Here is a 57,671-nt window from a genome sequence, read left to right on the forward strand (position 1 = left end):
TTTGTCAATAGAAAACCCAAAATTTTGTTAAAAAAATAACCTTAATTTGCATTGGTATAGTGGCATTACCGCAAAATATTATTGTTTTTCAAATTATATATTACGTTTAGCATTTATATATTGTTAATTTTAAAACAATTATTCTTAATTTTAGATTGTATATAACGTTTCAAAAAATATATTCTGTTTTATTTTTTAACATAATTTTGCACTTTTACAGCGTTATGTACAAAAACATCACCTTATACGGCACGCAAAGCGGCGTTTATATGTCAAAACGACGAATACGCCGTAAAGCTTACTTTTAACAATATTTCTTCAAACAGCCGGATTAATAAGATTCAATTAATAACTGCCGCCGGCATATACGCCGCATTATAAAAATTTAACCGCGCGCAATTAAATATGCCTGTTCGGAAAATACACGCGTTTTCCGCTGTAAATTATAAAAAGCCCGCTTATAAAAAACAGGCTTTTTCTTTTTAATGTATTTTATTAAACGGTCCTATAAAAGCGGCATTGCGCGGACTGAAACGGCCTTTCTTCCGCCCTTAAAACAAAAACCCGCCTTGCATAAGCAAAGCGGGAAAACGCCGTATATTTATTAATCAAAAAGTTTTGAAACGGAAGTTCCTTCATGTATGCGGTTGATAGCCTCCGCAAATATTTTTGAAACCGAAAGCTCAACAATTTTGCCGATTTTCTTTTCTGGAGGAAGGCTTATTGTGTTAAGCACAACAAGCTCGCTTATTGCGGAATTTTCAATCCTTTCTATCGCCGGGCCTGAAAGCACGGCATGCGTACAGCATGCGTCTACTTCCACTGCTCCCCTTTCTTTAAGCGCGTTTGCAGCGTTTGTTATTGTGCCGGCAGTATCAATCATATCGTCAATAAGGATAACCCTTTTGCCCTCAACACTGCCGATTATATTCATAATTTCGCTGACATTGGCTTTAGGCCTTCTTTTGTCTATGATAGCGATTGGTATATCAAGCCTTGTGGCAAAGTTCCTTGTCCTTCCCACGCTTCCGAGATCAGGCGAAACAGCCACAAAGTCGTCGAGAACATCGCCGTATTTTTCACGGTAGAAATTAGTAAGTATAGGGAATCCCAAAAGGTGATCCACAGGTATATCAAAAAATCCCTGTATCTGCGCACAGTGGAGATCCATAGTAAGCACCCTGTCTGCGCCTGCCGTCGTAATGAGGTTTGCAACAAGCTTTGCGCTGATAGGATCCCTTGCCCTTGCCTTCCTGTCCTGCCTTGCATAGCCGTAATAAGGCATAACGGCCGTAATCCTGCCTGCCGACGAGCGTTTCATCGCGTCAATCATAATAAGCAGTTCCATAAGATTATCGTTTACAGGCTGCGACGTCGACTGGATAATAAAAACGTCGGCGCCCCTGATTGTTTCATTAATTTTAACCGAGATTTCACCGTCGCTGAATTTTGTTACTTCGCTCTGCCCAAGGCTAAGCCCTAAATTTTTGGCGATAGCCTCAGCCAAATCAGTATTGGCGTTACATGAGAAGATTTTAATATTGCTTCTTCCCGAATACATCATAATTTGTTTCCTCCCAACAAACATTAATATTTTACCGGTTACTTAAATATGTTACACCCCCGGATATAATAATTCAAGTAAAATCGTCAAATATTATTTTTTAATTCAAAAAAACGCCAAAAACCGGCTTTTATTTCTTTGTCCACCCCTCAATATTCTGCTGGCGCGAGCGCGCTACGGCAAGGCTTCCTTCCGGCACATCCTTTGTAACGGTTGAACCTGCCGCCACATAAGAACCTTCTTTTAACGTAACCGGCGCTACGAGATTGGCATTGCAGCCTATAAACACATTGTCTTCGATAACCGTCCTGAATTTCTTTTTTCCGTCGTAATTAACCGTTACCGTGCCGCAGCCGAAATTGATATTTTTTCCAACGTCGCTGTCGCCGACATATGTCAAATGCGAAATCTTTGTACCGTCGCCTATTACGGAGTTTTTAACTTCCACAAAATCCCCGACCTTTATATTATCTCCGATTTTTGAATTCGGCCTGATATACGCGTACGGCCCCACTTTCGTTCCGTTTCCGACATAACTGTCCAAAGCCGTTGAAAACTGCACGGACGTGCCGTTTCCCACAACCATATTTGTCAGGCGGCTGTACGGCCCTATTTCACAGTTTTCGCCTATTTCCGTACTTCCTTCGAGTATTGTTCCCGGATGAATTATCGTGTCGCGGCCTATTTTCACAAAGTCGCCTATATATGTTTGGGAAGGATCCGTTATAGTCACCCCGTTTTCCATATGGAATACATTTATCCTGTTTTTAAGCGCCGCTTCAACTTCGCTTAATTGTACGCGGCTGTTAACGCCCATAAATTCGGAAACGTCATCCGTTTCCATTGCGTTTACCCCATAGCCTTTTTCAAGTATAACCGCAAGGGTATCCGGCAGATAATATTCCTTCTGCGCGTTGTCGTTTTTAATAAGCGAAAGGGCTTCTTTAAGACGCTTGCCGTTAAAACAGTAAACTCCCGTATTTATTTCGTTTACATTCCTTTCGTCGCCCACAGCGTCCTTGTCTTCCACATTTTTAACGAAATTTCCATTCCTGTCCCTTATAATGCGCCCATAACCCGCGCTGTTCTCAACATGCGCCGAGATAATGGAAGCGCCGTTTCCTTCTTTTTTATGGAAATCGTACAAATCTGCAAGCGTTTCTGCCTTTATAAGCGGAGTGTCCCCGTAAAGTATAAAAACATCGTTTTTGTCGCCTATAAAATCAACCGCCTGTTTCACCGCATGCCCGGTTCCCTGCCGGCTTTCCTGGAGATAAAATTTAACGTCCGGTTCTTCGCCGCTTACAGCTTCAATAACCTGTTCGCTGCCATGGCCCGCAACCACTGCTATGCTTTCGGCCCCCGCTTTCCGAGCCGCGTCTATAACCCGCATAACCATTGGCCTGCCCATAACTTTATGCAAAACCTTCGGAATATTTGATTTCATCCTCTTGCCTTCGCCTGCCGCAAGTATAACGGCTTTTAAATTTTCCATATTATTCTCCTTTTTGATGTGATTTTATATATATTACCACCGTTGCTATATATTTTCTCACTAAAATTTTATTTTTTCAACATAAAAATAAAATATGGGAAAATATTATAAATATGCCGTTGACTTATATCTTCCGAACTGGATGCAAAATGCCGCCGCGTTCGGGCTTGACAGCTTCTTAATATGATTTTAATAAAAATTTAATAAAAATCTGTTTACCTTTTGTAAAAAAGGATATAAAATATACTCATGAAGGGAGATGGTGGAATGAACAGATTAACCATTGCAAAAGGTGACATCGTAAAAATGAAAACGGATGCCATTGTTAATGCGGCTAACACATCCCTTTTAGGCGGCGGTGGCGTTGACGGGGCCATACATAAGGCCGCAGGGAAAGAACTACTGGAAGAATGTATTGCTCTCAACGGCTGCCCTACAGGCAACGCCAAAATAACAAAGGGCTATAAGCTGAATGCAAAGTACGTTATCCACACTCCGGGCCCTATATGGCGCGGCGGCGGCAAAGGCGAAGCGGAACTGCTTGCGGACTGCTATAAAAATTCATTCCGTGTAGCTAAGGAAAACGGCGTCAAAAGCATAGCTTTTCCGTCTATAAGTACGGGCGTTTACCGTTTTCCCGTTGAAAAAGCGGCCGAAATAGCCGTCAGGGAAATTCTCGCATTCCTGAACAATAACCCCGACTTTGAAAAAGTTGTTGTAGTGTGCTACACTGACGACGTTCTTAAAGCTTATAAAAACGTACTGAAAAAAACAGGCGTTTAAAAATACAAGGCATAAGTTGCATAAAGCTTATGTCTTTATTTTCTTTATGTAATGTTATTGAGTATATTTTTTACTGTTTTAAATAAGTCGTAACCTGCTGCAAACACATGTGCCTGTGGATAATTTCAAATATTATCCACACCAAAAACCCTAATTTTTAAGTTATGCACAAAGTTATCCACTTTGTCCACAAATATTATGTTATTTAACATGTTAACACAATTTGCCTCATCCGCCCTTTTGCAGTTAAATTATGTAAACTTATAATCCTGCTTTATGTAAAATTTTCAAAAATAAATATATTTTTAAGAAGGATTTTTACTGTTTTTGAAGAATAATAAATATATACCAAAAAGGCAGAAACCTCAAAAGAGGTTTAAATATACATGTAAGCCGCTTCCGGCTTACCGGAGGGAGTTGTTTTTATGATTTATAACATCAAAGGAAAAAATTTGACATTAGGCGACAGGACTAAAGAAAAAGTAGAGGACAAGCTCAGCCGCGTAAACAAACTGTTCCCTGAGGACGCTCAGGCTACGGTTAAAATAAGTTCCGAAAAGCTTGACTATACAGTTGAAGTGACAATCCCTTTAGCAAGAAGGCTTGTAAGGGCCGAATCTACACAGCAGGATATGATGGCCGCGGTAGACAAAGCAGTTGACATTATAGAAAGCCAAATTGTAAGGCATAAAGGGCGTATGAGAAACAAAGTGCGCCAGAACGCCGCCTTCAAGGCCGAATATGAATCTATCCCTATTAGGGAAGAGGACTTGGCACAGGAAGAAGACGGAATTGTTATTGAAAAAAGCAAACGCTTTGAACTAAGGCCTATGGACGCCGAAGAAGCTGTTATGCAGATGGAACTACTCGGTCACGGCTTCTTTGTTTTCCTTGACGCTTCAAGCGATACGATTAATGTTGTTTACAAAAGGAAAAACGGCACTTACGGCATAATCGAGCCTGAAAAATAATAAACAGTTTAATAAACAATATAAATCCCGGCAATTATGTTGCCGGGATTTTTTACGATTCTTGCGCCGCGCTTTTTCCTGTTGGATATTTCATAATATCATACGTCAAAACTTTCATATATGATATGCGGATATACTCCGTCCATTTATCAACGACGTTTTAAAACCGCCGTAAAAATATGTATATTCCGCTTTCGCACTCATAGTTTACAATTAATCCGCTCAATTAAAATCCCCATAACATTCCACCTATATTATAGCCAATTAATCCGAACGCACAAAATTTATTTGACATGACATTTATTTTTGCTTTGCCTTATGAACATGAATTTAAAAATGCCTGTTTTTTCGATACTCCAAAAAGCTATAAACAGCCCCGCAAATAATTAAAATCAAAATAATTCCCCAATATATCCTTGTGCCTTGCATCGAAAACAGATTAAGCGCCAAACCTGCCGCTCCCCACGCAAAAGCCAAAACCGACAATAACCCACATTCAGCCAAACGGGCCGCCCCCTTGCTCATAGCCAAATCTCCGATTATAAAAATTCCTAAAAAACAAGCGGCCACCAATCCGTTTAAAGCGCATTGCAAATTCTTCCGCACTGCATAGTCCGCCCATTCGGAAACGCTGTAAATTTCGGAGGCGGAAATATTTTTGTACTCACGGAAATTCAGCCAAAGGCATATAAGTTGTAAAACTGCCGCCGCCAATATAACCCATTTATGCCACGGACGTTTCCAATACATAAACTTCCTGCTTTTCGCATTATCCCGCATTTGGTTCCTCCCCCATTCCTATTTACCGAACTCTTTCCTACATCCCGTATAATCAAATATTATTTCAACATGAATCGGCAAACAACATAAAACACCCAAAATTCACCCAACCTCTGCATCATCAATGCCTTTTTCTGAAACTGATATAAAGAAAAAGACGGTTAATACGCCTATTGAACATATTATTTCCGCCTTTTGTATGCTTTTATTTTAAACCGGTATTAAGCAAAAAGGCAGACAATACGCACATCAAACATATTATCCCCGCCTTTTGCATACTTTTATTGCAAACAGTTATAAATTTATTCTTCCGTAAATTTATACACAGTTTTCTGCCTGTAAATATCGCCTTTTTTAAGGGCCGGGCTTGGAAAATTCGGACAGTTAACAGCATTCGGAAACCCCTGCGTTTCCAATGCAAACCCGCTTCGCCTGGAATAAACCGCGCCGTTTTTGCCCAAGACATTACCATCGAGAAAATTCCCGCTGTAAAACTGTATCCCCGGCTGAGTTGTTATAACTTCCATTTTAATGCGTGTTTTCGGCGAGTACACTTCGGCCGCTTTCTCAAAACCGCCTTTTTCAGACTTTTTCAACGCCCAGTTATGGTCGTAACCGGAACCGTATTTAATTTGAACGTATCCGTCGTCAATTCCCTCTCCTATTTCCCTTGCTTCAAGAAAATCCATAGGAGTGCCTTTTACCGGAAGTATACGTCCTGTGGCAAGGGTATTGCCGTCGATTTCCGTAAAGCTTTCGGCATATATTTTCATTATATGCCCGCTGATATCGCCGTCGCCGTGGCCGTTTAAGTTAAAATATGGGTGGTTTGAGATATTTACCACCGTATCACTGTCGCAAACGGCTTCCGTTTCTATTATGAGGCTCCCGTTAGAAACGCTGTATTTTACAGAAACATTCAAATTCCCCGGGTATCCCTCTTCGCCGTCGGGGCTGAAATACCTGAGCGTCACTGCATTATCTTCCCGCTCCGCCTCCCAAACCTTTTTGTCAAATCCCTCTTTCCCGCCATGGAGATGGTTTGGACCGTTGTTTACAAAAAGGCTGTATTCGCGGCCGTTAAGGCAAAATTTTCCCCCTCCTATCCTGTTTGCATACCTTCCGAGTATTGCGCCGTAATATTTATCCTGCTTTATATAGCCTTCTATATCGTCATTCCCCAAAGCCACGTCTACGCTTCCGCCGCTAACGGGAACGGCGATACTCCTTACCGCTCCGCCGTATGTTATTAATTCAACGGAAAAACCGTTCTTATCGGTAAGCCTGTACAAATCTACCGCCTTTCCATCAGGCGTTGTTCCAAATGGTTTTTTTATTATCTCAGCCATATTCCCTCCATTTGTCAGTCTTTCGTATATAAAAATTAAAGCAGAAGGCCGGCCGCGCCGTATATGCCCGCATCATTGCCCAGCGACGCTATTTTAAATTTGGCGTTCCTGACCGCATGGAATGAATATTCCTTATAGTATTTTTCTATAAATCCGAGTATAAAATCTCCCGCTTTCGACACGCCCCCGCCTATTATATAAACTTCCGGATCGCATATTTCACCGGCATGGCTTAAACCCAGGCCGAGCGCATATCCCATCTTTTCCATAACAAGCAGGCAAAGCTCATCGCCTTTTTTTGCGCCGTCCACTATAGCTTTAGCGTTAACGTCGTTCAGCGACGTTTCCATGCCGCTTTCAATAAGTTTCCTTGCCTGAGCGGCCATTCCCGTTGCCGAGGCATATTGTTCAAGACAGCCGTGTTTTCCGCATGTGCATTGTGATTTTTCATTTATATCTACAGTTATATGCCCTATTTCACCGGCGCTGCCGTTTTCGCCCACTATAAGGCGGCCGTCGCATACAATGCCTCCGCCTACTCCCGTGCCTAAAGTTATAAAAACAATGTTCTTAAAACCCATGCCGCTGCCCTTCCACATTTCTCCGAGAGCCGCGACATTTGCATCGTTGCTCGCCATAACCTTCATGCCTGTAAGCTCAGCCATACAGTCCGCTATGGAAAAAACTCCCCAACCGAGATTTACGCATCTGTGCACTATGCCGTTTTTATCGACAGGCCCCGGAACGCCCACTCCGACTCCGATAAACCGCTCCTTATCGATACCCTTTTGGTTCATTTTATTTTTAAGGCTTCCGGCTATGTCGGGAAGTATGTTGTTTCCGTCACGGCTTTTGTCAGTTGGAATCTGCCATTTGTCCAAAAGCGTGCCGTCCGTTGTAAACATCCCAGCCTTAATGCTTGTCCCGCCTACGTCAACGCCGAATATATACTCTTTTTCCATATATGCTAAACCTCTTCTTCCCCGCCGATGAAGGATATAAAACGCCAAAACGCGTCCTGTCCTTCACTGTTGTTTTTGAATACGCCGGCGTCCTCAAGCACTTCCATGAAAACTCTGCCTACCTCGTCTTCAACAATGTCCGATATGTTTTCTTTTGAAACAGAATCGTATTTTTTGAGAAATTCTTCGGCCCATACGGCATGCTTTGCCGTTTTTTCATTGCTTTTTAAATCGCCGCCTTCAAGGATAATCGTTTCCATGGTTTTAAGTTCGTCTTTAAGCCTTGCGGGCAGTACGGCAAGGCCCATAACTTCAATTAAGCCTATATTTTCTTTTTTAATATGGTGCAGTTTCTCATGCGGGTGATAGTATCCCATAGGATGCTCCGGCGTCGTTATATTGTTCCTCAAAACAAGATCCATTTGAAACCTTTCGCCTTTTCTGCGGGCTATAGGCGTAATTGTGTTATGGGGCGTTCCGTCCGTTTCCGCAAATACAAACGCCTTCTCATCGGTGTAAGCGCGCCATGCAGTCAGTATTTTATCCGATACTTCAACAAGCGTTTCATCATCGCCGCATTCAAGGCGTATAACCGACATTGGCCAATTTACTATGCCCGCCTTTACGCCGCCGAACCCTTTAATTTTGAAGCTCCGCTTTATGCCGGCTTTTTCCATGGCAAACGTATACCTGCCGCCTTGGAAATGGTCATGAGAAAGTATAGACCCGCCTACAATAGGCAAATCGGCGTTGCTGCCTATAAAATAGTGTGGAAAAAGTTTGATGAAATCAAGCATTTTCCTGAAAGCGTCTTTTTCTATTTTCATCGGAACATGCCTGCTGTTGAAAACAATGCAGTGCTCATTATAATACACATACGGAGAATATTGGAAAAACCATTTACAGCCGTTTATTTTAATAGGAATAATCCTGTGGTTTTGTCTTGCGGGATGATTTATGCTCCCCGCGTATCCTTCGTTTTCCGCGCACAGCATACACTTTGGATACCCGCTTTGCGGAGCGTTTTTGGCCGCGGCAATATCCCGCGGATCCTTTTCCGGCTTAGACATGTTAATTGTAATATCCAAATCGCCGTACTCCGTAGACGTTACCCAGCGTATATCTTTTTCAATGCGGTAACGCCGTATATAATCCGTATCGCAGCTGAATTTATAATACCAGTCTGTAGCCATCTGCGCGCCCTTATCATACATTGCGTTAAATTTGCTTATAACGTCGCTCGGCCTTGGGGTCATAACGCCCATAAACTTAGTGTCGAAAAGATCCCTCTGAGTTACCGTATCCTCAATTATCCCCTTTTCGACTGCATAATCAGTAATTATTTTAAGCACGTTTTCCAAAGACGTATCTTCAAGCGAAACGTGGCTTTCTTCATATGAGTCCATGCCCAGCAGGCTTATAAAGCCGTTTATTATATATATTACGTCGCTTTCCCGAATAAGCCCGGTTGTAAGGCCGTATCCCGCAAGCGCTTTTATGGCGGCGTTTATCATCGGCAATACCTCCTTTAATATCCGTTCGGGTGGTTTTTATGCCATTTCCATGCAGAAGATATAATTTCGTCCAAGCTGTTATGGCGCGGGTTCCAGCCGAGTATGTCCACAGCCTTTTTGCTTGAAGCTATAAGTTTGGCGGGGTCCCCGGCACGGCGCGGCGATTCTTCCGCCGAAATGCCGCACCCCGTAACTTTTCTTGCCGCGTCAATAACCTCCTTAACAGTGAAGCCTACGCCGTTGCCCAAGTTAAATATATCGCTTCCGCCGCCTTTTAAGAGATACTCGACGGCAAGGATATGCGCGTCGGCAAGATCCGTCACATGTATATAATCCCTAACGCATGTCCCGTCTTTCGTCGGATAATCCGTACCGAAAATACTTATCGATTCCCTTTTGCCCAGCGGCACTTGAAGTATAAGAGGTATCAAATGGCTTTCGGGATTATGCGCCTCTCCTATTTCGCCGCTTTCGTCGGCGCCGCAGGCATTAAAATACCTTAGCGAAACATATCTTATACCGTACGCTTCAGAAGCCCATTTAAACATTTTTTCCATTGCAAGCTTTGTTTCGCCGTATGGATTTGTCGGTTCCGCGGGATCGCTTTCAAGTATAGGCACGCTTTTAGGTTCGCCGTATGTTGCGGCCGTTGAGGAAAATACAATTTTATCAATGCCGTTATCAACCATGCTTTCAAGAAGCGTTTCGGTTTTGCACAAGTTGTTTTTATAGTATTTAAGCGGTTTTGCAACGCTTTCTCCCACAAGGGAAAAGGCTGCAAAATGAATTGCCGCGTCTATTTTCTCTCTCTTAAAAAGGCCGTCCAAAAAAACCTTATCTCCTATATCCCCTTCATAAAATTTCGCACGCCTGTCAACAGCCTGTTTATACCCCGTTACAAGGTTATCAACAACTATGACTTCGTACCCTTTATCACAAAGCGCCTTGACGGTGTGGCTTCCTATATAACCGGCTCCGCCCAGAACAAGTATTGACATCACAATTCCTCCCTTTTATTTTTTTGAAGTTAGCTCCGCGCCGCCCATAGCTCGGATCGAAAGCACATGGCAGCAGCCTTTGCCAACCGCCTTTTCAATTTTTTCTTTAAAACTTCCTACAAGCTCCGACGGTACAAACGCCTGCACCGTGCCTGCAAATCCGCCTCCATGCACGCGGTATGCCCCTTTATCCTTTAGGAAAGCATGGCAAAGACAAAGCACATAAGCAACAGCCTGTTCCCTGTCGCTTCCGCATACGCTTACATTCTGAAGGTACATAAAAGAAGAATATCCCGACTGCCTGATTGTATTCAAAAATTCATCAAAATTACCGTTCTGTAAATATTCGGCTTCTTTCAGCGCCCGTTCGTTATCGTCAAAAAAATGGACGGCCCGCATAAAAGCCCTGTCGCCGAACTTGTCTCGTATATCAGCGGCGTTCTCCAAAACAGAATTTATGTCCGTTTCCCTCAATACTTCTTTGCCGAAATAAGACGCAACCTCTTTCATTTCTTTCGGTATTGCCGCATACTCCGGCGTTAAGTCGGCGTGATCCGCCCCGCTGTCGATTATGCAAAGGGCATACCCGGCTTTTGAAAAATCAAAATCTATCTTTTTTACAACAGGGTTATCCGTATCCTTAAAGTCTATGGCGACAATATTTCCAACTGACGACGCCATTTGATCCATAAGCCCGCTTGGTTTTCCGAAATATACGTTTTCCGCAAACTGCCCTATCTGCGCAATCTTGACGCTGTCCACGGCGCCGCCGCAAAAAAGGCCGTTCATAACCGTCCCCACAATAACTTCAAAAGCGGCCGACGACGACAGCCCGCTGCCCTTAAGCACGCTTGAAACGGCGTACATATTAAAGCCTTTTATATTGTATCCTTCTTTTGCAAGCCCCGCCGCAACCCCTCGTATAATAGCAGACGACGTATTTTCCTCTTCCTTCACAGGTTTGAGGTTCATTATATCTATTTCAACCATTTTATATCCTTCGGAGAGTATACGGATAACGTTTGTGCCGTTTTCAGCCGCGGCGGCAAGTATATCCATATCAATAGCGGCGGCAAGCACACAGCCGTGCTGATGATCCGTATGGTTGCCGCCTATTTCCGTCCTGCCCGGAGCCGAAAATATGCGAACGGATGCATTGTCCTTAAAAGTTTTCCTGTACATCCCGGCTGCTTTCTCAACACGTCCTTCGTAATAATCCCTGTTGTCGTTAAACCTTGGATAAGCGGCTTCAAAATTTTCCTGCGGTATATTTATCATATCAGGCAAAATAAAAACCTCCTGTCATTATCTGTATATAAACGCTGCGGCAAGGGCAACGATAAGGGCGGCCACAATGGCAAAAATAATTTTATCCATAGTTTTAAGAGATACGTCGATTTTGTCATACAGGCCATGCTTCATGGTTAAAATTTTTGCCTCTATGCCCCTGATATTTTTTTCCTTCTCTTCAAGTTGTTTTTCCTTTTCCTCAAGCTCCCTTTGCTTTAAAAGCAGGGCTTCCTCATCAATCGCCATATTAAAACTCCTTTATTAAAACAAAAAATCCGGCCGTTCCGCATATACAGGCCGCCGCGCCGATACAACATACTCTTATTACTTTTTCCCTTGCTGGGATTAATTAAATTAAGAAAGCCGCAATCTTCAAAGCATTGCCGACAGCCCTTGAAAATCCGGCTAACTTTATAATATATACGGGAGTATGCCCCCAGCATGTTTTCCATTCGGTATTGTTTAAGCTTTTGACTGTTCCGCTGAACGTCGGAAAGCAATAATATTACTCAATGTAAAATTATACTCCGCCGAACCCCAATAAAAAACCGTCTGCGCTTTTCCTAAACAAAAACTCCTGCCCTTCGGGGTTCTGTTTTTCAAACGCACATGACAATAATGTGCTGCCGACAGCCCAAATCCCCCGGCAGATTTCGCCGGAGGATTTAAAGCTTATTGATTATTTTTTAGCAATATACTTGCGCACGTCAATAGCAACCGCAAGAATAATTATAAGGCCTTTAATAATATACTGCAAGTAAGCGTTAACTCCCAGATAATACAAACTGTAGTTAATTACCTGAAGTATTATAACGCCGATTAAAACGCCGGGTATCGTGCCGACGCCGCCGGAGAACGAAACGCCGCCTATAACGCACCCGCTTATTGCGTCAAGATCATAGTTGAGGCCGGTTGAAGTCGTAACGCTCTGTACGCGACCCGCTTCCAAGAATGCGGCCGTTCCGTAAAGCACTCCGGCTATAAGATATACAAGCATTATGCTCCTTGCCACGTTAACGCCGCTTACAGCCGCCGCTTCAGGGTTTCCGCCGATTGCAAACATATTCTTGCCTATAGTGGTCTTATTCCATATAACCCACATAATAACGGCGCAGATTATCAGGAATATAACAAGATTGGGCACAACGCCGAAACCTAAATTCTTGCCGTTTACAAGCTCGATATATCTTGAATCGAGGCTTGCAATAGGCTGCGCCCCGCCTTTTTGGCTGTCGATATAAAGGCAGAGAACGCCGTATGCTATAAGCTGCGTTCCCAGAGAAATAATAAACGCATGCATATGAAGCTTTGCAACGCCGAAACCGTTAAGCAGGCAGAACGCCGTGCAGACAACTATAGACAAAAGGAGCGGAACTATCATTGGAAGGGGCTCCGTTATCCCCGGATACATCCTTGACGCATAAGTAACGCTTTGCAGAAGCGAAGCGGAAACAGCGGCGCCGCATCCCAATATACGGCCGGCCGAAAGGTCTGTCCCCGTTAATACAATCATGCCCGCAACACCCAGGGCAAGTATTCCCCTCGTTGAGGCCTGCGCAAGTATTTTCCACATATTGTTTGCCGAAGCAAAGCTCGGCTCCACAATAAAAACGCCTATAATCATAATTCCAAGAATTAAATACAGGGCATAATCCAAAAGTATTTCGCTCCACGGCCTTCCGCCGCGTAATTTTGTCTTATCCATGGTGTACCCTCCTTCTAACTAAATATACTTCGCCGCAAGGCGCATAATCTCTTCCTGTGTAGCGTCTTTAATATCAAGTATTCCTGCAAGGCGGCCGTTGCTCATAACCATTATGCGGTCGCATATCCCTAAAAGCTCCGGCATTTCGCTTGACACAACCATAACGCTCTTGCCCTCGTTGGCAAGGTTTATTATAAGCTGGTAAATTTCGTATTTTGCCCCTACGTCAATTCCCCTTGTAGGCTCGTCAAGAAGCAGTATTTCCGGTTTTGTCAAAAGCCACCTTCCGAGTATAACTTTTTGCTGGTTGCCGCCGGAAAGCGTCCTTATATGGGTCTTTTGCGACGGCGTTTTAACACGCATGCTCTCCACAACCCACTTTGTGTCCTCCCCCATTTTTGACGCCGACAGGAGGAAATACTTTTTGTAGCTTTTTAAGTTTGAAATAACCGAATTAAACGTTATGCTCATACCTCCGAATATGCCTGTGGCGCGCCGTTCTTCCGTCAGCATGGCAAATCCGTTTTTAATGGCGTCCCTGGAGTTCCTGTTTAAAACAGGTTTCCCGTCTTTTATTATCTCGCCGCTTTCGTGGCGTGCAATTCCGAATATAGTTTCCAAAAGTTCCGTCCTACGGCTGCCTACAAGCCCGGCAACGCCCAGTATCTCACCCTTCCTGAGTTCAAACGAAACATCTTGGCAGCTGGGCTGATATTTGCCCGTAAGGTTTTTAACCTCCATTACAACCTCGCCCGGCTTATTTGTCTTAGGCGGGAAACGATCCGTTAAATCCCTTCCTACCATCAGCTTTATGATTTTATCCGTCGTAAGATCCTTTGCGCTTTCAGTGGCTACCCACTGGCCGTCGCGCATTACTGTGACATCGTCGGAAATACGGAGTATTTCTTCCATTTTATGGCTTATATAAACCATTGCAACTCCGCGCTGTCTCAGTTTATTTATTATATCGAATAAGTGCTCCACTTCTTCCTGTGTAAGGGATGAAGTCGGCTCGTCCAACACAAGTATTTTAGCGTTGTATGAAACGGCTTTTGCTATTTCAACCATTTGCCTTTGAGATACGCTTAATTTGCCGATTATCGTCCTGGGATCAACCGGTATATCAAATTCATCGAATACTTCCTTCGTTTTTCGGTACATTTGGCTGTGGCTTATAAAGCCCATATTTTTAGGGAACCTTCCCAGCCATATATTTTCCATAACGCTCCGTTTAAGCACCTGGTTAAGTTCCTGGTGCACCATTGCAACCCCATTGTCAAGGGCGTTTTTAGGTCCTGTGAACATTGCGTCCTTTCCGTCTATAATTATTTTCCCGGCGTCGGCTTTATATATGCCGAAAAGGCATTTCATAAGCGTCGATTTCCCGGCGCCGTTTTCCCCCATAAGCGCATGGACAGTTCCCGGCCTTAATTTAAGCTGTGCGTGATCCAAAGCCTTCACGCCGGGGAACTGTTTTTCTATATCTGTCATTTCCAGAACATATCCTGTTTTTTCCAATACTGCTGCCACTTAACTCACCACACTTCCCGTTTTCTTCTGAAAAAGTTATGTAATATTATTTACATAACAAAAAATGTATATACCGTTTTTTGTTTATTATTTCAGCCAATTACAGCGCCTCCCCCGCTGTTGGCCGGGGACGCCCGGCGCTGTGTTATCCGGTAATTTTTACGGCCGGAAAACCAGTCTTGAAGCGCCTGTTCCTTTAACTCTGCATTTTAAGGCAAAATAGCCGAAACAAATATTCATCCCGCATTTACTTCGGCGGTATCATTCTTTATGTTTCCCAATAATACGAAAAATACTTCATTAGAACAGAACGCACAGCAGGTAAAATCTGCTGTGCGCCCCAAATAAAAACTAATGTTTAATTATTCTGAATATGGAGCAAACGGCATAATGCCGGCGTGCCTTTTTGGCTGTTAACGATATGGAGCATAAGGAATACGAACGGCAACGCCCGTTTCGTCAAGAGTTAAGTCCGTCCCATCAAGGAAATCTTTTCCAGCCGCCGCGTTAAGAGCCGCCGCCGCTATCGCATTGCCCATTGCCTCGCCGTCCTGAAGTACGGTTGCGCTCATAGTGCCTTTAGCGATTGCATCTTTAGCGGCGTCTGTAGCGTCAACGCCGATAACCGGTATAAATTTGTCTCCGCCTTCAGTGTTGTATCCGATATTTGAAAGGGCGGCTATACAGCCGATAGCCATACCGTCGTTGTTTGCTATAACAAGTTCGATTTTGCCTTCGTTGGCTGCAAGTATGGCTTCCATAGCTTTTTGTGCAAGCTCCGTGTCCCAGTTGCAAACTTGGATCTCTCCAACCTGTTCCATTTTAAGGCCGTTTGCCTCAGCCTGCTCAACGCTGTATTTTGTCCTTGCAATAGCTTCGGGGTTGTCAGGTTCGCCCTGGAACATTGTGTACTGGATTACTCCGTCGCCGTTAAGGTCATACTCCGGATGTTCGTCAAAGAGTTCTTTAATTATATCGCCCTGCATTTTGCCTGCGTCGGCCGCGTTCGTGCCGATAAAGATAGCGTTGTCATAAGAAGAAACAACTTCCGTGTCAGGCTCCCTGTTGAAGAAAATTGTAGGTATGCCGGCCGCTTTGGCTTTTTCAACAACGCCGCTTGCGGCTTTTGCGTCTACCATGTTAACGCAGAGAACGTCAACGCCTTTTTCAATCATAACGTCAAGCTGATCGTTCTGCGTAGCCTGATCGCCTTTTCCGTCCTGCATAATAATTTCAGCTTTGCCGTTAAGGGCCGTTTCAAGGGCATTGCGTACGGTTGAGATATAGGTATCGTCATATTTGTAGATAAGTACGCCGACTGTAGGAAGTTCGCCCGTCGCTTCAGCCTGTTCGCCTTGCGCGCCTGCTTCCGTGCCTTCGGCAGGAGTTTCAGCCGGAGCGTCCGTCTTGCTTGAGCATGCCGCCATTGAAACCGCCATAACGGCTGCTAAAAATGTTGTTAAAATCTTCTTTTTCATTGATATTTTCCTCCCTTGCATGATTACCCTCGATAACAAGAGTATTGTTTTCCAGCGAACATTATTTTTGTTCACTATATAAATATTATACCAGTGTATTTATAAAAAAACATATAATATTTTTAAGTCAAGTATTAAAATTATTCGTTTTATTTGAACACATTGTTTAAATTAATACATTTTTTGTCGTATTTTTATACATTATATACAGTTTTTTTACTGCTTTACAATCTCTATTGGCGAACGAATATAACGTCCGTCGGTAATCGGCAAATCTTCCGGCGGCCTGCCGTACCTGCCTAAAGATACTGCAAGGCCGAATATGCTCTCACCCTGATAAGAAGCGTTGCAGTTTACGGTTCCCAAAAGCCTTCCGTCTTTAACCGCTTCGGCTCCTTCCTCAGTTGCGTCAATCCCAAAAACGGCAGTTTCCTCCATTCCCGCAGCCTCAAGGGCATTGACGGCGCCAAGGGCCATTTCATCATTATTGCATAGCACAACTTCTATGCTTTTCCCATACGTCCCAATCCACTGCTCCATCAGCGCCGCCGCCTGATTTTTATCCCAATCCGCCGCCCCTCCGGTAAGCTTTTCCATAGTAATGCCGTGGTTTGCAACCGTCTGCACCGACCAGTCCGTCCTTATGATAGCGTCTTGATGCCCCGTTTCGCCTTCAAGCATAACATACTGAAGCTTTCCGTCGCCGTTTTTATCAAGGCTTAAAGGGTCGGCGTCGTATATGTCAATAAGCATCTGAGCCTGAAGCAGAGCCGTGGATTTCGCATCTGTTCCCACATAGTAAATGTTCTCCCCGCGCAGTATATCTTCATAAACCGGCTCCCTGTTGAAAAAAACAATCGGTATGCCCTCGGCCGTTGCGCTGTCTATAATTGAAGAAGCGTCTGTCCTGTCAACTATATTAACGCATATTACATCGTAGCCCAGGGAAATATATCTTTTAATCTGCTCATTTTGCGTGCGCTGACTGCTTTTTGCCGCAGAAACGTCGAGATTTATTTTTACACCCGTTTCCTGCTCGTACTCCCTTGCGCTTTCTTCCATATATTTTACGATTTCGGCAACGAACGCGTCATTACTTTTATAAACAGAAACGCCGATTTTTATACCCTTATTTTCCTCTTTTTTTCTTTCCTGAATATTTACGGCGCAAAAAATTATCAAAACAGCCGCCGCAACGGCAGCGGCGGAAAATATATGCCTGCTTTTTAAACCCCCCAAAACTATCAGCCCCTTTAATATATAGGAAAAAGTATCGTTTCATTTTCTTTTGTATACATATTGTTTTTGTCGGCGATTATGTATCCCGCCTGAAATTCGCCGAAACTGCCTTTTCCGGATATAAGCGAAATAATATCCTCCACGGCGATATATCCCGCGCTGTATGAATCATAAACGGCCGTGGCGTTTACATGCCCGCTTTCAACATGCCGCCTTAAAACCCCGCTGAAGCCGACGCCGTATACCGGCAGCGGCTTTTCCAGTTTCTCATTTGCCGCCGCCAAAGCTTCGAGCGTTTTTATTTCAGGCGTTATCACAATATTTCCTCCCTGGGCAGAAAGTCCGTTTAAAAGCGTCTGCGCTTCGTCCGCGCCGCCTAGGCTGACCCTGGAGGCTTCAACGTCGTTTTCCCGGCAAACATCAAGCATAACACGGCACATTTTTTCTCCGCCAGTTTTATTTTTTTCCGCCGTAACCACAGTAACATGCCCGTCTGTGCCGTTTTCTTTGATAAGCCTTTCTGTTATGCTTTTCGCCATGCCTTCATAGTCCGGGCACAGCCCGCCGTATATCCTCGGCGAATCTACGGGACTGCCGACCACAAAAATCGGTATGCCCGCCGGGGCTTTCTCAAGCATTTCCTCAAGTATATTCCCGTTCTCCGCCGAAATTATAAACCCCTGCGCGCCTGCCTCCGCTTCCCTCAAGAGCAGTTCCGTCTGCATATACGGCCTGCTGTCGCTGTAAAGCGTTACAAAATTTATGTCTACATTATATCTCAGCGCGGCTTCATCCATGCCTATCCTGAAATTTTCAAAACCGCTTCCATCCTCGTTGTCAATAAGAACTGATACGTTATACACAGGTATTTTCTTTTCCTTTATGATAACGTCGGTTGAAGACGCAAGGAAAAGCGCGACAAGGAGAACGGCGGACACAGAAAGCCATGCCAAAGCCTTTTTATTCATGTCCTTCCGCCTCCATTTCCTTCATTTTTTCGTATGGCACGGCCGGAAGCCGTATAAATACCTTTGTGCCCTCATCCGGCTCGCTTTCTATATCAAGCCCATAATCCGGGCCGAAAAGCAGGCGTATCCTTTCCTGTACGTTCCTTACGCCCATACCGGAACCTTTTTTTGAAGGCACAGTTTCGCCTTTTAAAAGCGCGCCGCATACTTCTTTTGTCATTCCGCATCCGTTATCTTCAACCATAAACGTAAGAACGCCGTTTTCTTCCCATGCCTTAATCTGTATCCTTCCGTCGCCGTCCATAAATTCCATCGCATGATATATGGCGTTTTCAACGACAGGCTGAAGTATAAGCTTATTAGTGCCTAGGGTTTCAACGTCCTCATCAGCCTCAAAACCGTATGTAAACCTGTTTTTAAATCGCATATCCTGTATCATAAGGTAGTTCTTTACATGTTCAATTTCATCTTTCACGGGTATTATGTTTTTGCCGCGGCTCAGGCTTATCCTGAAAAACCGGGCTAACGCCGTAACCGCCCTTACAGCCTCGGCCTTTTTCTCATTTTCAATCATCCATACGATTATATCGAGGGTGTTATAAAGGAAATGAGGATTGATCTGGTTTTGAAGCGCCGTAAGCTCACTTTTGCGTTTTGCTTCATGCTCCGCCACAATATCGGCCATAAGTATCTTTATGTGTCCGGCCATATTGCCGATTGAATTGCCTAGCCGCCGCACTTCATAAAACCCTTCCGCTTTAATGGGCGCATCCCAGTCGCCGTATTCAAACCCCTTTACGGATTCTTCAAGCTCTTTTATCGGCGCGGCTACCTTCCCCGATATATATGAGTTTATAAGTATGAGGGCAGTCAGGAGAAAAAGAGCCATAAAAGCTACAAAAAGGTTGCTTTTGACAGCGCTAAGCTCCACGGTGTTCTGCGGCGTTACGCCTATAAGCTTCCAGCCGGTATATCCTATTGTTTTAACGGTTATGTCCCTTTTCTGCCCCATAAAAACTTCCGAATAATTCCCGTCGCGGTATGACGCGGCCGCCTTATTGTTTTCGGCCGCCTGTCCGCTTGAAATAAGCTGCTGAAGCGGATGATACAATATTTCTCCTTTGCTGTCTATAAGATAAATATACGCGTCGTCCCCCAAAAGCACGCCGCTTAAAATGTCAGAAAGGCCGCTGTAACGCATGTTTATAACAAGTATCCCCGTCTGCGCGGCGTTTCCTCTGGTTATTTCAACAGCGCGGCTTAAAGGTATGACCCATGTATAATCCGTTGAACCGCCGGCAAATATATGGGAAACCTCCGGGCTTGAAAAATGCATATTTTCCCTTCCCAAAATTGCGGCTTTATACCACTGTTCATTTTTAATGTCAATGTCCCTTTTAAGGGTTGCCGCCGGCGCCGCGTCCAAAAGCTCCCCTCCGACGGTTAAAACCGCAATGCTTTCGATGTTGTCTTTATTTGTTTCGTAAAGAAGCTGGAGTGAGGTTCCTATTGATTCCTTTGAAAAATCAGTTTTTTTGATGACGCTGTAATATATCGTATCGGAAACTTTCATAACGCCTCGAAGATACGAACTGCAATTTGACGAAACCTGCTCCAAAAGCGACTGGTTCTCCTCGCGTATAGTCTGCTGCGCCTGAGCCGAAAAGCGGCCGTAAAAAGAAAGCCCTGCCAAAATAACCGCGGCAAGGGCCGTTAATGTGAATGAAAGCCATATAACCTGGCTTAAGCCTATATTTTCCCGATAGCCCGCGCATCTTTTTTTAAGGCTTTCATACAAACTACGCATAAAAACTCACTTTCCCCTGTATTTGTTAGGTGAAACGCCGTACTTTTTTTTGAATACATATCCGAAATAATTCGGTTCTTCATAGCCTGTCTGTTTCGCAATTACATAAGTTTTTTCGTCGGTTGTGCTTAAAAGCTCCGCCGCCTTTTCCAAACGTATGCCTGTCAGGTATGAAGTGTAGCTTTCGCCGACTTCCCTTTTAAACACAGTTGAAAAATATGTAGGGCTTATATGCAGATAGCCGCATATGGTTTCCAGCGACAGTTCGGGGTTTGCATAATTTTCTTTTATATATCTTTTGGCGTTTAATATCATGTTCTGCGTTGTATCCTGCCTTTCCGTGTTAAGGCTCCGGCTTATTTTCAGACAGACGTTAAGCAGCCATTTTTTAAGGGCAGAAAAATCCCTTATATTCGTAAGTATATCATAGTAATCGGCTTTTACGCCGAATATTTCCTCATGATCCAGCTCATAGCGCTGTATTATCTGCAATATAATGCTGAATACGCTTATAATATACGCCTGGGCGCTGTTGCGTGCCATCGCCGCGCCTTTCATATTATCGGCTATTTTTTCCGCACATTCGGCGATCGTTTTTTCACCGCCGAATTTAACGGCGTTTACAAGGTCGCTTTCCATTTTGCCGTCTATATAGATAGGCGTATTTTTAACGGGATGAACGTCGTTTATAAATATAGCGTCGCCTCCTCCGTCGGCAATACCGTACCCTACGGCTTCGGAAGCGTCGCCGAAGCTTAAATTAAGCGCCGCAAGCGAGTTTACATAACTTCCCACTCCTATTGTTATTTTTTGATTAAGTATCCTCCTGCTCTCACGGCATACTTGGCTTAGCCGGTTCATAACGCCCTGGAATTCGCTTTCATGATTAACGCCGACAAGAGCCACAAGCCCCGCATAGCTGTGGAAGCTTATAAAATTGCAGAAATTTTTCAAGTGGGAATCAAAAAGCCGCTTAACCGATATTGTTATAAGGCTTTCCGCTTCCGTGTCAAAGTTATTTTCCATAAATGAATCAATATTAATTTTTACCGCCGCCCAAAGCCCGGATTTTCCTATGTCAAGCCTATACTCTCTAATCAGGCTTTCGATTTGGTTTTCTTTTATGCCGCCCCTTAAAAGTGAATTTAAAAAATTCTCCCGTAAAACGGGAAGGCTTTTTTCATAACTTTCATTAAGGGCGTTAACGTCCTTAATCCTTGCGATTTCCCCGTCAAGCTGGAGCTTTATTTTTTTGAGTATGCCCGTAAGCTCTTCCGCGTTTACGGGCTTCAGTATATATTCGATTATATTAAGCTTAATAGCTTTCTTAGCATATTCAAAGTCGTCGAACCCCGAAAAGATTACCACCTTGACGGAAGGCTTATCACGCCTGAGCCTTTCGGCAAGCTGAAGTCCGTCCATATAAGGCATACGTATATCGGTAAGCACAACGTCAGGTTCCATCTGTTCTATTTTTTCCAGCGCGTCCTCTCCGTTTTCAGCGTCGCCGACAACGGTAAAACCTGTTTTAACCCAGTCTATTTTCTGTATAATGCTTGTACGGACTTCTTCTTCGTCGTCAACGAGAAGTATACGGTATGTGTTTACCATATAGTTTCCTCCCAAAATACCAAATGCATATATATAACATAATAACTTAAATTTCAGCTTTTTTCAACCCTTGTGAAATTGTACGCAAAGCTTAATTTTGCAAGGACACACAGTCCACGTCTTAAATAAATAAAAAACAGCCGCAAAACAACGCGGCTGTTTAAAACAATAATAAAACGTCGGCTGAAATTACTTTTCTTCAGGTTCCGCCTTAATTCTTGTTATTTCACCATTTTTATCAAACGTAATAGTTACCGTAACATAGTCGATATCGCTGGATTCCAAGGCATTTTTAAGGCCGCTGTAACTGTTGTTGAAACTTCCGCTTACTTTGAAATCAACGTCGTCGCTGTCATAATCGTATGTAACTTTACTTCCGCTTGAAAACTCAACCTTTATGCTTGAAGATTTAAGATCCGTCAGTTCGCCTTCGGCTGTTTTAACATAGCCGTCAAGCCTTGTGACTTCGTCGCTTTTGTTTAAGGTTATGTCGGCGTAAACAATTTTTCCGTCGTCGTGGACTATCTCCCTCAATTCGTCATAATCGGTTATCTCATCCTCATTGCCGTCCTTAACCCTTATCCTTATATCGTCTGCCTCGCCTTCAAAATCATATGTTTTGTTGCCGATTTTGACTCTTCGTTCAGATATGCTCTTGAGTTCCCCGCTGTCATCGCCGTCATCATCGTCGTCGTCATCGTCATCATCGTCTGACTCAACCCATACTTTGATTACTTCTCCGCTTTCAAACTCAAGTTTTACGCTGTCGCCCCTTTCAACGCGCTCTTTTATATAATCATAGTCCTTGCGCTTGTCTTCATAATAAAACGTCACATTGTCGCTGTCTTCGTCTTCAAAATCGTATTCAGCCGTACTCCCGCTGCTCTTTTCGATTTTGATGTATCTTTTTGTCATGCTGACATATTCGCCTCTTACCGTGCCGTCTTCGTCGTCCCCATCGCTTGAAATCCACACTTTAACGGCTTCGTCGTCGCCGTTGAGTTCAATCCTGACGCTTTCGCCTTTCTCCGCATTTTTCCTTATATAATCGTAATCGCGTTTCCTGTCCTCATAATAGAAGTCCGTATTGTCGCTGTCGTCATCCTCAAAATAGTAGTCCTGCGTTTTGCCGTTATCCTTTTTAATACGCACATACCTTGAATTGATTGAAGAAAACTCGCCTTTGACAACGTCGTCGGATTCTTCTTCTTTTGTTATAAGATCCGCTTTTTCAACATAATCGTCGTCATCGACAGTAAGTCTCACCGTATATCTGGACTTTGCCTTTGAATCAAATTTTGAATACGTCGTTTTATCCCCGTCAATATAAAATTTGCAGTTGTCTTTGTCCTTGTCTTCAAAGTAATATGTTTCCGTGCTTCCGTTTACTTTGATCTTAATATAATCCGACGCAACGCTTACAAAATCGCCGACAATTTCATCTTCAAGATACGCCCTGACTACCTGTCCGTCGCTGTTAAGATTAAGCTTTACCGCCTTTCCTTTATCAGCGGCTTCCTTAAACCTATTGTATGACGTTTCATCAGAGTCGACATAAAACCTCACTTCATCACTTTCCCTGTTTACAAAGTCATAAGACTTGGTATCGCCGTCAGCCGTAACTTTTATATAGTCCGAACCCATTGAATAGTATGAGCCTTCAACCGTCTTTGATGAAGACGTATTTGAAGATCCGCTTCCTTTTGACGTTATAAGCACGCTTGTAATATTCTGGCCATTGTAGCTTACGGAAACGGAATATCCGACTTTCACCGTTGAAATAAGCACCCTTGTACTGCCGTCCAAAACAGGAACCGTATCAGCCCCTGTAAAGCTGTAATCCTTGTTTCCGTCGTTTACGGTTAAAACCGTATTTGTGCCTGCCTGTTCAACAGCGGTAACCTTACCTGCAACCGAGCCTGTGGCAGACTGCGGCCCTTTTTTTATTACGTCGTAGCTTTTAGACATTATAACGGCCATTTCAGCCCTGTTTATAGTGCTTCTGGGATTAAAATTATTGTTGGAGTCGCCGTTAATTACGCCGAGTTTTACAAGAAGATCTACATACGGCACAGCTACGGAACTTATAGAAGATTTATCATTAAACGAGAGGCTTGCATTGCTGTTAAGGGAACCGTAGCTTTTGAGCGCCCGCCCAAACATAACGGCAACGTCCTGCCTTGAAGCATTTACGGCGGCGGAACCTTTTGAAACAAAACCCGGTATATCCGAAATCGTAATTATGCCGTTTTCAAGGCCGTAAGCAACTGCCGGCTGAGCCCATGAAGGTATTTTATAGCCGTTCATCACGCTTGTCCATTTTGACTGCACGCCGCTTGAAACAGAAGTTCCCCCTGTCTTTTGTACAAGGGAATATACAAGCTGCATAGTTTCGCAATATGTAACGCCGTCCTTTGATCTGAACACAAGATTATTTTTGGAATCGTAATCGCCCACCATAAGGCCCAAATCAGCAACAGAATTTATGTATGTTTTTGCCCCCTCCCACGGCACGTTGTTAATATCCGAAAAATTAGCGGCATAAACATATACGTTTCCAAAAAATACCGCCCCGGCTAAAGCCGCCGCCAAAAACTTCTTTCTATTCATAACCTTACCTCCTGAAAATCCGGTCTGCCAAAAAACGGCCGGCCGATTAAAAAATATATACTGATAAAACGGCAATGCTGATAAAAAGGAACTATAAGCAATTACAGGCAAACTTCCGGAAGAAAAACCGAAATATTCCAAACCTCAATATCCACTCAATACAGTTTTAAGCCAATATTCGGCTTAAAACCGGCCTGACGCCTGCATACCGTTTGCGCTTCAAACAAAGATAAAAAACAAGCAATTTTTCAGCTGCCTTTCAGTTTAATTATACAACATTTTTATATTAAATGTTCCCGTAATTAAAAAATTTTAAGAAATTATTAAGGTAAGAATATATTTTGTTCTAAAAAATATCAAAATATACCATAAAAATACATTTATAATATTATATTTATATAATTAAACAGGCAGCCGTTTATTCCCCTGTCCCATTACCTTTCAGATATATTTAAGCCGAACTTTTAGTTTATAATTTACATGTCCCCGATTTATTTTAAAAGCGCGCAAATCCAACTTAAACATTATTTGTGCATATATTGTTTTCTTCTGCATAATTTAATCGTATTTTGTATCAGTCTTTTTTTACCGAGTATGCTAACTTTACCAAATTCTGTATATATGCTGTATATATGGCCCGGATTGCATCTATTGTTTACGGCTTATACTTACTTTTTATACAATACCGCAAGGCATATTTTCATTAACCAAATGTTACAATACTTTATTGTATTAAATTTATAAAAAACATATGTGGAAATAAGCGAGGCAACATTCAATATTTAATTAATGAAAATTCAGAAACCGCATAAACTTTTTGTCGCTTAAAGCGCATATCATTTCACAAATGTATATTTGAATTTCCCGCATGCGCATAGGCGGACATTTCATTATTTTTATCATTTTATTTTATATCCTTATATCAGTTTCAGTTTACAAAAGCCCACACGCCGCAAAAAGAAAAATTTTACGCATTTTGGGGCTGCATATGCTTGTCATAGGAGCCGCTGCGACTTGAAGCGCAAAAATTTTCCCATTGTGATGTTACGTAGTTTTAATCGACGTTAGCTTCAGTTTACAAGGGCACACACGGTTTTAACGGACGTCACAAGGGAAAAATTTTTTGCAGTTCAAGGCGGATATGCGCCGGCATAGCCGATCCTATGGCAAGCGTATACAACACAGAAATGCGGAAAATTTTTCCTTGTGTGGCGTGTATTCCCTTGTAAACTGAAACTAACTTCGTAAGAATAAGGCAAGCGGCTTAACACAGCCATTGCGCCGCTGACGGCTGTTGAAACCTTGTGCTCTCTTGTAAACTGAAGCTGCTCAAACATTTAATAATGCTGTCTTAAATAAAACATGATATAAACATATCGGCTTGCGGTTTAAATCAAAAAATACCGCCCGCCTAAAACGGCAGACGGCGTTTAAAACATATTCAGGATTTATAGTTTCCGATATTGCTATCGGTAAATTACAGCTTATATAAAATGCAAATGTATACCAAGTTTATATACGCCGAATGTACTTTTCATACAACGCTATAACAATAAAAGCGCGGTTCCATTCCTCTTTAGCTAATATGCTTTAATCGCATCGTTAACATCGCCTAAACCCGCATACATTTTATTATGCATACAACAAGGCCGCCGCTGAAAAGCACACGCCCGAAACAACGTCAATATACGACTTCAACCAACGCTTAGCCATATGCCGTAGCATAACGCACAAGCTTATTCCTTTTTCATTTTAGCGAACGCAACAAAACAAAGTATCATTTCGACAATTACAAACATGAAATACACAAACATGCACAAAATCGAAACCGCATACATAATTCCGGCAACTAATGCGGCCCAACGGGCTTTTATTGCCCATCCCAGCCAGTTAAATATAACCGCTATGCCTACGCAAATTAAGTGAGGCATAACTATTGCGGTTGCAAGGCCGGCGCCGACAACTTCCGCCCCGTCGGAAGCCGACGTTATCCCGCCTGCAAAATAAACGATAAGATACACTAAATAAAGCGTTCCGATAATTCCCGATATCAATAATAATTTACTTTTTTTCATACCTTACCATCCAAAACTTAACTTATAGATTAAAAATTTTTATTATCATTGAAAATTTCATGCGCCGGACAGCAGCACAGATTATAGATTTGCAGTTTCATTTCCGCTCCTCAGACTGCCGCAATGACATTTTTTACAAATTTGGAATGCCATAATACAAAAGGAATTTGCCTCTACATGTTAAGACTGTATCTATTAAAACGGAGCCAACATAAATTCGCCTTCTGATGCATTATCTATCCCGAAAATTAATTTCATATCGTTTTATTACCAGAAAAAGAAGACCTGTTCAGCTCATTATTGTTTTATTTTAATTGCCGTCTGCCGCAATCTCTTCAAAAACCGTTTCCTGTATTTCACCTTCTGCCGCTGTGTTTTCTTTGCTTTTCGGCAAAATTTAAATCTTCACATACTGTTCCATAGCCGCCCTCTCTAATTTGCCGCCATAAAACATCAGCAACATCACAGGCAGCGCTAATCTTTTAAAATTGCTCCTAAATTCTCTAAAATAAACCTAACTGTAACTATATGGAATATATTATGGCAAGGGCGAACCGCAGTACTCACATTCTCCTCTTTCCCCGGAAATTGTGTTATTTGCCCCGCAGCAGCGGCATGTTACAGACCTTTTTCCATTATTTTCAGATGTTCCCTGAGTTTGTTCGCCGCCGTCTGTTTCCCATCCGCCGCCAGCCAATACAATTTTCTTTGCGCTTTCATCAATATAGGCATTTTTCAAATATTCCTTTTGAATCATTTTTTCAATATCTTTTTTTACATCTTCATATGTTTTTCCAAACGCCGATGCAATATCATTCATATTCCTAACATTATTGTTCACAATCATTACCAAATACTGCCTTATTTCTTCCGCGTCTTTTCTAAGCTTCTTTGCCAATCGGCGCAGAACAAATCCGGCTATAATGAAAAATAATATTATTACTATTTCGGCTGAAGACATCTTATCAACCATGATACATGCTAAAGCCATAAGTATACCTATCGTATAAAAAAGGCCGCCTACAAAGCCAATTATATTGCCTACGATTAAAGCCGCTTTCCTGTCGACAGACACCCTTTTAGAAATTAAAAAAATACTCACCGGCCAAAATATAAATATCGACAGAATAATTACCGGCCACGAATACCATATGCTTACCTTCCCAACTTCCCTCACGTCAATTTTCCTTTCTTTAAATTAAAATTTTCCTCTCTTCTTTGTCTGCAAAGAACGTAATTTAATCATATTTTTAATTTCGTCTAATTTATCTTTTATGCCGCTTTTATCTTCAGAATCCATTAAATAACGAACTTCATCAAGACTCATAAGTATATGTTCCTCATTGCCGTATTGAGCCGTCCTGTTGGAATATTTAAGCATTTCAATAATGTCTGCAATATCGTCTTTATATTCAGCCAGTCTGCTTTCCAACAGAAGTTCATGTGCATTGTTTAAACATTCGTCAACCACTGAAGCCGTTTTTGAATATTTTCTGTTGCTTTCATCGGCCTTACTGTCAAAATGCGAAAGCAATATATCCACTGCCGCAACCACGCCTATTAACAGTAAATTTAAAAGCACATATTCTTTAATTAAAAAAGGAAATAAATTTACAAAAACAAGCGATACTGCCAATACAATTCCCAAATGGATCAGGCCGGCAATCACATTAGCCGCCCCAAGTATGCTGTTATTAAACTTCAGGACTTTTAGCGTAACCAACGCTTCCACAAGCAGTAAGAATAATAACGACAGCCACCTCATAGGCAGGGTGAAAATATTTTTAAATGCCAAAAGATAAAATATTATAGTAACAATTATTGCTGCCAAGCCGCACAGCAAAACTGTTTTTGTACTGTTTTTATTCATTAAATCACCGCCTATTTTACTGGTGTTCCACATTCAGGGCAAAATCTTGTATTATCGTCAAGTTCCTTCCCACAGGCAAGGCATTTCTTTACGGCAGAATACCCGCATGCCGGACAAAACTTGCTGTTTTCTGGAAGTATGTTTCCACACCCCGGGCAAGCCTTCGGCACTTTCTTTCCGCACACCGGGCATACTGCCGCCCCATCGGGAATATCCGCCTTGCAGTAAACGCAAGAATTATATCTGTTTCCGCACTGCATGCAGAATTTAGAACCTTCATCCATTTCGGCTCCGCATGACGAGCACTTGATTTTATTTTTCTTCTGATTTTTCTTTAACGTATCATGCCCGCAGTTGTTACAAAAACGAGCTTCTTTATCTAAAGTTGAATTACAGTTGGGGCATATTTTCATTTCGCGTATATTAATGCTCTGCATAAGGCTGTTGAACTGGTTCCCAAGCGATCCGCCCATTCCAAAACCCATTCCAAGCCCCATGCCGGCCCCCATTAATCCACCATGCATAGAGCCCTGGTTAGTTGCCGCCCCTTCCAATGTATCAAAAGAACGTTCCTGCTGATAATTGTATCCGACAATATCCATTTCGGCCCTTTTTGCCAAGGCTTGTTTAAGCTTCCGAACCCCATTGTCATCTTCCGGAACATTTATATCGTTAACAAAAAACGACGTCAGCCTTATTCCATATTCTCTAAACGTTGGGGCAATCCGTTCGTTTAAAAATTCGGAAATTTCATCAAGATATGCGTTGATTTCAAGAACGCTTATATTTTTATGTATTAAATATGACGAAACAGCGTCTTTTGTTTTCGTCAAATATACTCCCCTGAAATATCTTAACAAACTTCCCTTATCAAACTGAGCGACATTTCCAACAAGCTTTACAAGAAACTTTTGCGGTTCTTCTATTTGAATTCCAAACTGGCCAAAAGCCCTCACCGGGACAAATATCTTATATTTTGGATCCTGCACCTGTATAGGCGAAGGCGTACCCCATTTTATGTCAAGCGAAAACGCCTTGTTTATAAACCATACTTCCGCTGTAAACGGCGATCTTCCGCCAAATGGTAAATTTACTAAATTATTCAATATCGGTATATTTTCTGTGCTCAAAGTATGCCTTCCGGCCTGAAACACGTCGCATACTTTCCCGCCTTTAAATAATATGGCCTCCTGCGATTCGTTTACAATTAATTGGGTCCATGTCCCCAACTCGCTGTTAGGATATTTCCATGCAAACACGTCCGGGCTGCCATTATAACTAACAACTTCTACAACCGCCATAAGTATCCCCTCACTCCAACGCATGTGACTTTATTTTAAATATCTTTTATATTTTATGGATTTTATTTCAAATCACAATTTAATCATAATTATATCAAGTTGTTCTCGTTTTTTCAACTATTTGCCGGCAATTTTCTTCCAAAACTTGCGTAATTATAAAATATTCGGCGATATACGCCGCCAACCTGCACTTTAATAAGAACGGCTTAAATTCGTACATCATATTGAAAATAAACAACAAAAAACTCTCCATGCCTTTAAAAAATACCTTTTCTGTAAATACCCTTTCAATAAAAAAACCGCCGTACTATATATTAGTACGGCAGTTTATTTATTTTGCTATTATTCTGTTTTCTTGTCTTCTTCGGCATGTTTAGCCGCTACGTCCTTAAACGCTTCCATTGCGCCTTCAGCTTTTGGAGCTTCCTGTGCTTTAGGAGTTTCAGGAGCCTTTTTTTCAGCTTCAGCCTTTGCCGCTGCCGCTTCCTTGGCTTTCTTTTCTTCCATAGCCTTAATACGCGGGTTTTGGATTACTTTTTTAGGACACTTCATAGCGCATACGCCGCAATCCTTACATTTTGTATAATCAATAACCGCTACATTATCAATTACGTGGATTGCGTCGAACTTACAGTTCTTTTCGCAAATTTTACAAGCGATACATCCCACTTTACAGTTTGACATAACAACCTTGCCCGTATCTTTTGAATTACATGAAACCCTTGTCTGTTTTGACGCCGGGATTAATGTTATAAGTGATTTCGGGCATGCTTTAACACATTTGCCGCAGGCAACGCATTTTTCATCGTCTACAACGGCAACTCCGTTTACAATATGGATTGCGTCAAATGCACAGGCCTTAACGCAGCTGCCTAAACCAAGGCAGCCATATGAACAGCCTTTTGCCCCTCCGCCTGCAAGCTGGCTTGCCATGCCGCAGTCGCTCATACCGAAATACTGATATTTATTTGCGCTCAAGTCACACGTTCCGCCGCATTTAACAAACGCAACTTCACGCTCTTTTTCTTCAACTGTAACGCCCATAACTTCCGATATGGCTGCCGCACTTTTTGCGCCGCCTACCGGACAGCCGTTTACAGGCGCTTCTCCCGCAACTATAGCCGCGGCCAAACCGCCGCATCCCGGGAAACCGCATCCGCCGCAGTTAGCGCCCGGAAGGCACTCCGTAACCTGGCCAATCCTCGGGTCCTCATCTACAGCAAACACCTTGCCCGCATAACCAAGGCCCGCGCCAAAAACAAGACCTAATCCGCCGATACTGAGTACCGGAAATAAAATACTGTTTATGTCCATTTTCGTTCACTCCTTAGTTTAAATTGAAATTAATCCCTGGAAGCCCAGGAACGCGATAGCCATTAATGTTGCTGAAACCAAAGCGATCGGGAAACCCCTGAATGCCTTTGGAATATTGTTGAACTCTATCCTTTCGCGGATTCCCGCAAAAAGCACAATAGCAAGCGCAAAACCTACGGCGCCGCCGAATCCGTTGAGGATTGAAGCAAGAAACGTATAATTCTTCTGCATATTAACAACGGCAACACCCAAAACGGCACAGTTTGTCGTTATAAGCGGAAGATAAACTCCAAGCGCCTGATAAAGCGAAGGCGAGCTCTTTTTAAGGAACATCTCAACAAGCTGAACGAGAGCCGCGATAACCAATATAAACGCAATGTTATAAAGGTATTCTATCCCAAGCTTAACCAGTATGAAATTATAAACAAGATATGTCATTGCCGAGGCCAATGTCATAACGAATATAACCGCCCCGCCCATGCCGGCCGCCGTTTCAACCTTTTTTGAAACACCGAAGAAAGGGCATATACCTAAGAATTGGCTTAAAACGTAGTTGTTTACGAATATAGCCGCTAAAACTAACATAATAAGATTTGGCTGTACATGTGTCATTTAATTTTCCCCCTCCTTCTTAAGCAGATTTTTTGTTCTTAAAGTAATTTAATATAGCCATAAGCACGCCGAGTGCAAGGAATGCGCCCGGAGCCATAATCATGATTAACGTCTGCGGGAAAGCTTCCGGAAGCACCTGGATGCCAAATGCAGTTCCGCTTCCGATAAGTTCACGCACAAGGCCGAGAACCGTAAGTGCAAGCGTAAATCCGAGACCCATGCCGATACCGTCGAAGAACGAGTCTACAGCGTTGTTCTTTGATGCAAAAGCTTCCGCCCTTCCGAGGATAATACAGTTAACAACGATAAGCGGTATATAAAGGCCTAATGCGCTGTTAAGTGAAGGAAGGTATGCCTGTAAAAGGAACTGTACTATAGTAACGAAACTTGCGATAACAACAACAAATGCAGGTATCCTTACCTTATCCGGGATAACCTTCCTGAGAAGGGAAATAACCACGTTGGCACAGATTAAAACCGCCGCCGTTGAAACGCCCATGCCGATGCCGTTTATAGCGCTGCTTGTTACGGCAAGGGTAGGACACATACCGATAACCTGAATGAAGGTTGGGTTTTCATCAAGTATACCGTTTTTAATTATCTTAATCGGATTACCCATTAATTTACACCTCCATTTGCTTCTAACCATGCGCGCGCCTCATTAACGCCTGAAACAACCGCCCTTGAAGTAATAGTTGCGCTTGTGATGGCCTGAATTTCGCCGCCGTCTTTATTTACGGCAAGTTCGCCGCTCTTATCTTTGAACTGGCCGAGGAACTCCTCATTCGCCGCTAAAGCGCCGAGCCCCGGAGTTTCGGAAGGCGTAGTTACCTGTATGCCCGTTATTGCCATATCTGCATTAAATCCTACCGTAGTCGGAACAGCTCCGCCGAAACCGCCCGGGTTTGCAGTTATAACATACCCTACGACTTCGCCGCTGTCGTTTAAGCCTTTATTAACTGCCGAAATAGTTCCTTCAAACTCGCCTTCAACAGGCTCAAAGCTTGCCGCCTCCGGAAGCGCGGCCTGCATAGCCAAAGTCTGAGCCTTTTCTTCCGAAATCCTTATAGGTTCAGCCGTAACGCTCTGTACAACGCCGAGAAGGGCCGCCGCTACAGCTGTGATTATTAAAAGTATAATTGCCGGTTTAGCTATATCTTTCACGCCTTTTTCGCCTCCTTAACTTTTGGCAGTGCGCCAAAGATCTTAGGTTTTGTAAATCTGTCAATAAGAGGAACGCAAAGGTTCATTATAAGTATTGAATATGAAACGCCTTCAGGATATCCTCCGTAAACCCTGATAAGCACAGTAAGTATACCGCATCCGAGACCCATTATAATCTGACCCGTTGCAGTTATAGGAGACGACGCATAGTCTGTAGCCATGAAGAATGCGCCGAGCATAACGCCGCCGATCATAAGTTCGTAAACAGGCGTACTGCCTTCCCTAGGAAGAAGGAACGACATAACAAATACCGTAGCAAGATACACTACAGGAATTCTCCAGCTTATAACTCCCCTTACAATAAGGTATATACCGCCGATTATAAGCGCAACGGCACATGTTTCGCCTATACATCCGGCAATGTTTCCGAGAGCCGCATCCTGCAATGTAGGAAGCTGAGCCAACATTTCAGGAGTCCCCGCCTTAAGAAGGCCGAGAGGCGTTGCCGTAGATACGGCGTCAGCGCCCGGAGTTACCCAGCTTGTCATTATTGTAGGATATGAGCCTAAAAGAAAGGCCCTGCCGGCAAGAGCCGGGTTTATAAAGTTCTGGCCAAGGCCGCCGAAAAGCTGTTTAGCAAATATAATTGCAAACGCGCTTCCCACAACAGGCACCCATATTGGAGCTGATGAAGGTATATTCATTGCAAGAAGTATACCTGTTACAACAGCGGATAAATCGCTTACCGTAACTTTCTGCTTTGTTATTTTCTGGTAAGCCGCTTCCGCAACAACAGCCGTTATAACGGAAACCGCCATAAGTATTAACGCGTTAACCCCAAACTTAATTACGCCCATTGCCGCCGCCGGAACAAGCGCGATTATAACGTCGCGCATAATTGTCTGCGTTGATTGTTTTGAACGGACGTGAGGGGTAGCAGATATTGTAATATTTGGATAATCCATTTTTTAATGTCCCCCTTAATTATTTACCCGCGGCCTTTGCTTTTGCTGCCGCCGCTGCTTTTTTACCCATTTCTACCTTCTTTGCCGCCCTGATTGACTGAGCGAGCTGGCGTTTGGCAGGGCATATATATGAACAGCTTCCACATTCGATACAGTCAAGCCCGTGCTCCCTTACAAAGCCTTCGCCGTTGTCCTGTATAACAAGGGCGTTAAGCATATAAGGCATTAACCCCATCGGGCAGTGTTCAACACACTTTCCGCACCTTATGCAGTTGCTTTCTTCAGGTATCCGCGCTTCTTCTTCAGTAAATGCAAGAAGCGCCGAAGATGTTTTAGTTGTAGCAACGTCAAGGGTATACATAGTAGGCCCCATCATAGGACCTCCGGCAATCATTTTAGCCGGTTCCGTTTTAAAGCCGCCTATCTGTTCCATTAAATCTTTAAACGTCATGCCTATCCTTATCTCATAATTGCCGGGATTTGCAGGGGCTCCGCCCGTAATTGTGCATATCCTTCTCATTAAAGGCCTGCCTTCGGCTACTATATTGTAAATGCTTATAATAGTATCTACATTGTCCACAATACAGCCAACGGCGCTTGGAAGCCCGCCCGAAGGCACTTCGCGGCCCGTAACGGCTTTAATAAGATGTTTTTCCGAACCCTGAGGGAATTTTGCCTTCAGGCTTGCAACTTCAATATTTTCTATACCTTTGGCAAGCTCTGCAAGATGGCTGATAGCGTCCGGTTTATTGTCCTCAATACCGATAACGCCTTTAGCCTTAGGGAAGAGCTTAAGAACTATCTGAAGCCCCTTGATAAGCTTTTCGCCCTGTTCAAGCATAAGCCTGTAGTCGCATGTAAGATATGGTTCACATTCTGCGGCGTTAACGAGGACATAATCGATTTCCGTCCCCGGAGGAGGCGCAAGTTTAACCTGCGTCGGGAATCCGGCGCCGCCAAGGCCGACAATACCGCCCTCTTTGATTTTAGCTATAATTTCTTCATTCGACATTTTCTGGTAGTCGCCGCCTTCAAGGCCTTCAATCTCGGCCATTAATCCGTCGTTTTTAATAACGACGGAAAGGCTCGTCGCCCCGCCCGGCGTAAGCATTGGCCTTATGTCCGTTACCGTGCCGGAAATACTTGAAAAAATAGGAGAACAAACAAAAGCTTTGGCTTCCCCGATTTTTTGTCCTACCTTAACGTAATCGCCAACCTGAACGCATGGTTCGCAAGGCGCTCCTATGTGCTGTGACATAGGGAAAAACAATTCGGAATTTTCTTTTGGCAGTATAACCTTAATCGGCGCGTCTTTTGTCAAAGCTTTGCCGTCTGGCGGATGTACTCCCCTTTTGAACGTTAAAGTTTGCATATTATCCCCCTCTGTGCTAGAATTTTTGCATGGCGCTTTGTTTATCCATGCTAAGGAAAAGTAAATTTATAATATAAAAATATACCTTTAAAACAGGCCTTCCGGACGTTCACCCATAATAAGGCCAGTTTAATTAACGTATCTATTCTAATACAAAACCGTATCTTTCTCAACAGTTATTAACAAAATTCTTAAAATTAAGTAAATTTTCTATGTACAAATGTCTTTCAGCGTTTTAAAAATTCTCCAAAAGCGATATTAACGTCTGCCGCCTATAGAATTTTACTACTTTTGAACCGTAAAGTAAACGCTAAATTTAACTTATTTTTTTCTTCATTTTGATAATTTTGGTAAATTCCCATAAAAAAAATGAAATTTCATTGTCCCACAAACGTTTTGGCAGGAAAATTGCTACAAAATAGTTAAAACTGTTCCTTATAAATGTTTTTTGTAGTATAATAGTTACAAGAAGATTGGGAATCAGCTTATTTATCGGTATAAATAAGCTGAATTGTTTTTCAAATGGGGTGTAAATATGGATTTAATGCTCAACACAAGCCAAAAAATGCTCATGAGCCAGAAAATGCTGCAGTCCACAGAAATACTGCAGATGAGCTCCAGCGAACTTTTAGATTATGTAAAAGAAATTTCCGTTGAAAACCCTGTTGTTGACTATGAGGAAAAAAACGACGAGCAGGAAAAATTTGACAGGCTCAAAAAAAAACTCGATTACCTGGACGCCTCTGACGAACAGAACAGGACTTATTATGCCGAAGACAAAGACGATGAAAATGAGAACGACGACTGGAAATTTAAAGGCAGCCCTTCCCAAAGCCTTGAAAGCTGCCTTTTGGAACAGATAAACGTTTTGAAGTGCAAACCATGCGTCAAAAAAATAGGAACGTATATTATCGGCTGCCTTGACCAAAACGGATATTTAAAAGAAACCCCGGAAGAAATAGCCGAAGTGTTCGGAATCAGAAAAGAATACGTCATTCAGGCGTTGGATCTCGTTAAAAGCTTCGAGCCGGCCGGTGTTGCCGCAAAAGACCTTAAAGAATGTCTTTTAATACAGATTAAAAGAAATAATATATCAAACCCACTTGCCGAAAAGATTATAAACGGCTGCCTTGAAATGGTTGGCAAAAACCAGATACACCTTATCTCTAAAAAACTAAAAGCCTGCCAAGAGGACGTATCCGAGGCGATTTCTTTAATAAAGAAACTTAACCCTAAACCCGGCAACAGTTTCGACAGCGGCAAAAGCCTTGAATACATAACTCCCGACGCAATTATAGTAAAGGGCAAAGACGGCTACGAGATTATATTAAACGACAGGTTCTTCCCCAATATAGGCATTAACACATATTACCGTTCCATGCTCGATAAAAACAGCGACGGAGAAACAAAGGAATACGTTTTAAACAAAATAAAGCAGGCCGAATGGGTTATAACCTGCATAAACAAAAGAAATTCAACCCTTATGAAAACATTGAAATGCATTGTGGACATACAGAAGGACTTCTTTGATTACGGCGCCGGATATATAAAGCCAATGTGCCTGAACGACGTTGCCAAAGTTATAGAAATGCATGAATCCACTGTAAGCAGAACAATAAAGCAGAAATATATCCAGTGCTGTCACGGCGTATTTCCGCTGAGCTACTTTTTTCAGTCAAGCATATCTTCCGACAGTGGCGAAAAAGTAACTCCAGAAAAAATTAAGCTTTTGATCAAAGAAATAGTAGAAAACGAGGACCCCTCGTCGCCGCTGTCAGACAGGGCGATAACCGAGATATTAAACGGCAAAGGCATAGAAATTTCAAGGCGTACCGTTGCAAAATACCGCGGTATGCTCGGAATGCACGGCACAAGCGGAAGAAAATGCTGACACTGCCTCCTGATATCCGTTTCTCGGCTGAATATACCTGCTTTTTAACCATGCAAAAATACATGCTAAACGTTTGACGCTGAAACTCACAATTTATGGGCATGCCAAAGCCTTAACGTCATATGGTAAAACTACCCGCATACACAAAATACGGAGGCACAAATTGTACAAATAAAAAAACCGCTTTTAAAAAGCGGTTTTTTTATTCATGTCAATCCTTATATAAGTTTTGCAAATATAAAGTACAGTACGGCGGCATGGAGAAATACGGAAATCCCATATATCAGGTAAAAATGCAGTTTCCTGTTTTTATGATGAAACAAATACATAGCCAAAAATCCGCCTATTCCGCCGCCCAGCAGCGCTATAACAAACAGCGTGCTTTCCGATATGCGCCATGCTTCTTTCTTCGCCCTCGTTTTATCAAGCCACATAGCCGCAAAAAGGACGGCGTTTACAATTAAATAATAACACAGCACTATCTTTGTACCAAGGCTCATTTCATCACATTCCTCCAGTCAAGGTCGCCCCTGTCAAGCGCAAGCAAAAGTATTTCAGCCGTCGCAAGGTTGCTGGCAAGAGGTATATTATGCACGTCGCACAGGCGCAGTATGCCGTTGATATTAGGCTCATAGCTTTTCGGCGTTACCGGATCCCTCAGGAATATAACAAGATCTATGTCATTATTTGCAACTTGGCTTCCGAGCTGCTGTTCGCCTCCCAAATGCCCGGCTAGGTATTTATGGACCGAAAGGTTAGCCGCTTCTTCAACAAGGCGGCCTGTAGTGCCCGTTGCAAAAAGAGTATGCTTTGCCAATATATGCCTGTAAGCAATACACAGGTTTTCCATTAATTTTTTCTTATTATCATGCGCTATCAGAGCTATATTCACTTTATTGTACCCCCTCGAATAAAGATTTTGAACGTCTGCCGCCTATGTTTAAAACAAGGCCAACAGCCGCCATGTTCATCCACATGGAACTGCCGCCGTAGCTTACAAACGGCAGTGACATTCCCGTATTAGGTATTATACTTGTCGCAACCCCGGCATTTACAAATGTTTGGAAAGCAAACATTCCCGCAATCCCGGCAACCACCAGCTGGCTGAAAAGATCCCGACAGCTCATGGCAATAAGTATGCACCTGAATACGATGAAAAATTCCAAAGCTAAAACAGAAACACACCCTATAAATCCAAACTCTTCCCCTATTACGGAAAAAATGAAATCATTATGCGGTTCCGGCAGGTAACTCAGCTGATTAAGGGTGCCCTGATATAAGCCCTTGCCCGTGATTTGTCCCGAACCTATGGCATTTATGGATTTTATGGTCTGATAATACTCATTTGAGCCCTCTACCGGATTTAAAAACGTCTGTATACGGGAAAACTGGTGCGGCTGCAAAATTTTGTCCATTATAAGCGGAACTTCCCTTTGTACATCCCAACAGACGAAAATTACGACAGGTATAACTACGGCAAGGCCGATAAGTATATATTTATAGTCAAGCCCCGCTACGAAAAGTTCCACAAGAAGTACGGCTATAAGCACAAGGCTGGCCGAAAGCGACGGCTGCTTTTGTATAAGTATAACGGGGACAATTACAAATAATGCCACTACAGCCAGTATATTTATATTATTAACCGCATCGCGGTTTTTGTCAATTAATTTCGCAAGGCAAAATATAATTATAAGCTTTGAAAATTCCGACGGCTGTATGCCGATCGGCCCTAAATATATCCATCTTGTGGCGCCGTTTACGTTTTTGCCGAATAAAAGAACCGCAATAAGCATAAGTATATTTACGCCGTATATAATAAGATAATATTTTGAAAAAAACTTATAATTTACAAAAAGCATTAAAAACATTATAACCACGCCCACGCCGAGCCATACCATCTGCGAATAATAGTTTGAAGGATCCTCGCCTAAATTGATATGGGTAGCGGAGCCGATACATATTATGCCGAAAACCGAAAGTATACAAACGGCCCCTATGAGCCAGAAATCCAGATTTGCTAAAATACGTTTTATATTCATAATCAAAAAATCACCTTAAAGTTTTACTGTTACAAAAAAGGGTACATAATCATATGGCATTTGCAAACAAAACAGGCTTTTTATATATTCATATTGATCGGCCTCTTTATTTTAAAAGCGGATGCGGCTTTGCTCCGTAATAATATGCGCGCTCCGGTTAAGCGCGCCATTTACGCCGTCGTAACGGCCGTTTCAAATAAACAGCAATAGGCTTCGGTTTTCCGAAGCCCATTTTTATTATGTATTTTTCAGTCGTCGTTCTTTGTGCTCCTGTGCATGCTCTTGATAGGTATGTTGGCGTAAAGCACCGGAACAGTTCCCTTAAATCCTTCGCTTTCGGTCTGTGTGATGTTGATGTCAAGTTCTTCCTCGTCTATTTCCATATAGTTTGATATAACTTTTATTATATCGCCTTTAAGCATCTCCAAAACCTGTGACGAACAGTCTACCCTGTCATGCACAAGCACAAGCTTTAAGCGGTCCCTTGCATAGCTTCCGCTTGCCTGTTCCTTCCTTCTGAAAAAACTGCCGAAATCAAATGCCATTTTATATGCCTCCCTCTTTTATCAACCGCGGCGGAAGAGTTTTCTAAGCCTGTCCATAAAACTTTCTTCTGCCTCAAGGTTCATAAGAGGCACGTCTTCTCCAAGTATCCTTTTCGTAATGTTCCTGTATGCCTGTCCTGCCTTTGACGCTTCGTCCGTAACCGCCGGCTCGCCTTTATTTGTCGTTATAACAATAGACTCGTCGTCCGGCACAACCCCTATCATGTCAATGGCAAGTATTTCCGTTACATCCTCAATGCTCATCATATCCCCGCGTTTAACCATATCAAAACGGAGCCTGTTTATAATCAGGTTAGGATTCGGCAGTTCGCTTGCCTCAAGAAGCCCGATTATCCTGTCGGCGTCCCTTACGGCGCTGACTTCGGGCGTCGTTACAACAAGCGCCCTGTCCGCGCCGGCTATAGCGTTTTTAAATCCCTGCTCTATGCCTGCCGGGCAGTCAATGATTATGTAGTCAAAGCCTTCTTCCTTTAAGTTTTCGCAAAGCTTTTTCATCTGTTCCGGCGACACTGCGTTTTTGTCCCTTGTCTGGGCCGCCGGAAGAAGGAAAAGCCCCGTATACCTTTTATCTTTAATTAACGCCTGTTTTAATTTGCAGTTTCCTTCCACAACGTCAACAAGGTCGTAGACAATCCTGTTTTCAAGGCCCATTACAACGTCAAGGTTCCTAAGGCCGATGTCCGCGTCCACCAAGGCAACTTTTTTTCCGAGAACCGCCAGCCCACAGCCTATGTTTGCAGACGTCGTCGTTTTGCCAACACCGCCTTTGCCGCTTGTAACTACTATCACTTCGCCCATCTGTTATCTTTCCTCCCATGTATACTGATTTAATTAATTCAAAAAGTAAAATATAAAAATACCTGATTTTTTCTTAAGCAATTTGTACTAAACAAGCCTTTAGTATCATATAGCTATATATTAGCAAAAATATAATCAAATTGCACTTCTTTTTTAAAGCAAATACGTAAAAAACTCGACACAATCTGTTTTTATACTTTTACTCAAATGCCGAAACATACACCCTGCCGTCCTCAAGATACGCATATTCGGGATTTTTGAGGGATTTTGAAATCCTGTTTTCCGGAAAACGCGTTATAACGTCCGCAATCCTAAGCTGCACGGGGCTCATGTTAAGGGCGAATATATACGCTTCCGTTTCACCCGCCGTGCCGGCGTGGGCAACGCCTTTAAGCGCGCCGAGGATTATTATATTGCCCGTCGCTCTTATTTCCGCCCCTGCATTAACGTCGCCAAGAAGAACGATGCTTCCGTCATATTCCAAAAGGACGCCGTTTCTGAGGCTTCCTTTGTGAAATTTTGTCCTGTTTTCTTTTATAAATTCCGTTTTAACAAGTTCCTCTATTTTTTTATCGGATTGGGAAACCGCCTTAGATTTTTCTTCCTCCTCGGCGGCTTCGATTATGCTTTCCATCGTGCTGCCCGTTTCGGCCACGGAAATTTCCGGTTCGTCCTGTTCGTCTTTTTTCAGCCCGTCGTTTTCAGTGTTAAAAGTTATCATAATATTTATCCTCCCTGTAATTATTTTGCAAGCTTATTTTCCATATACGAGTTTTGCGGTTCATAATTCAACCCCATATATTCCCCTATAATTTCCCTTGCCACCACGGCTGCCGGGGAACCGCTGCTTTCTCCGAAAGGTATCATTACCGTAACTGCAATCTGCGGTTCGTCATAGGGGGCGAACCCTGTAAACCATGTATGAGAACTTCTTGAAAGGTTTTCCTGAGCCGTGCCGCTTTTTGCCGCCACGTCCACAGGAAAGCCGCTGAAAACCCCTCTCAGCGTGCCGCTTGTGCCCTGGGTAACAAGAAGCATGCCTTTGTGTACTGCCTCCATATTTTCCGGGGCAAAATCCATTGCTTCTTCAACAACGGGCTCTTTCTGTTCGACAGTTTCTCCGCCAAAAGACTCAACCCTGTTTATAATATGCGTCGTATAACGCGTGCCTCCGTTTGCAAGCGTCGTTATATATTTATTTATATGGATAGGCGCATAGTTATTAACCGACTGCCCTATCGCCGCCCTTATAGTATCTCCGTCGCTCCACCTTGTCTGTGAAGTGGTAGCGTCGGGATTTTGCCATTTAACGCTTTCTTCTTTATATTCCGGCGACGCCATATTCGGCTGCGAATCTCCTATTTCAATGCCGCTTGAAGCGTTAAGCCCGAAAGCTTCCATATATTTATTGAGGGTGGCGATGCCTTGGGCAGTCGTGCCCTCTTCCTGGTTCCCCATTCTGTAAGCCGTTTCATAAAAAAAGTAGTTGCAGCTTACTTCAAGGGCGGTGGAAACATTTATGAGAGAATGAGTCCTTCCGCTGCCGGAATAAATCCAGCACCTTGCATACGGCTTTTTCGCTTTCGTAAACACCCCTTGATCCTGTATAAGAGTTGTCGGCGTTATTATGCCTTCTTCAAGGCCGGCTAATGCGGTTATCATTTTAAATGTGGAACCCGGCGCTTTTTTCTGCGTCAGCGGCCTGTTTACCATAGGGGTGGAAGGATGTTCCATAAGGTAATAATAATAATCGTTGTCAAAAGTATTTACAAACCTGTTGTTGTCATAAGACGGATATGTTACAAGCGCAAGCACTTCGCCGCTTTCAACGCTGCTTACCACAACCGATCCGCTGCATGGATCGAGATCCGTATCCGCCGGCGTAAGTTCGCCGCTCCTTAATTTTTCGATTACAACGCTTAAAGGCGTTATAAGCCCGTTTTCAATACGTCTTATATAATCCTCGTCGGCAGTTATTTTCCCCTGCTCGATAAGTATAAGAAGCAAAGACCTTGAGGATATGTCGCCGTTATTTATTCCGTTTATAAAAACGTTTACCGCCGCTTCCTTGCCTTCGCTGTCGGCAAGGCTTATATCAGGATAAACTTCCAAAAGGTATTCCTTAACGGCAAGCTGCTCTCCGTCGGCGGCTTCCATTATCTTGTTTATGGAAATAGTGTTGCACCTTGCAAGGGAACTGAAAAACTCTTTCAACGATATAGGCGAATCCTTAAGGCTTGACGCCCTCAGCTTATTAATAAGCACGTCTGTAAGCGCGTCCTCAAGATAGTCGTAGGCCGCCGTCTGAAGCTTCTGGTCTACCGTGAGGAACACATTGTCCCCGGAAACCGGCTGTTTTGTCTGGATCGTATTTATTCTCCTTCCGGATGCGTCTACTTCCACCATCATTTCACCGTCGTCGCCGTTAAGCTGCAGCTCATAAAGCCTTTCAACGCCGCTCTTTCCTATTATGTCGGAGTTTGAATACCCATACTGCCTGTATTCCTCATATTCGGAATCGGATATTTTCCTTATATACCCCAATATATGGGAAAAATATTTTCCGAAAGGATATTTCCGAAGCGAATCGGTGTCTATTGTAACACCCGGGAAAAGCTGGTTGTTCTCTTCCACGGCGGCAACCGTTTTTTCGCTTATATTCAAAGCCACCGTAACAGGCTGGTATTTCCTGTATCTTACAAGATAAAGCGAATATCTTATCGCCGCTATCTTTCTTTTCATGCCGTCCGATATATTATCGGGTATTTCAAAAAGTTCGTATATATACTCCATGCTCTCGGCCGCCGTATAGTTAAGCTCGTCGTCTTCCATACCTACGCTTTCCTTCCAGTCTTTTTCCTTGCTTTCATTGCCGTCAAAAAGGAACGTATACGGCTGGGACTGGGAAACAGGCAGATCGTCCACTATAGTTTCGCCGTTTCTGTCAAGTATCTCTATAAGTGAAAAAATCATTAAATTTTTATCGCTCAAATTCAGGGCGCACGAAATCATGCGGCGCTTGTCTTCCTCCGAAAAATTATCCGGCACATTGTATTTCTCAATTAAATACTTTAAAGTTTGTTCAGCGCTGTATTCAAGCTGTTTCCCTTTAAGCCCTATGGAAGTTTTCCATTCCTTCTCCTCGTTTTCTCCCGAAAACGTAAAAGAATACGGAGCGTTTTTCGATATAGGCAGATCGTCCGAAATAACCCCCGATTCCCCGCCGTAATTTGATATAAGCTTTTCAAGCACATATCCCCTGTCGGAAAAAGCGACTTTTATGCTGTCGTCAAGTTTTAAGGAAAAAGCGACCTGGTTTGTCGCAAGAGGCCGGCCGTAACGGTCGTAAATAACTCCCCTTGAAGCCGGAATTGAAAGCTCCTGGATGACGCTGGCTTTAAGAGCCTGCTGATATTCCTCCCCTTTAACCACCTGAAGCGAAAAAAGACGTATTACAATTATAAAAAAAAGCAGGAAAATGCCAAGCAGCATAATAAAAAGCCTGCTTTTAACAAATTCGATTAATTTTTCAAAATAGCTTTTCATTAACCCCTCCGAAGGAAGTTGTTCCGTAAAAGCCTTTTTTGCAAGCGGCGCGGTTAAATATGCATGCCTTCAGACGCCAAAATCGTCAAAGCGCAACGCGCATAATTTTTACGGCCGAGCGCATTTTTGTAAATACAAAACCGAAACCGTATTCCGAATCGGGGTCATAGCCGCATATACAAAATCAGTTTGATACAAAGGCTTTCTATTTGTGTATTGTAAAAAGTTTTCGTTTATATTTCTCTTTTTCCTCAAGATAACCGTTTATGGAAAAAAGAATACGGTAAATTATTATGGTAGTAACGGCGTTATAAACCGTTTCCGGCAGTATTACGTTCAGCAGGAAATAAAAATACATAACATTCCCGCTGAAAAGCACGCTTGTTAAGAATATGCAGCTTTCATACGCGACGGTTGAAACAATGCCTACTATTACCGGCAGCACATAGTTCTCCCTGTAAAAACCTTTATTGAATTTTCCCGCAAAAAAGCCGAGAAGCATGCCCAAAAGCGCATAATACCCTATGGAGGACCCGAAAAAGGCGTCCTGAAGGAACCCTGCCGCTATGCCGCACGCCGCCCCTTCCGTACTGCCCCTTAAAAGCGCCATGGAAACAACTATAATAATCGCCGTATTCGGTATAATCCCGTTTATGGAAAAATTCTGAAGTATTGTGGACTGGAAAACAATATTGACGCACAGGACTAAAAATACCGTTATTATCCTTCTCATTCCCCATCCTCCTTGAGAGTTTCAAATTCTTCGGTTATTATAAGGAGAGTGGTCAAATGTTTAAAATCCACCTGAGGTTCTATTATGGCGTATCTTGTAAGGCCGTTTGTGTCGGTTATTATCTCTTTGACATAGCCTATTGTAAGGCCGGCCGGGTATATTTCGCTTAAATGCGACGTTACAATCTCGTCGCCTTTCATTATCTCGCTTTCCGCGTCAATATACTCCATGCGGCAAAGTCCGTCGTCCATAAGGGTATAGTCCCCTCTTACAACGCCGAGATCTCCCGTCCTTAAGCTCATAGCGGAAACGGAACTTCTGTTGTCGAGTATTGATTCCGCTTTGGCGTAATTATATCCGACTTCCGTTATTTTGCCTACCACGCCGCCTTCGGCCGTAAGCACCATGTCGGCCGATATGCCGTCTTTTGTGCCCTTATCTATAACAAAAGTATCGTACCAGTTCCCCGGATCCTTACCGATTATATTTGTGCCCGTAGTTTCATGTTCGGGGAACCTCTGTGAAATTTCAAGAAGGTTTGAAAGGCGTTTGTTTTCTTCTTCATATATCAAAAGCCTTTTGTTTTCAGCTTCCAAAAGCTCAATTCTGGCTTTAAGCTCCTCATTTTCGGCATATATGTCGTTTTCGTCCCTAAGGCTTGAAATCCTGTCGCCGAACCAGCCGCCTACCGCCGACGTTATATCCTGAAGCGGCGTTATAACAAGGCCCAAAGTGTTTTCAACAAAAGTAGATTTAGATTTCCTGCCCATTGTTATAAGAGCCGAAACGGCAAGTACAAAAGCCAGTATAATTAAAATTTGTTTTTTGTATTCTTCAAAAAATTTCAAACCAAATTCTCCTTAAAATTACATCCTAAGCTTTTTCGGCGAAAGAAGCACGCTTCTGAGCGTTTCTATATGCTCCAAAACAAGGCCCGTTCCCATAACGACGCAGTTTAACGGTTCGTTCGCTATATTTACGGGCATTCCCGTTTCTTTTGTAATCAGCTTGTCAAGGCCGCTTAAAAGCGCCCCCCCTCCGGTAAGCGTTATGCCGAATTCCATAACGTCGGCGGCAAGCTCCGGCGGCGTTGCTTCAAGGGTTTGTTTAATGCAGTCTATTATCGAATATATAGGCTCGCTTATAGCTTCGAGTATTTCGTTTGACGTTACCGACGCAGTTTTCGGAAGGCCGCTTATGAGATCGCGCCCGCGGATCTCCATCTGTTCTTCCTTCCCTTTCGGATATGCGCAGCCTATATTTATTTTTATTTCTTCCGCCGTACGTTCGCCTATTGCAAGGTTATATTCCTTTTTAATGTAATTTATAATATAAGAATCTATTTCATCCCCGGCAACCCTTAAAGACGTGCTTGTTACAATGCCGCCCAAAGATATAACGGCAACCTCGCTTGTGCCGCCGCCTATATCAACCACCATACTGCCGCTAGGCTCCTCGACGGGAAGGCCCGCGCCTATGGACGCCGCCATAGGTTCCTCTATAAGATACGCGTCGTTTGTTTTCGCGCCGGCCCCGATTGTGGCTTCCATAACCGCACGCTTTTCAACCTCTGTAACCCCCGAAGGCACACATACGACAACCCTCGGTTTCGGTCCGAACATGCTCCTTGTGTAAGCTTTGTCAATAAAATATCTAAGCATTGCCTGCGTTATGTCAAAATCGGCTATTACGCCGTCTTTCATTGGGCGTATTGCAACAATGTTTCCAGGGGTACGGCCAATCATTTCCTTAGCCTCGTTTCCCACTGCAAGCACTTCATGGGTGACGGTATTTACCGCAACAACGGAAGGCTCGTTTACGACAATGCCTTTGCCTTTAACATACACGAGGGTATTGGCAGTGCCAAGGTCTATACCCATATCTCTTGAAAACATAATATTAAAAACTCCCTTCAAAGTAAAAAATGCTTATTGTAATATAATTGCCGCCGTTTACCGGGCGCATACCCGTTTTTTTCAGGCCGCATCCCAAATTATGCGTTTAAAATCCGTATCTGCCCTTATGCATAAAGCCCCGCGTATCATGCCGAATGGCAAAAGCGCGGAAACTCCCTAAAATACCATGATTATTAATAATACATCTTTTTCCATTATTTTTCAATAAAAATACTGTTAACAGTCTGTTAAAAATGTATAATACCGTTTAAAACTATTATTCCTTTATTTTTCAGATATATGACAATAAACACCCGCTCATTTCATATATGGCGGCCTATATTTTCCCTTAAAACGCCCGCGCGCTGAAAATACAGCGGTTCTTAGAAAAAAAGTATGCCGTTTATGTTTCGGCGCAAAATTAAACGCGCCCGTTTTATACGGGCGCGCAAGCTGTATACGAAAAGGCCTAACGTTTCATAAGCTCTAGAATCTGTATGCCGTGCCTTTTAAGGCAGTCGTAAATAAGGGGTACCGAAAGCCCTACTACAGTGCTGTAGTTTCCCATTATCGAATCGACAAACAACGAGGCTTTTCCCTGTATGCCGTATCCTCCGGCCTTGTCTTCAAATTCCCCTGTGTTTACATACATTTCTATTTCTTCAATAGTCATTTTGTTAAACGTCACTTCCGTGCAGTCGACAAACACTTCCTCTTCAAAGCTTCCGTCCTCTTTTACAAAAATCAGGCAGTTGCCCGTGTAAACGCTGTGGCGCCTTCCCTGTATCTGACGGATCATTTTTGCCGCTTCTTCCCTTGATTTAGGCTTGCTTAATATCCTTCCCATATCCGCAACTACGGTGTCGGCCCCGATTATAACCGCCGGACCGACGACTTTATCCAATACGGCCTTCGCCTTTTTTTCTGACAATATTTTCACAAGCTCATAAGGCGAATTATCTACGTCGATTTTCTCCTCTACGCTGCTGTGAATAACTTCAAACGGGATGCCCAGGCTTTCAAGAATCTGTTTCCTTCTCGGTGATGACGAAGCCAAAATAATCTTCTGCATAATTAACGCTCCTTACTTCTTAATATAAATATGGATTTACGGTTTCAGCTTTTTATATATCAAAGCCGCAAGAGCCATGCCTATAATCCCGGCTATTGTACACTTTACAGTTATGCCGAACTGGAGCTTTATAACCCCCAAATCCAACACAGCCGGACCGCCGAGCACAAAATCCCTGCCGTATTTAAGGAACCTTAAAAACTCAACGTCGCCCAGATATTCCCCTATAAAACCTCCCAGCACAATGCCCACAATAAGCAGCAATATAAGCGTTAAAAGATCCCCGCCGCCTTTTCCAGCCATAAAAACCTCCGCCGTTTTTCCGACATTTACGGCGTTTACAACCCCCTGCATTTTTAAGGCCCGCCGTTTTTAATCTTAATATCATTTTAATATCATTGCGTCGATTATGCAATAGTAATATAGGCAAAATTCGGCTTTAATCACCCAAATTTCAACTTTTGCCCGAAAGCGCGGAATACTTCCGCACCATAGCGCCAATATTAATATTTTTAAAAATATTCATACTTTATTCATAAAATTGTAGTAAAATATTTCAATATTCAGTATAATGTGGACATCAGGAAAATCCGGATGACTTTGGAGGTAAAAACGTGATAGAGGTTAATAATCTGGTTAAAAACTACGGCAAATACGAAGCCGTAAAAAACATTTCGTTCAAAGTTGAAAAAGGCGAAGTTCTGGGGTTTCTCGGCCCGAACGGAGCCGGCAAAAGCACAACCATGAACATTATTACAGGCTACATATCGCCCACAAGCGGCGAGGTTAAAATCGATGGGTACGACATACTTAAAAACCCGACGGAAGCCAAAAAAAGGATCGGCTATCTGCCCGAAATACCTCCCGTATATATGGACATGACCGTTACGGAATATCTGCGTTTCGCCGCCGATCTTAAAGGGGTCAAAAAAAGCGATGCATCCGGGCAGCTGGAAAACATAATGGAAAGGATAAAAATAACCCATGTTAAAAACAAGCTGATCAAGAACCTTTCCAAAGGCTACCGCCAAAGGGTAGGCCTTGCGCAGGCCCTTATCGGCAACCCAGAGGCGCTTATACTCGACGAGCCGACAGTCGGCCTCGATCCGAAACAGATTATAGAAATACGCGACGTCATACGCGATCTGAGCAAAACCCATACCATCATATTAAGCAGCCATATACTTTCCGAAGTAAGCGCCGTATGCAGCCGCGTCATGATTATAAATAAAGGCGAAATAGTTGCAAGCGACACTCCGGACGGGCTCAGCGAAAAATTAAGCCGCGACCGCTACAGGATAAGAATTAAAGGCGACAGGACAGCCGCCATCGAAGCCCTGAGAAACGCCTCGGCAATCTCATACTTTGAGGAAACCGAATGCAGTGAAAAAGGCGCATGGGACTTTATAATAGAAGGCCTTGAAGGCTGCGACGTGCGCGAAGCGGCGTTTAAAACAGCAGCCCAAAACGGGCTTATACTGCTTATTATGAAAAGTGAAAAAATGTCCCTTGAGGACATATTCCTTAAAGTTACGGAAAGCAGCGCCGATATAATTTCCGGCGGCGTATCTTTGGAGGAAGAAGAAACAAAAACCGAAAAGGCGGATGATACAAAATGACAGCGATATATAAAAGAGAAATGAAAATGTATTTTAATTCAATGACAGGATATGTGTTTATAGCTTTTTTTGTGCTTGTGACGGCTATTTACTTCTCCCTTCAAAACATACTTATGATGAGCCCGCAGTTTGAATATGTTTTCAGCTCGGTTATAATGATGTTCCTCATACTGGGGCCTATGCTTACAATGAAACTTTTATCGGAAGAATCAAAGCAGAAAACGGATCAGCTCCTTTTAACCAGCCCCGTCAGCGTGCCGGGTATTGTGCTTGGCAAATATTTTGCGGCATTATCGGTATTTTTAATAGCTTTGGCCGTTACGGCGATTTTCCCTGTCATACTTTCATTTTACGGCAGCATTGCGACGGCGCAGATAATCGGTTCATATATAGGATTTTTCCTTTTGGGCGGAGTTTTTATATCCGTCGGCCTTTGGATAAGCTCCCTCACGGATAACCAAATCGTAGCCGCCGTAGCCACTTTCGCAGCCATTTTTCTACTTCTTATGGTTGAAACGATAACTTCCATGGCGTCCGGAAACATAACGTTTTCAATTATGTTTGCGGTGATACTGTCGGCGGTTATATCCTTCTATTTTTATAACAATACTAAAAGCGTTGAAGTTTCCCTCACTGTTTTTGTACTGCTTGCAGCCGTTATAGCGGTTGTATATTTCACAAACCCCCTTCTTCTCGACGGGTTTGCAGGGCGTTTTGTTTCGATGTTTGCAGTCCTTACAAGATATAATTATTTTTCAATGGGCATTTTCGATGTAGCCGCGGCCGTTTACCTCGTTTCATTTACAGCCGTATTCCTGTTTTTTACGGTTAGGGTTATAGAGAAGAAACGTTGGGCATAAGGAGGACAGGCAAATGAAAAACGACGGCAGAAAAAATATGAACCTTAAATACGGCGGGTACGCTTCCGTTGTCACGGCGGCCGCTGTTATAATAGCTATTATACTGAACTTGGTTGCAGGCCAGCTTAACATAAAATTTGATCTTACAAAAAATAAGCTCTACACTCTTTCGGAGGACACTGTATCCCTTCTCCAAAACCTTACGGAGGACGTAAATATCACTTCGGTCTATGCGGAAGGCAGCGAAATGACTGTGGTTACGGAAATACTCGACAGGTACGCTTCAAACGGCAAACATGTTAAATACTCAAATGTGGATCCATACAAAAACCCGCAGCTGATGGCAAAATATTCCGGGGACGGCAACACTGTTTCAATAGGTTCAATTATAGTCGAAACGGCTGACGACTACAAAATCATATCTATGAACGACATGGCCGACATATACGCGACGCAGACGGGCGAAGCATATATACAGGGCCTTAAACTGGAAAGCGTCCTTACCGGAGCCATAAGAAGCCTTACAAGCGGAGAAAGCAGCGTTATATACGCGCTTACCGGCCACGGCGAATTGGACGTGCCCGAAAGCCTTATAACAGAAATGGAGTACGGCGGATACTCCCTTTCATATCTTAGCCTTATAAAAGATAAAACCATACCCGAAGACGCGTCTGTAATTATGCTTAACGCTCCCACAAGCGATATAACGGCCGAAGAACTTTCCGAAATAAACCGTTATCTCGATAACGGCGGCAGTATTTTTATAACTCTCGGCGTTACGATCGAAGATATGCCGAACTTTGCATCGCTCATTGAAAATTACGGCGTTGCCGACAGCCGCCGCATAGTAATTGAGGGCGACGCAAATTATGTCCTTCAGCAAAACCCATATTACCTGATACCGCAGCTAAGCGCGGAGCACCCTGTTTCTTCACGCCTTGCCGAGTCAAAAACAAACGCGTTTATACCTTTCGCAATCGGCATCGATCTGCTCGAAACAAAAAGGAGTACCGTAGACGTTCAGGCTTTTGCGGTAACGTCTACGTATGCCTACAGCAAAGCTATAACCGAAATGAGTTCTCCTCAGCAGTCGGCAGACGATCCGAACGGCCCGTTTGCCCTAGGCGCCGCCATTACCGACATAGACAGCTCCGGAAACGCCGAAGGCGTCAAGGCGGTTATATTCGGCGCCGAAACAATAATGGAAGCTGATATAAACAGCCTTGTAAACGGCGGAAATTACGGCCTTGTGATGAATTGTTTCGACTGGCTTACCGACAACGACTCGCAGGCGCGCTCAAAAAGCCTCGGCTCCGACGAATATCTTAACTTGACACAATCAAAAGCCATCGTCATAATGGGAATATGCGTTATAGTTATACCCCTTGCAATACTCATAGCCGGAATTATAGTTGTTGTAAAGAGGAGGAATAAACAATGAGCAAACAAAAAAGAAACATAATTATATGCGTTATTGCAATAGTTATACTCGGCATTATATATTTTGCCGTTTCAAGGCCTAAAGGTTCCGAAACAAACGCCGGAGCCGAAAACGGCGAAAATGCCGGGGACGAGGAAAACGGAACTTCCGACGGCAATTATATATTCAACTTCCCCGATTTCGAGGCTGAAAAGATTGCAATAGAAACGCCCGATGAAAGCGGCGCATTTATAAAAGACGGTACGAACTGGGTTCTTGAAGGACACGAAGACGTGGGGCTTGTGCAAATTGCCATAGATCAGCTTGTTGCATATGCAAAAACCCTGACATATAAGGAAACAGCGGCCGAAAACCTCGACGATCTTGCTTCCTACGGGCTTGACAAAGGATATACCGTTGAGATTACCGGAAAAGACGGCGAAGTTATAAAATACACAATAGGCGGCGAAACTGTTGACGGCCTTGGATACTACATTGTTAAAGAAGGCGGCGAAACAATATATATGATCGGCGCCGACGAGGGGAAAGCCCTGAAAAAGTCGCCGTCGGATCTTAGGGACAGGCAGCCTGATTTTGTTAATTACAACAACGCTAAATATATAACGGTTAAAAATGCGGACGGCCAAAGCTACACCATAGAGCCGAACCCTAACGGGGCGGTGTCGAAAGGTTTCGGAGAATATGCCGTAACGGGCATATACAGCAGGCCTATGGCTCTTGAAACCGTTAAGTTAAGCGAAAATATAGGCGAACCTATTTACAATATATCGGCAGTCGATTTTATAGACGAGCCCGAGGAGGACGCCTCATACGGCCTTGACACGCCTTCCCTTACTATAGACGCCGAGGATATGGACGGCAATAAATGCACTATTTTAATAGGCGACGATGCGTCCGACGTAACGTCTTACGCCAAATTTTCAAACAGGGATTTTGTCGTTACCGTAAGCAAAGCAAATATCGATAAAATCAAAAACGCCGACATATTTGACATGCTTATTAAATCTTATGTTACAACGCCTGTATCCGGAATTACAAAAATAACCATCGACGAGGACAGGAGCGCAAACAGGAGCCTGAAAGCGACGTTTGTAATCGACAGCAACAACAACCTTATAGAACTTAACGACGCCGAGATCTCTACAGAAGAATTTGCCGACATATACGAAAATCTGATCGCCCTTTCAATCGACGGCGAAGCGGCCGAAGAAGCGGGAAAAATCGAAGCTACAATTACAATCGACAAGAAAGACGGCGAAAGCACTACGCTTGTTTTCCACGACTACGACACAAATTATTATGCCGTTGAATGGGACGGCGTTACGGAGTTCCTCATGGGAAGAAAAACCCTTGACGTGCTTTTCGGAGCGGTTGAAAAGCTTATGTAATAAAAAAATGAGGCCGGATTTAAATGTCCGATATTAGCTTCGGACAAAAATCCCAAAGCATATGAAGTGCAGGCAGTTCCATGCCGAAATAATATATAAAAATAAGCGGCGCGCCATTCAGGATATACAGGCGCGCCGCTATTTCATGTCCGGACGCATAAAAAATCGGCCGTTGAAACAGCCGCCGAAATAACGTCACAAGGTTTTGAATAATTTATTCAGTTCACTGTAACGCGCCCTTACACAGACAGCGCAAATTGCTTATTTTGCAAGGCCGGTTTATTTTTTGTAAACGGTATGCCCCGACGAATATATTTAATATATCGGTGATTATCTTGTTTTACGTTCATCCGTTGTTTGTTATATTCAATCTTACCCTCTATTACGCTCCCTTTTTTAACCGGAATCTTGCCGACGACTATACCGTCGGCATCATTTGCTAAAACTGAATAGCGTTTATTATATCTGCACGTCAAACACATAGTATCCGAAGAGAAAATTTGTCAAGAGGGATTCCGCCCAAAAGATGAAATTCCCCTTTACAAACCGGTAACTACTGCTTTCCCCGATAACTCCCTTTTTCGTTTAAAATAGTATTTTTAATATTGCGCTCCAAATTAACGCCGTATATAGCGGAAATAGTTAAAATAATGCAAAAAACAGCCGTAACGCCGACAGGCGTTATAATACCAAAAACAAATCGGATAAAAATAGCGGTTCCAAAGAAAACCGCTAAAAGAATAATGGTTAGATTGATCTTGACGGCGGCATATTTGCCATAGAGTTTAACGGCAGTTTCATCATAATGCCGGCGAACAGCGTCGGTATTTTCACCGGCCGTTTTGGATAAACCGATATGCATATAGCTTACTGAAATTGCGGCGGTAATTACCCATTGCCACCATTCAGCCGCTATAATGCCTAAGGCAAAAAAATCAATGCGCCCGCACAGAACACCCCAAACACGAACGCTGATTTATTATATATCTTCAAATCCTTCACCTTCACAAATACCAATTTATCGATTTATCGCAAGCTAAATATGCCGCTAATCACAACGACGTTAAACCAAATTTATAAACCCCGACATTATCGGCAAACAATGCGCCGGACACACCCGCGCCGCTTGTTTAGCGGCCGACGCCCCCGGCATATCGATGCTGAGGCGTCAAATGCACAAGCCGCCGTCGGCGTCTGCTGTATCTACGGGCAAGGGATAACCAACGGCGGAACCTTTCCCCACTCCAAATGGCGCACGACGTCCGTAAGGCGCCCCAGCCAACGACGGCCAGTTAATAAGCGCTATTACAGCAGACGGCGGATAAAGAGAATGGAACGCCCAAGTTATCTATGGTCGCTCCAATTTCGGTTCTCTCCCGTTGGACGTCCGTTGTCCTTCCGTCCTGTGCCATTTTTCCATAAATGAACCGCCGGCCATATTAATGTCATTGACTGTTAAAACGTTATTTATGCATTACATTCCCAGGAAATTTTATTTTCAGTTGTACCTTTTATATTTTCAATTCCGAAAAACAATTCGTTTTTATTCACTATGCTTTATATACCGAAGGCGAAAATCCCGCGCCGTCATACCCTTCATTAAAGGCTTTTACCGGCATTTTTAACCGTATACGGTAATATGATACGAAATATCCGCTTACTCTGTAAAGTTAAAAGCTCAAAAAACCGCCGCACACAATCCTGTATAAATTTTTCCAACCGCCCTGTATTTTCCTATCTGTTTATAAATTCCCCGGGCGCGCGTTTTTCGATAAACGCCGTCATAGCTTCGTATTTATCCTCGGTGTCATAGCATGCCGCGGCATAATCCGTTTCAAGCATATACGCCTTTTCAAGCGGAATTTCAACGCCGTTTGTAACCGCTTCCTTAATTGTCCTTACTGCAAAAGGAGGTTTTGAAACTATCTGCGCCGCAACTTTGCCTACCTCGTCAATAAGCGCGCTTTTTTCAACGACAGTCTGCACAATGCCAAGCTCCTTTGCCTCATCCGCTTTTATCATGCGCCCCGTATACATAATTTCTTTCGCCCTTTGTCGCCCAACTATCCTCACAAGGTTCTGAGTTCCGCCGAAACCGGAAATTATGCCGAGATTAACGGCCGGAAGCCCGAATTTTGCCGTATCCGCCGCAACAATAAAATCGCACGCCATGGCAAACTCCATTCCTCCGCCCAGCGCGTATCCGTTTACGGCGGCTATCGCAGGCACGCGCAGCCCTTGAAGCCGGCGGCAGACATCATGCCCTTTTTCACAAAATACCCTTGCCATTTCGGACGTCGTCTTCAGCTCTTCCTTTATATCGCCGCCGGCGCTGAAGGCTTTTTCCCCGGCTCCCGTAAGCACGGCGCACAATACGTCCTTATCCTTTTCCGCCTTATCAAGGGCTTCCAAGATCTCGTCGCATACGGCCGATGAAATCGCGTTCATTGTTTCCGGGCGGTTAATCGTTATCCACGCCACATGTTCTTTTTTTTCATAAAGCATATATTCCATGTCAAAACCTCCTTTATATATTATCCGGACAGGCAATGCCGAAATGGTTGTAGCAAAGCCGCGTTAAAACCCTGCCGCGGGGAGTCCTTTGTATATATCCGAGCTGTATAAGATACGGCTCGTAAACGTCTTCTATCGTTTCGGCCTCCTCGCCTATATATGCGGCCAGCGTTTCAACGCCCACAGGCCTGCCGCCGAATTTCTCTATCATTGCCAAAAGCATCTTTCTGTCAGTAGTATCAAGGCCCGCCTTGTCAATATCTAGCATATCGAGCGCATGCTTTGCAACTTCAAGCGTTACCTCGCCGTTATATTTCACCTGCGCAAAATCCCTTACCCGCTTTAAAAGCCTGTTGGCTATCCTCGGCGTGCCCCTCGAACGGCGGGCTATTTCTTCGGCCCCCCCGTCGTCTATTCCCACATCAAGCACTCCTGCCGAACGCTTTATAATAGTTTTAAGGTCGTTCACGTTATAAGGCTCAAGGCGCTGTATAACCCCGAACCTGTCCCTCAATGGCGCCGTAAGAAGCCCTATTCTTGTAGTTGCCCCTATAAGCGTAAATTTCGGAAGATCAAGCCTTACGCTGCGCGCTCCCGCGCCCTTTCCGATTACGATGTCGATAACAAAATCCTCCATGGCAGGATATAGTATTTCCTCTATCATACGGTTAAGCCTGTGTATTTCGTCCACAAAAAGTATATCACCTTCTTCAAGGCTGTTAAGTATCGCCGCCATATCGCCCGGGCGTTCTATAGCCGGGCCGGAAGTTGTTTTTATGTTGACGCCCATTTCTTCCGCTATTATATTTGAAAGGGTTGTTTTTCCCAGCCCCGGAGGGCCGTAAAGCAGGACGTGATCTAAGGCTTCCTTCCTTTGGAGCGCGGCTTTGATAAAAACTTTCAAATTATTTTTAACGCTGTCCTGCCCTATATAATTTTCTAGGTTTTTAGGCCGCAGCTTCGGCTCCAGCTCAAAATCTTCGTCCTTAAAACCCGTCGCTATAATACGTTCGCCTATTTCAATCGCCCCCTTGCCATATTATATTTTAACTATCTGTTTAAGCGCGGCTTTGAGAAGCTCCTGCGTGTCCATATTTTCATTATATACCGCCCCCACGGCCCTCGCCGCTTCGCTTTTCGTATACCCCAGCGCCATAAGGGCCTCGATGGCCTCCGATTTGCCGCCTACGCCGATAACTCCCTCGATTTCCTCCACCGTCACCTGGCTGTCTATGCTTTGAAGGAAATCTTCGTTTTTGAATTTGTCTTTTAATTCGAGTATTATTTTCTGCGCCGTTTTTTTACCAAGGCCCGGAGCCTTTGAGAGGGCGGCCGCGTCCTCCGAAACGACCGCCATTATAATATCCCCGTAGCTCAGCGCCCCCATGAGGCTGATTGCGGCTTTGGGGCCTACTCCGTTAACCGTTATAAGTTTGTTGAAAAGTTCCAATTCCTCCATTTTATTAAAGCCAAAAAGCGAAATTCCATCCTCTTTGACGCTCATGTACGTATAAACCTTTACCCGCTCCCTAAGGCGCGGAAGCTTTGCCATAACCGACGACGAAATATAAACGCGGTATCCGATCCCGCCCGTTTCGACTATAATATCGCCGTTTCCTATATATTCCAAAGAACCCGTTATATATGATATCATTTCTAACACCGCTTTTCCGATTTACTCACGACAGTATACCACAAAAATAATCTTTTGTACAATTATTTGAAACGCCATGATGCCGGACGATTATGTTATTTTCATGCCGCCATTGTTATGGTATAATAAAAAATATCATTCCGATACCCTTCATAAACTATACGGAAATATGCGGCCGGCCATACTCACTGCGAAAGATTAAAGCCGCCGCATGCTTAAAAGAAAGGAATTTTAAATGATTGAGAAACTTTTTCCGGATATATACATAGAAAACATATTCCTCCTTCCGACCGACAAATTTAAAAAAATGGGTATACGCGCCTTGGTT

The 57,671-nt window shown here is 43.4% G+C and carries 51 protein-coding genes (1 of these 51 only partly in view); 8 read left to right on the forward strand and 43 right to left on the reverse strand.

Going from position 1 to position 57,671, the window contains the following annotated elements; all coding sequences use genetic code 11:
• Nucleotides 1-604: 604 nt before the first annotated feature.
• Nucleotides 605-1,564, reverse strand: a complete 960-nt coding sequence (locus NE664_02245) for a ribose-phosphate diphosphokinase (protein MCQ4725483.1) — start codon at nt 1,562-1,564, stop codon at nt 605-607.
• 130 nt (nt 1,565-1,694) lie between these two features.
• On the reverse strand, nt 1,695-3,059 hold the full coding sequence (gene glmU, locus NE664_02250) for a bifunctional UDP-N-acetylglucosamine diphosphorylase/glucosamine-1-phosphate N-acetyltransferase GlmU (protein ID MCQ4725484.1): 1,365 nt from the start codon (nt 3,057-3,059) through the stop codon (nt 1,695-1,697).
• 267 nt (nt 3,060-3,326) lie between these two features.
• Between glmU and NE664_02255 the strand changes: the two genes are divergently transcribed.
• Together NE664_02255 and raiA are read left to right on the forward strand one after the other, a co-directional pair.
• Nucleotides 3,327-3,842, forward strand: coding sequence for an O-acetyl-ADP-ribose deacetylase (locus tag NE664_02255; GenBank protein ID MCQ4725485.1), 516 nt, complete (start codon nt 3,327-3,329; stop codon nt 3,840-3,842).
• Nucleotides 3,843-4,267: 425 nt separating this feature from the next.
• Complete coding sequence (gene raiA / locus NE664_02260) at nt 4,268-4,813, forward strand: ribosome-associated translation inhibitor RaiA (GenBank protein ID MCQ4725486.1); 546 nt, start codon at nt 4,268-4,270, stop codon at nt 4,811-4,813.
• Nucleotides 4,814-5,143: 330 nt separating this feature from the next.
• Here the strand turns inward: raiA and NE664_02265 are convergent, their stop codons facing one another.
• From NE664_02265 to rsxC, 25 genes are all read right to left on the reverse strand, one after another.
• A complete protein-coding gene (locus NE664_02265; protein MCQ4725487.1) occupies nt 5,144-5,593 on the reverse strand; it encodes a hypothetical protein in 450 nt (149 codons plus the stop codon).
• Between the two features lie 302 nt (nt 5,594-5,895).
• Nucleotides 5,896-6,942, reverse strand: a complete 1,047-nt coding sequence (locus NE664_02270) for a galactose mutarotase (GenBank protein ID MCQ4725488.1) — start codon at nt 6,940-6,942, stop codon at nt 5,896-5,898.
• 35 nt (nt 6,943-6,977) lie between these two features.
• Nucleotides 6,978-7,904, reverse strand: a complete 927-nt coding sequence (locus NE664_02275; protein ID MCQ4725489.1) for an ROK family glucokinase — start codon at nt 7,902-7,904, stop codon at nt 6,978-6,980.
• 5 nt (nt 7,905-7,909) lie between these two features.
• Nucleotides 7,910-9,418 carry a UDP-glucose--hexose-1-phosphate uridylyltransferase gene (gene galT, locus NE664_02280; protein MCQ4725490.1) on the reverse strand — a complete coding sequence of 503 codons (1,509 nt, stop codon included), beginning with the start codon at nt 9,416-9,418 and terminating at the stop codon, nt 7,910-7,912.
• A 14-nt stretch (nt 9,419-9,432) separates the two neighbouring features.
• Nucleotides 9,433-10,416, reverse strand: coding sequence for a UDP-glucose 4-epimerase GalE (galE, locus tag NE664_02285; GenBank protein ID MCQ4725491.1), 984 nt, complete (start codon nt 10,414-10,416; stop codon nt 9,433-9,435).
• Nucleotides 10,417-10,431: 15 nt separating this feature from the next.
• Nucleotides 10,432-11,694 carry a galactokinase gene (locus NE664_02290; protein ID MCQ4725492.1) on the reverse strand — a complete coding sequence of 421 codons (1,263 nt, stop codon included), beginning with the start codon at nt 11,692-11,694 and terminating at the stop codon, nt 10,432-10,434.
• 27 nt (nt 11,695-11,721) lie between these two features.
• Nucleotides 11,722-11,952 (reverse strand): hypothetical protein, encoded by a 231-nt coding sequence (locus tag NE664_02295; protein ID MCQ4725493.1) that lies wholly within the window; start codon nt 11,950-11,952, stop codon nt 11,722-11,724.
• A gap of 433 nt (nt 11,953-12,385) precedes the next feature.
• Complete coding sequence (locus tag NE664_02300; protein MCQ4725494.1) at nt 12,386-13,411, reverse strand: beta-methylgalactoside transporter; 1,026 nt, start codon at nt 13,409-13,411, stop codon at nt 12,386-12,388.
• A gap of 18 nt (nt 13,412-13,429) precedes the next feature.
• Nucleotides 13,430-14,929 carry a galactose/methyl galactoside ABC transporter ATP-binding protein MglA gene (mglA, locus tag NE664_02305; GenBank protein MCQ4725495.1) on the reverse strand — a complete coding sequence of 500 codons (1,500 nt, stop codon included), beginning with the start codon at nt 14,927-14,929 and terminating at the stop codon, nt 13,430-13,432.
• 425 nt (nt 14,930-15,354) lie between these two features.
• Entirely contained in the window at nt 15,355-16,419 is a 1,065-nt protein-coding gene (locus NE664_02310) for a galactose ABC transporter substrate-binding protein (protein ID MCQ4725496.1), read from the reverse strand.
• A gap of 216 nt (nt 16,420-16,635) precedes the next feature.
• Nucleotides 16,636-17,658 carry a galactose ABC transporter substrate-binding protein gene (locus NE664_02315; GenBank protein MCQ4725497.1) on the reverse strand — a complete coding sequence of 341 codons (1,023 nt, stop codon included), beginning with the start codon at nt 17,656-17,658 and terminating at the stop codon, nt 16,636-16,638.
• Nucleotides 17,659-17,672: 14 nt separating this feature from the next.
• Complete coding sequence (locus NE664_02320) at nt 17,673-18,626, reverse strand: substrate-binding domain-containing protein (GenBank protein ID MCQ4725498.1); 954 nt, start codon at nt 18,624-18,626, stop codon at nt 17,673-17,675.
• Entirely contained in the window at nt 18,619-20,433 is a 1,815-nt protein-coding gene (locus NE664_02325; protein MCQ4725499.1) for a sensor histidine kinase, read from the reverse strand. Before NE664_02325 ends, NE664_02320 begins: the two co-directional genes overlap by 8 nt.
• A gap of 6 nt (nt 20,434-20,439) precedes the next feature.
• Nucleotides 20,440-22,044, reverse strand: a complete 1,605-nt coding sequence (locus NE664_02330; protein ID MCQ4725500.1) for a response regulator — start codon at nt 22,042-22,044, stop codon at nt 20,440-20,442.
• A gap of 189 nt (nt 22,045-22,233) precedes the next feature.
• Nucleotides 22,234-24,654, reverse strand: a complete 2,421-nt coding sequence (locus NE664_02335; GenBank protein MCQ4725501.1) for an S-layer homology domain-containing protein — start codon at nt 24,652-24,654, stop codon at nt 22,234-22,236.
• 1,736 nt (nt 24,655-26,390) lie between these two features.
• Nucleotides 26,391-26,729, reverse strand: coding sequence for a hypothetical protein (locus tag NE664_02340; protein MCQ4725502.1), 339 nt, complete (start codon nt 26,727-26,729; stop codon nt 26,391-26,393).
• A 538-nt stretch (nt 26,730-27,267) separates the two neighbouring features.
• Nucleotides 27,268-27,831, reverse strand: coding sequence for a hypothetical protein (locus NE664_02345; protein MCQ4725503.1), 564 nt, complete (start codon nt 27,829-27,831; stop codon nt 27,268-27,270).
• A gap of 96 nt (nt 27,832-27,927) precedes the next feature.
• Nucleotides 27,928-28,599: a hypothetical protein gene (locus tag NE664_02350; protein MCQ4725504.1), complete on the reverse strand. Its 672-nt coding sequence runs from the start codon at nt 28,597-28,599 to the stop codon at nt 27,928-27,930.
• 11 nt (nt 28,600-28,610) lie between these two features.
• Nucleotides 28,611-29,900: an SPFH domain-containing protein gene (locus NE664_02355; protein ID MCQ4725505.1), complete on the reverse strand. Its 1,290-nt coding sequence runs from the start codon at nt 29,898-29,900 to the stop codon at nt 28,611-28,613.
• 342 nt (nt 29,901-30,242) lie between these two features.
• The gene (locus tag NE664_02360; GenBank protein ID MCQ4725506.1) at nt 30,243-31,214 is read right to left on the reverse strand and encodes a Fe-S cluster domain-containing protein; all 972 of its coding nucleotides are present in this window, start codon (nt 31,212-31,214) and stop codon (nt 30,243-30,245) included.
• 18 nt (nt 31,215-31,232) lie between these two features.
• Nucleotides 31,233-31,826 carry an electron transport complex subunit RsxA gene (rsxA, locus tag NE664_02365; protein MCQ4725507.1) on the reverse strand — a complete coding sequence of 198 codons (594 nt, stop codon included), beginning with the start codon at nt 31,824-31,826 and terminating at the stop codon, nt 31,233-31,235.
• 19 nt (nt 31,827-31,845) lie between these two features.
• Nucleotides 31,846-32,445, reverse strand: coding sequence for an electron transport complex subunit E (locus tag NE664_02370; GenBank protein ID MCQ4725508.1), 600 nt, complete (start codon nt 32,443-32,445; stop codon nt 31,846-31,848).
• Nucleotides 32,445-32,990, reverse strand: coding sequence for an RnfABCDGE type electron transport complex subunit G (locus tag NE664_02375; protein MCQ4725509.1), 546 nt, complete (start codon nt 32,988-32,990; stop codon nt 32,445-32,447). The genes NE664_02370 and NE664_02375 overlap by 1 nt, the downstream gene beginning before the upstream one ends.
• Nucleotides 32,987-33,955, reverse strand: a complete 969-nt coding sequence (locus tag NE664_02380) for an RnfABCDGE type electron transport complex subunit D (protein MCQ4725510.1) — start codon at nt 33,953-33,955, stop codon at nt 32,987-32,989. Before NE664_02380 ends, NE664_02375 begins: the two co-directional genes overlap by 4 nt.
• Before the next feature lie 19 nt (nt 33,956-33,974).
• Nucleotides 33,975-35,327 carry an electron transport complex subunit RsxC gene (rsxC, locus tag NE664_02385; protein ID MCQ4725511.1) on the reverse strand — a complete coding sequence of 451 codons (1,353 nt, stop codon included), beginning with the start codon at nt 35,325-35,327 and terminating at the stop codon, nt 33,975-33,977.
• A gap of 535 nt (nt 35,328-35,862) precedes the next feature.
• Here rsxC and rpoN point away from each other — a divergent pair.
• On the forward strand, nt 35,863-37,218 hold the full coding sequence (gene rpoN / locus NE664_02390; GenBank protein MCQ4725512.1) for an RNA polymerase factor sigma-54: 1,356 nt from the start codon (nt 35,863-35,865) through the stop codon (nt 37,216-37,218).
• Between the two features lie 218 nt (nt 37,219-37,436).
• Here rpoN and NE664_02395 read toward each other — a convergent pair whose 3' ends face one another.
• The 12 genes from NE664_02395 to NE664_02450 all read right to left on the reverse strand — a co-directional run bounded on the left by NE664_02395 (nt 37,437) and on the right by NE664_02450 (nt 48,221).
• Nucleotides 37,437-37,718, reverse strand: a complete 282-nt coding sequence (locus tag NE664_02395) for a DUF1294 domain-containing protein (GenBank protein MCQ4725513.1) — start codon at nt 37,716-37,718, stop codon at nt 37,437-37,439.
• Nucleotides 37,715-38,110 (reverse strand): methylglyoxal synthase, encoded by a 396-nt coding sequence (locus tag NE664_02400; GenBank protein ID MCQ4725514.1) that lies wholly within the window; start codon nt 38,108-38,110, stop codon nt 37,715-37,717. Before NE664_02400 ends, NE664_02395 begins: the two co-directional genes overlap by 4 nt.
• Nucleotide 38,111: 1 nt before the next feature.
• Complete coding sequence (gene rodA / locus NE664_02405) at nt 38,112-39,257, reverse strand: rod shape-determining protein RodA (protein ID MCQ4725515.1); 1,146 nt, start codon at nt 39,255-39,257, stop codon at nt 38,112-38,114.
• Nucleotides 39,258-39,505: 248 nt separating this feature from the next.
• Nucleotides 39,506-39,802, reverse strand: a complete 297-nt coding sequence (minE, locus tag NE664_02410) for a cell division topological specificity factor MinE (protein ID MCQ4725516.1) — start codon at nt 39,800-39,802, stop codon at nt 39,506-39,508.
• Nucleotides 39,803-39,823: 21 nt separating this feature from the next.
• Nucleotides 39,824-40,621, reverse strand: a complete 798-nt coding sequence (gene minD / locus NE664_02415) for a septum site-determining protein MinD (GenBank protein ID MCQ4725517.1) — start codon at nt 40,619-40,621, stop codon at nt 39,824-39,826.
• 199 nt (nt 40,622-40,820) lie between these two features.
• Nucleotides 40,821-41,342 carry a septum site-determining protein MinC gene (locus NE664_02420; protein ID MCQ4725518.1) on the reverse strand — a complete coding sequence of 174 codons (522 nt, stop codon included), beginning with the start codon at nt 41,340-41,342 and terminating at the stop codon, nt 40,821-40,823.
• A gap of 20 nt (nt 41,343-41,362) precedes the next feature.
• Nucleotides 41,363-44,167, reverse strand: coding sequence for a penicillin-binding transpeptidase domain-containing protein (locus tag NE664_02425; protein ID MCQ4725519.1), 2,805 nt, complete (start codon nt 44,165-44,167; stop codon nt 41,363-41,365).
• Nucleotides 44,168-44,372: 205 nt separating this feature from the next.
• Complete coding sequence (gene mreD, locus NE664_02430) at nt 44,373-44,900, reverse strand: rod shape-determining protein MreD (protein ID MCQ4725520.1); 528 nt, start codon at nt 44,898-44,900, stop codon at nt 44,373-44,375.
• A complete protein-coding gene (mreC, locus tag NE664_02435) occupies nt 44,897-45,748 on the reverse strand; it encodes a rod shape-determining protein MreC (GenBank protein MCQ4725521.1) in 852 nt (283 codons plus the stop codon). The genes mreD and mreC overlap by 4 nt, the downstream gene beginning before the upstream one ends.
• Before the next feature lie 18 nt (nt 45,749-45,766).
• Nucleotides 45,767-46,795, reverse strand: coding sequence for a rod shape-determining protein (locus NE664_02440; protein MCQ4725522.1), 1,029 nt, complete (start codon nt 46,793-46,795; stop codon nt 45,767-45,769).
• Between the two features lie 469 nt (nt 46,796-47,264).
• Nucleotides 47,265-47,867 (reverse strand): Maf family protein, encoded by a 603-nt coding sequence (locus tag NE664_02445; GenBank protein MCQ4725523.1) that lies wholly within the window; start codon nt 47,865-47,867, stop codon nt 47,265-47,267.
• A gap of 36 nt (nt 47,868-47,903) precedes the next feature.
• Nucleotides 47,904-48,221, reverse strand: a complete 318-nt coding sequence (locus NE664_02450; GenBank protein ID MCQ4725524.1) for a DUF4321 domain-containing protein — start codon at nt 48,219-48,221, stop codon at nt 47,904-47,906.
• 260 nt (nt 48,222-48,481) lie between these two features.
• Here NE664_02450 and NE664_02455 point away from each other — a divergent pair, with 260 nt between their 5' ends.
• From NE664_02455 to NE664_02470, 4 genes are read left to right on the forward strand one after another with little or no spacing between them, the layout of a single operon-like run.
• The gene (locus NE664_02455; GenBank protein MCQ4725525.1) at nt 48,482-49,486 is read left to right on the forward strand and encodes an ABC transporter ATP-binding protein; all 1,005 of its coding nucleotides are present in this window, start codon (nt 48,482-48,484) and stop codon (nt 49,484-49,486) included.
• Entirely contained in the window at nt 49,483-50,346 is an 864-nt protein-coding gene (locus tag NE664_02460) for an ABC-2 transporter permease (protein MCQ4725526.1), read from the forward strand. The genes NE664_02455 and NE664_02460 overlap by 4 nt, the downstream gene beginning before the upstream one ends.
• A gap of 13 nt (nt 50,347-50,359) precedes the next feature.
• Nucleotides 50,360-51,787, forward strand: coding sequence for a GldG family protein (locus NE664_02465; protein ID MCQ4725527.1), 1,428 nt, complete (start codon nt 50,360-50,362; stop codon nt 51,785-51,787).
• Nucleotides 51,784-53,175, forward strand: coding sequence for a DUF4340 domain-containing protein (locus tag NE664_02470; GenBank protein MCQ4725528.1), 1,392 nt, complete (start codon nt 51,784-51,786; stop codon nt 53,173-53,175). The genes NE664_02465 and NE664_02470 overlap by 4 nt, the downstream gene beginning before the upstream one ends.
• A gap of 553 nt (nt 53,176-53,728) precedes the next feature.
• Here NE664_02470 and NE664_02475 read toward each other — a convergent pair.
• The 4 genes from NE664_02475 to ruvA all read right to left on the reverse strand — a co-directional run bounded on the left by NE664_02475 (nt 53,729) and on the right by ruvA (nt 57,343).
• Nucleotides 53,729-54,037 (reverse strand): hypothetical protein, encoded by a 309-nt coding sequence (locus tag NE664_02475; GenBank protein ID MCQ4725529.1) that lies wholly within the window; start codon nt 54,035-54,037, stop codon nt 53,729-53,731.
• An 872-nt stretch (nt 54,038-54,909) separates the two neighbouring features.
• Nucleotides 54,910-55,689: an enoyl-CoA hydratase-related protein gene (locus NE664_02480; protein ID MCQ4725530.1), complete on the reverse strand. Its 780-nt coding sequence runs from the start codon at nt 55,687-55,689 to the stop codon at nt 54,910-54,912.
• Nucleotides 55,690-55,702: 13 nt separating this feature from the next.
• On the reverse strand, nt 55,703-56,707 hold the full coding sequence (gene ruvB, locus NE664_02485; protein MCQ4725531.1) for a Holliday junction branch migration DNA helicase RuvB: 1,005 nt from the start codon (nt 56,705-56,707) through the stop codon (nt 55,703-55,705).
• Nucleotides 56,708-56,728: 21 nt separating this feature from the next.
• On the reverse strand, nt 56,729-57,343 hold the full coding sequence (gene ruvA / locus NE664_02490) for a Holliday junction branch migration protein RuvA (GenBank protein MCQ4725532.1): 615 nt from the start codon (nt 57,341-57,343) through the stop codon (nt 56,729-56,731).
• 235 nt (nt 57,344-57,578) lie between these two features.
• Between ruvA and NE664_02495 the strand changes: the two genes are divergently transcribed.
• On the forward strand, nt 57,579-57,671 hold the start of the coding sequence (locus tag NE664_02495) for a YqeG family HAD IIIA-type phosphatase (protein ID MCQ4725533.1). Its footprint extends 426 nt past the window's final position; only the first 93 of its 519 coding nucleotides appear in the window; it begins with the start codon at nt 57,579-57,581; the stop codon falls past the right edge of the window.

The sequence above is a fragment of the Anaerotignum faecicola genome (assembly GCA_024460105.1).
Lineage (GTDB): Bacteria > Bacillota > Clostridia > Lachnospirales > Anaerotignaceae > JANFXS01.

Coding starts and splice junctions, on each gene's coding strand:
- NE664_02245 (MCQ4725483.1), bottom strand. CDS start 1,564: ATGATGTATTCGGGAAGAAGCAATATTAAAATCTTCTCATGTAACGCC.
- glmU (MCQ4725484.1), bottom strand. CDS start 3,059: ATGGAAAATTTAAAAGCCGTTATACTTGCGGCAGGCGAAGGCAAGAGG.
- NE664_02255 (MCQ4725485.1), top strand. CDS start 3,327: ATGAACAGATTAACCATTGCAAAAGGTGACATCGTAAAAATGAAAACG.
- raiA (MCQ4725486.1), top strand. CDS start 4,268: ATGATTTATAACATCAAAGGAAAAAATTTGACATTAGGCGACAGGACT.
- NE664_02265 (MCQ4725487.1), bottom strand. CDS start 5,593: ATGCGGGATAATGCGAAAAGCAGGAAGTTTATGTATTGGAAACGTCCG.
- NE664_02270 (MCQ4725488.1), bottom strand. CDS start 6,942: ATGGCTGAGATAATAAAAAAACCATTTGGAACAACGCCTGATGGAAAG.
- NE664_02275 (MCQ4725489.1), bottom strand. CDS start 7,904: ATGGAAAAAGAGTATATATTCGGCGTTGACGTAGGCGGGACAAGCATT.
- galT (MCQ4725490.1), bottom strand. CDS start 9,418: ATGATAAACGCCGCCATAAAAGCGCTTGCGGGATACGGCCTTACAACC.
- galE (MCQ4725491.1), bottom strand. CDS start 10,416: ATGTCAATACTTGTTCTGGGCGGAGCCGGTTATATAGGAAGCCACACC.
- NE664_02290 (MCQ4725492.1), bottom strand. CDS start 11,694: ATGATAAATATACCGCAGGAAAATTTTGAAGCCGCTTATCCAAGGTTT.
- NE664_02295 (MCQ4725493.1), bottom strand. CDS start 11,952: ATGGCGATTGATGAGGAAGCCCTGCTTTTAAAGCAAAGGGAGCTTGAG.
- NE664_02300 (MCQ4725494.1), bottom strand. CDS start 13,411: ATGGATAAGACAAAATTACGCGGCGGAAGGCCGTGGAGCGAAATACTT.
- NE664_02310 (MCQ4725496.1), bottom strand. CDS start 16,419: ATGAAAAAGAAGATTTTAACAACATTTTTAGCAGCCGTTATGGCGGTT.
- NE664_02320 (MCQ4725498.1), bottom strand. CDS start 18,626: ATGAATAAAAAGGCTTTGGCATGGCTTTCTGTGTCCGCCGTTCTCCTT.
- NE664_02325 (MCQ4725499.1), bottom strand. CDS start 20,433: ATGCGTAGTTTGTATGAAAGCCTTAAAAAAAGATGCGCGGGCTATCGG.
- NE664_02330 (MCQ4725500.1), bottom strand. CDS start 22,044: ATGGTAAACACATACCGTATACTTCTCGTTGACGACGAAGAAGAAGTC.
- NE664_02335 (MCQ4725501.1), bottom strand. CDS start 24,654: ATGAATAGAAAGAAGTTTTTGGCGGCGGCTTTAGCCGGGGCGGTATTT.
- NE664_02340 (MCQ4725502.1), bottom strand. CDS start 26,729: ATGAAAAAAAGTAAATTATTATTGATATCGGGAATTATCGGAACGCTT.
- NE664_02350 (MCQ4725504.1), bottom strand. CDS start 28,599: ATGAATAAAAACAGTACAAAAACAGTTTTGCTGTGCGGCTTGGCAGCA.
- NE664_02355 (MCQ4725505.1), bottom strand. CDS start 29,900: ATGGCGGTTGTAGAAGTTGTTAGTTATAATGGCAGCCCGGACGTGTTT.
- NE664_02360 (MCQ4725506.1), bottom strand. CDS start 31,214: ATGGACATAAACAGTATTTTATTTCCGGTACTCAGTATCGGCGGATTA.
- rsxA (MCQ4725507.1), bottom strand. CDS start 31,826: ATGACACATGTACAGCCAAATCTTATTATGTTAGTTTTAGCGGCTATA.
- NE664_02370 (MCQ4725508.1), bottom strand. CDS start 32,445: ATGGGTAATCCGATTAAGATAATTAAAAACGGTATACTTGATGAAAAC.
- NE664_02380 (MCQ4725510.1), bottom strand. CDS start 33,955: ATGGATTATCCAAATATTACAATATCTGCTACCCCTCACGTCCGTTCA.
- rsxC (MCQ4725511.1), bottom strand. CDS start 35,327: ATGCAAACTTTAACGTTCAAAAGGGGAGTACATCCGCCAGACGGCAAA.
- rpoN (MCQ4725512.1), top strand. CDS start 35,863: ATGGATTTAATGCTCAACACAAGCCAAAAAATGCTCATGAGCCAGAAA.
- NE664_02395 (MCQ4725513.1), bottom strand. CDS start 37,718: ATGAGCCTTGGTACAAAGATAGTGCTGTGTTATTATTTAATTGTAAAC.
- rodA (MCQ4725515.1), bottom strand. CDS start 39,257: ATGAATATAAAACGTATTTTAGCAAATCTGGATTTCTGGCTCATAGGG.
- minE (MCQ4725516.1), bottom strand. CDS start 39,802: ATGGCATTTGATTTCGGCAGTTTTTTCAGAAGGAAGGAACAGGCAAGC.
- minD (MCQ4725517.1), bottom strand. CDS start 40,621: ATGGGCGAAGTGATAGTAGTTACAAGCGGCAAAGGCGGTGTTGGCAAA.
- NE664_02420 (MCQ4725518.1), bottom strand. CDS start 41,342: ATGATAACTTTTAACACTGAAAACGACGGGCTGAAAAAAGACGAACAG.
- NE664_02425 (MCQ4725519.1), bottom strand. CDS start 44,167: ATGAAAAGCTATTTTGAAAAATTAATCGAATTTGTTAAAAGCAGGCTT.
- mreD (MCQ4725520.1), bottom strand. CDS start 44,900: ATGAGAAGGATAATAACGGTATTTTTAGTCCTGTGCGTCAATATTGTT.
- NE664_02440 (MCQ4725522.1), bottom strand. CDS start 46,795: ATGTTTTCAAGAGATATGGGTATAGACCTTGGCACTGCCAATACCCTC.
- NE664_02445 (MCQ4725523.1), bottom strand. CDS start 47,867: ATGCAGAAGATTATTTTGGCTTCGTCATCACCGAGAAGGAAACAGATT.
- NE664_02450 (MCQ4725524.1), bottom strand. CDS start 48,221: ATGCAGGGGGTTGTAAACGCCGTAAATGTCGGAAAAACGGCGGAGGTT.
- NE664_02460 (MCQ4725526.1), top strand. CDS start 49,483: ATGACAGCGATATATAAAAGAGAAATGAAAATGTATTTTAATTCAATG.
- NE664_02465 (MCQ4725527.1), top strand. CDS start 50,360: ATGAAAAACGACGGCAGAAAAAATATGAACCTTAAATACGGCGGGTAC.
- NE664_02470 (MCQ4725528.1), top strand. CDS start 51,784: ATGAGCAAACAAAAAAGAAACATAATTATATGCGTTATTGCAATAGTT.
- NE664_02475 (MCQ4725529.1), bottom strand. CDS start 54,037: ATGCATATCGGTTTATCCAAAACGGCCGGTGAAAATACCGACGCTGTT.
- NE664_02480 (MCQ4725530.1), bottom strand. CDS start 55,689: ATGGAATATATGCTTTATGAAAAAAAAGAACATGTGGCGTGGATAACG.
- ruvA (MCQ4725532.1), bottom strand. CDS start 57,343: ATGATATCATATATAACGGGTTCTTTGGAATATATAGGAAACGGCGAT.